Consider the following 54,852-nt stretch of genomic DNA (forward strand, 5'->3'; position numbering starts at 1 on the left):
AACGTGTTCGCCTTCCTCAACATCTCGCGCATCGGCCTGCTGCGGCAGAACGAGCTGGCGGAGTTGACGGACATCGACAAGCGCGAGGCCGGCCAGGCCATCGCCAACCATCCCGGTTTCATTATCGGCATCAAGGCGCGCATGAGCAGCAGCGTGGTGGGCAAGAACGGCACCCGGCCGCTGGTGTTGGCCAAAGAGATCCAGCGGGAAAACCGCCAACTGCCGCTGATGGTGCATATCGGCAACAACCCGCCGGATCTGGACGAGATCGCCGATCTGCTGACCCGTGGCGACATCATCACCCACTGCTACAACGGCAAACCGAACCGCATTCTGACACCGGCGGGCACGCTGCGCGAGTCGATCCAGCGCGCGCTGCGGCGCGGCGTGTTGCTCGACGTGGGGCACGGCACCGCCAGCTTCAGCTTCGAGGTGGCGCGCCAGGCGATCAAGCTGGGCATTTTGCCGCACACCATCAGCTCCGATATTTACTGCCGCAACCGCATGAACGGGCCGGTGCACAGCCTGGCGACGGTGATGTCCAAATTTTTCAGCGTCGGCCTGACGCTGCCGCAGGTGATCGCCTGCGTGACGGAGAACGCCGCGTCGGCGCTGCAGCTCAGCGGCAAAGGGCGGCTGGAGCCGGGCTATGACGCCGATTTCACGCTGTTTGAACTGCGCCGCGAACCGCAGGTGTTCGCCGACGCCGAAGGGCAAACCGCCGAGGGCGAACAGCTGTTGGTGCCGCTGGCCGCGGTGGTGGCCGGGGAAATCCTATTAACCGAACAAGGGGAGGCAAGCCATGTCTTCGATTTATGAAAAATACGGTTTGAAGCAGGTGATCAACACCTCCGGCCGCATGACCATTCTCGGCGTTTCCACGCCGCGCCAGGATGTGATCGACGCCGTTGACTACGGCCTGAATCACTATTTCGAAATCAAGGATCTGGTCAACAAGACCGGCGCCTACATCGCCGATCTGCTCAACGTGGAGGACGCGGTGATCGTTTCCTGCGCCTCGGCGGGCATCGCCCAGTCGGTGGCGGCGGTGATCGTCAAAGATAACGCCAATCTGCTGGTGAACCTGCACTCGGCGCCGATCGCCGTGCCGCGTGAGATCGTGTTGCCGCGCGGCCACAACGTCAACTTCGGCGCGCCGGTGGACACCATGGTGGCGCTGGGCGGCGGCAAGGTGGTGGAAGCGGGCTACGCCAACGAATGTTCGCCGGAGCAGATTGAAGCCTGCATCACGCCGCAGACGGCGGCGATCCTGTACGTCAAATCGCACCACTGCGTGCAGAAAAGCATTCTGTCCGTCGAACAGGCGGCGGTGGTGGCGCGCAAGCATAACCTGCCGCTGATCGTCGACGCCGCGGCGGAAGAAGATCTGATGTGTTACTACCAGATGGGAGCCGATCTGGTGATCTACAGCGGCGCCAAAGCCATCGAGGGGCCGACCAGCGGCCTGGTTATCGGCAAGAAACAGTACGTCGAGTGGGTGAAGCTGCAGTCCGGCGGCATCGGCCGGGCGATGAAGGTCGGCAAAGAGGGCATCCTCGGCCTGACGCAGGCGATCGAAAGCTATCTGACGCTTGAGAAAACCACCGGGCAACAGATGGTGGCGCGGATGACGCCGTTCCTCGACAGCCTCAACACCCTGACCGGCGTCAGCGCCAGAACCGTCTGGGACAGCGCCGGCCGCGATATCGCCCGCGCCGAGATCGCCTTCGACGAAGCGGTGCTGGGGCGGTCGACCTATGACATCGTCCAGGCGCTGAAAACCGGCGACATCGCCATCTACTTCCGCGGCTACAAGGCCAACGAGGGCAAGATTGAGGTCGACGTGCGCAGCGTCGATGAGCAACAGCTGATGACCGTCTTTACCTGTATCAAAAACCTGTTTACGGAGAAACAAGCATGAAGCTGCAGCCTAACTACTATCGCGACCGCGTCTGCCTGAACGTGCTGGCCGGCTCCAAAGCCAACGCGCAGGACATCTACGCCGCGGCGGAAGGCCATGTGCTGGTGGGCGTGCTCTCCAAGAACTACCCGGACGTCGACAGCGCGGTGACCGACATGCTGCGCTATGCGCGCCTGATCGAAAACGCGCTCTCGGTCGGCCTGGGCGCCGGCGATCCGAAGCAGTCGGCGATGGTCAGCCTGATCGCTCAGCAGGTGCAGCCGCAGCACATCAACCAGGTGTTTACCGGCGTTGGCGCCAGCCGCGCGCTGCTGGGCCAGAACGACAGCGTGGTCAACGGCCTGGTGTCGCCAACCGGCCGCGTCGGTTGGGTGAAGATCTCTACCGGCCCATTGAGCGCCGCGGCGCCGGACGGCATCGTGCCGGTGGAAACCGCCATCGCCCTGCTGAAAGACATGGGCGGCAGCTCCATCAAGTATTTCCCGATGGGCGGCCTGAAGTGCAAGGACGAATATCAGTACGTAGCCAAGGCCTGCGCCGAGCATGACTTTATGCTGGAGCCGACCGGCGGCATCGATCTGGAGAACTACGAGCCGATCGTCGAGATCGCGCTGGCGGCCGGCGTGAAACGCGTGATCCCGCATATCTACAGTTCGATCATCGACGCCGCCAGCGGCGACACGCGCCCGCAGGACGTGAAAACCCTGCTGGCGATGACCAAAAAGCTGGTGGGCTGAACGCGTAATGGGATGAGGTAAACGCTGGGAGGCGAAGGTTTTCCCCTGGCGCGGCATGCCGCGCCGCCGTTAGCTATAGCCTATAGCTTTCAAGTTGCAGCTAGGCGGCAAGCGCAGGAGCCCCAGGAGCTTACTTAAGTAAGTGACTGGGGTGAGTGCGGGCAGCCAACAACGCTGCGGCTTGAAAGATGACGGATATATACTGAGGATAACTATGCGAAACTGGCAGGCTCCAACCCGACGCACCGCGTTGTTCCTGGCGCTGCTGGCCGTGACCGGCCCGGCGCTGCATGCTGAGGATGCAATGAATTCCACGTCATCTCATTTCGCCTATATCGGCACCTACAATCCCAACGGCGAAGGCGTTTACCGGGTGCAGGTCGATCCGGCCAGCGGCGCGCTGAGTCACACTACGCTGGTCAGCAAAGTGCCGAATCCGGCGCAGCTGACGCTGGGCGCCGATGGCAAGACGCTGTATGTCGCCAGCGAAGTGGCCGATTTCAACGGCGGCAAGCACGGCGGCATCACCGCTTACCGGGTCAATCCGGCCGACGGCGGCCTGACGCAGCTCAACCAGGTGGATTCGCAGGGAGCGGGGCCGGTGTATCTTTCATCGACGCCGGACGGGCGCTATCTGCTGGTGGCCAACTACGTCAGCGGCAGCGTGGCGGCTTTCCCGATCGAAGCGGACGGCAGCCTGGGCGCCGCCAGCTCGGTGCAGCAACAGCAGGGCCCCACGGGCGCGGCCAAACCGGCGGCGGCGGTGAACGGCAGCTTCGCCATCAGCGATCACAATGGCCCGCATGCCCATATGATCGCCAGCGATCCGAGCGGCAAGTTCGTGTTCTCCACCGATCTGGGGTTGGATCGCATCTACCAATGGCGCTTTGACGCCGCGAGCGGCCGGCTGACGCCGAACGATCCGCCGTGGATCGCCGCCTCTTCCGCCGGCGCGGGTCCGCGTCACTTTGTGTTCCATCCGGACGGCGAAGCCGTGCTGCTGGTGAACGAAGAGGCCTCGACGTTGACCAGCTACCGTTTTGATCGCCAAAAAGGTACTCTGAAACAACTGCATGCGGTTTCCGCGCTGCCCGCCGACTATCAGGGCACCAGCTTCGCTTCGGGGCTGGCGCTCAGCAAGAACGGCGACACGCTGTACGTCGCCAACCGGCTGCATAACAGCATTGCCCAGTTCAGCGTGGGCGCCGGCGGTGAGTTGAAACCGGTGGCGGAAACCTGGACGCGCGGCGATTATCCGCGTTCGCTGGCGCTGAGCCCGGATGGCCGCTATCTGTATGCGCTGAACCAGCGCAGCGATAACGTTACCCGCTTCAGCGTAAACCCGACGGACGGCAAACTCAGCTTTGTGGGCGGTTATCTACCGATCGGCAGCCCCTCGCAAATGGCGTTTCTGCCGCCGCCGAAGTAACCCGTGGCCCGCCCGGTTCGCCGGGCGGGTCGCCTGATTGACGGACACAGAATGGTGCGATTTCCTTACCCGCGTTTGGCTTACTTGTTCGATGCTTTGCAAACCGAGACTTTGCCGCAGGATGAGCTGGCGAAGCGTTTCGCCGTGTCCACCCGCACGGTGCGGGCGGACATCACCGCGCTGAACGAGATTCTGGACAAATACGGCGCGCGTTTCGTGCATAACCGCGGTGCCGGCTATCGCCTGCAGGTCGATAACGCCGCGCTGTTCAGCGCCCTGCAGCATCAGGAGCGCCGCAAGCATGCCACCCCGCGCAGCGCGCAGGAGCGTGTGCATTATCTGCTGGTGCGTTTTTTGACCTCAGCCTTCTCCCTTAAACTGGAAGATCTGGCCGACGAGTGGTTCGTCAGCCGCGGTACGTTGCAAAACGACATGGCTGAGGTGAGAGAGCGTCTGGCGCACTATCAATTGACGATTGAAACCAAGCCACGTTACGGCATGAAGCTGTTCGGCACGGAGATGGCGATCCGCGCCTGCCTGACCGATCTGCTGTTCCAACTGCAGCTGGCCGACGCCGAGAACCCGCTGCTCAACAACGAGATCCTGCTGCAGCCGCAGGTAGCGGCGTTCGCCGGATTGCTGCACCCGCTGCTGTCGCAATACGCCATTCGCCTGACCGACGAGGGCGAGCAGTACCTGATCTTCTACTGCGCGGTGGCGCTGCGGCGCATCAACGACGGCTATCCGCTGCCGGACTTCGAGGTGGAAGACGGCGACGATGCGGTGCGCCAGGTATCGACCCGCCTGGCGGCGGAACTGCGTTCTGCCTCCGGCAAAGAGATCTCGATGGCCGAAGAGGCCTATCTGCGGGTCAATATCGCCGCGCGGCGCGTGCAGGACGTGCAGCCGACCGAGATCAACGCCGACGATGAAGAAGCGCTGGTGGACTACATCCTGTCCTACATCAACGCACACTATAACTACAACCTGCAGGGCGACGAGCAGCTGCGGGCCGATCTGCTCACCCATATCAAGACCATGATTACGCGGGTGAAATACCAGATCAATATCCCCAATCCGCTGTTGGCCAACATCAAGCAGCACTATCCGATGGCTTACGACGTGACGCTGGCGGCGGTTTCCAGCTGGGGCAAATACACCCCCTATACCCTGAGCGAGAATGAGATAGGCTATCTGGTGTTGCACATCGGCGTGGGGCTGGAGCGGCATTACAACATCGGTTATGAACGCCACCCGCAGGTGATGCTGGTGTGCGATACCGGCAACTCGACGGTGCGCATGATCCAGGCGCAGATTGCGCGTAAGTATCCGCAGCTGGTGATGACGCGCATCGTCTCGCTGCGCGATTACGAGATGCTTGCGCATATCGACGAAGACTTCGTGATTTCCAACGCCCGCATCGGCGAAAAGAACAAGCCGGTGGTGGTGATGTCGCCGTTCCCAACCGATTACCAGCTGGAGCAGCTGGGCAAGCTGGTGCTGGTGGATCGCACCCGACCGTACATGCTGGAGAAGTTTTTCGACGCCGAGCATTTCATGGTGCTCAACGAGCCGCTGACGCAGGCGGAACTGTTCAGCCGAGTGTGCGGCCAGCTGGAGCGGGAAGGGTACGTCGGCGCGGACTTCTATCCGTCGGTGGTCGAACGCGAGGCGATCGTCTCCACCTTGCTGGGCGAGGGCATCGCGCTGCCGCACTCGCTGGGGCTGCTGGCCAAAAAGACCGTGGTGGTGACGCTGCTGGCGCCGCAGGGCGTCGCCTGGGGAGAAGGCGAGGTCGCGCACGTGATTTTCCTGCTGGCGATCAGCAAGAGCGACTATGAAGAGGCGATGGCGATCTACGAGCTGTTCGTCACCTTCGTGCGTGAACGCTCAATGAGCCGCCTGCTGAGCAGCGACAGCTTCGACAGCTTTAAAGCGGTGGCGCTGGACTGCCTGAGCCGGAGCTGAGGGGCTAATCCGCTTCCGGCAGGAAGAGGGCCGGGGGCAGATTGAAGCGTTTGGCCAGCGCCATAATGTGCGGAATGGTCAGCGATCTTTTGCCACTCAGGATTTGGCTGACCAACGACTTTTTACCGATCTCATGTTCAAAATCACTTTGGCTAAGTTGGTGTTGTTCCATCAATACGCGAAGCGCGGCCACTCCTTGCGGGAGTTGGGCGATACGCTGGTTGAATGCGGTAAATTCGGCGCTGTTATCTTCATATTCGGCGATTTTTTTTGCCAGCATGTCAATCAGCGGATGGTGTTCATCGTTTTCCAGCAAATATTCCACCAATTCGAGCGCTTCCCGGTAGTCTTGCTGAGAGCTGCTGCCCTGCAATAAGGGCACGGCGCGCAGCAGCGCATCGGCGGCCTTAATGGCATCTGTAATCATGATGAACTCCTTCGATAGTGCTGCATCAGCTTGTCGTACTCAGCGTGGCTAACGATATGCTTTATGAAGACTTTCTGTGTCTCGAAGCTGGCGAAGAACAAAATCCGCAGGTGGTTGCCGCCGACGTCAATGACCCACCATTTCTCTTTGTATTTCATACGATCGAGCGAAGGAAAAAGCGCTTTTAACTCGTCCGGCGTGCGGAACTCGCCGCGTCGCAACGCTTTATAAATGGCCTCGAGAGCAGCGGCTTCATTAGGATATTGCTTGGTTGCGTTATTGAACGGCTCCCTGGAAATGATATGCATCGTTCCCTCGATTCCTGCCTGGTGAACATTATAGCGACTGTCTTAGGTGTTCACAAATTGTAAACTTATCATCCCCGCTCACAGTGAGAGAGAAATACCCGGCCGCAGCCCGTTTTTGTCGTTGCATACTATTGCGGTTAGCGCCGTGCGGGTAAATCAATACTTCGCATTTACAGGCAGTTACGGCTGACTTTGGAAGCGGATACGCAAAGTGAAAAGCGGGAGATCGTGTCAGGGAGAGAAGGCAAAGAGAACGAACGCGTCGGTGCGACGCATTCGCGGGAGGGCTTCAGCGGCTAATCTTCATCAAACCCGGAGTTGAACAGCTCGACCACCGCCTCCAGCGCGTTGACTTCGTCGGGGCCGGTCGCTTCGACTTCGATATGCCGGCCCTGGGCGGAGTCCAGCATCAGCAGCGCGATGACGCTGCTGGCCTCGGCTTCGGTGCCGCTTTCGTTGCGCAGCATCACTTCGGCGTCGAAGCTTTGCACCAGCTCGAACAGTTTCATCGCCGGGCGCGCGTGCATGCCCAGCTTGTTTTTGATTTCAACCGTCTGTTTGACCGTCATTGTTTGCGCTTTTCCAGCGTGCGGTGGCGTGACTGCACGTTCTTGCCGCGCGAGCGGAAGTAATCGGCCAGCTGTTCCGCCACGTACACCGAGCGGTGCTTGCCGCCGGTACAGCCGATGGCGACCGTCAGGTAGCTGCGGTTGTTGGTTTCCAGCATCGGCAGCCATTGCTCCAGGTAGCTGCGGGTCTGGTAGATGAAGTTGTGCACTTCGGTATGGCGATCGAGGAACGACGCGACCGGCTTATCCAGACCGGTCATCGGCCGCAGCTTCGGATCCCAGTGCGGGTTCGGCAGGAAGCGCACGTCGAACACGTAGTCGGCGTCGATCGGGATGCCGTGCTTGAAGCCGAAGGATTCGAACACCATGGTCAGCTCGCGCTCACGCTTGCCCAGCAGGCGGGTGCGCAGCATTTCGGCCAGCTCGTGCACCGACATTTCCGAGGTGTCGATAATCAGGTCAGCCCGCGAGCGCAGCGGTTCGAGCAGATCGCTCTCTTCGTCGATGGCGCTTTCCAGCGACAGGTTTTTGCTGGAGAGCGGGTGCAGGCGGCGGGTGTCGCTGTAACGGCGGATCAGCGTGTTGCGATCGGCGTCGAGGAACAGCAGCTGCGGCGAGAAGCTGTCCGGCAGCTGAGTCATCGCGTATTCGAACACTTCCGGCGATTCCGGCATGTTGCGCACGTCGATGCTGACCGCTGCGGAGATATTGCGTTCCGCCAGCGTATTGGCGAGCTGCGGCAGCAGCACCACCGGCAGGTTGTCAACGCAGTAAAAACCCATGTCTTCCAGCGCCCGCAAGGCGACGGATTTTCCGGAACCGGAACGGCCGCTGACAATCATCAGCACCATGTGGCAACTCCCCTGGCATCGCGGCGGCGTTCATCGCTACCGGTGGAAACTTTGTTATTCCGGCCGAGGCCGGATCCATCATCGTGAAACAGTAACGTTATCCGGGCTGGAAGTCACGCCGGCCGGGCATCACTCGGTGATGATTTGGTAAAGTTCTTCGTCGCTTTGCGCGGCGCGCAGGCGGCGGCATACGGTTTTGTCGGCCAGGCGTTTGGCGACCAGCGACAGGGTATGCAAATGGGTTTTGCACTGATCGGCAGGCACCAGCAGCGCGAACAGCAGGTCGACCGGCTGGTTGTCGATAGCGTCGAAAGCGATGGGTTGGTCGAGACGGATAAACACGCCAACGGCCCGCAGTGTGTCCTCTTCCAGTTTGCCGTGGGGAATGGCGATACCGTTGCCGATACCGGTGCTGCCCATGCGCTCCCGGGTGAGAACCGCGTCAAACACCACCTGCGAAGGCAGATTGAGCTGTTTGGCGGCCAGTTCGCTGATAATTTCCAAAGCCCGCTTCTTGCTGGTGCAGTGTACCGAGCTTTTGGTGCACTCGATGTTTAACACCGAGCTTAATTGCATATATTCGTTGTTCATCTCATCTTCACTTAAAACCGCGCCGCCGGGCGCACCCGGCAAGGCGGTTTTTCGTCGGTTTTAACCCTGATTACCGTTCGGCGCGTCACCCATGCGGGTCACGCGCCGAAGGGCGAGGCGGCGACGGATGCCGCCTCATGGAGTGGGTTAGGGTGTCAGTGTTGCTTCAATTTGTCTTTATGTTTGTTCAATTGACGTGCCAATTTGTCGATCAGCGTATCAATTGCGGCATACATATTCTCGTCTTCCGAGGTGGCGTGCAACTCGCCTCCATTCACGTGCACCGTTGCTTCCGCAATTTGCTGCACTTTTTCCACACTTAATACAACATACACCTGATTGATGCGATCAAAATACTGTTCGAGTTTGGCGAACTTGTTGTTCACGAACTCGCGCAACGGATCGGTGATTTCGATGTGGTGTCCGGTAATGTTGAGCTGCATAGTGTCTTCCTTCTCAATAGAGGTCAAACCAACTGTTTACGCTGGTTCGACGGCGGGATGGACAAAGACTCTCGGTACTTGGCGACGGTGCGCCGCGCCACGATGATCCCCTGATCGGCGAGCAGGGTGGCCAGCTTGCTGTCGCTGAGTGGCTTGGCGGGGTTTTCCGCCGCAATCAATTTCTTCACCAACGCGCGGATCGCCGTCGAGGAGGCTTCGCCGCCGCTGTCGGTATTCACGTGGCTGGAGAAGAAATACTTCAATTCAAAAATGCCGCGCGGGCTGTGCAGAAACTTCTGCGTGGTGACGCGCGAGATCGTCGATTCATGCATCTCCACGGCCTGGGCGATATCCGCCAGCACCATGGGTTTCATAAACTCTTCGCCTTGCTCGAAGAACGCCTGCTGTTGGCTGACGATGCAGCGGGTGACTTTCAGCAGCGTCTCGTTGCGGCTCTCCAGGCTTTTAATCAGCCACTTGGCTTCCTGCAGGTTGCTGCGGATAAACTGGCCGTCGGCTTCGCTGCGGGCGCTGTTGCCCAGCGCGGCGTACTGCTGATTGATCTTCAAACGCGGCACGCTGTCGCCGTTGAGCTCGACCGTCCATTTGTTCTGCGTCTTGCGCACCAGCACGTCCGGGATCACGTATTCCGACTCGCCGGTATTGATCGACTGCCCCGGGCGCGGATCGAGCGACTGAATCAGCAGCATCGCTTCTTTCAGTGTATCTTCTTTTAGCCGGGTTGATCGCATCAGGCTGCGAAAGTCGTGGTTGGCCAACAGATCCAGATGGTCGCTGATGATCAGCCGCGCTTCGGCCAGGTAAGGGGTGTCTTTGGCGTATTGGGAGAGCTGCACCAGCAGGCAATCGCGCAGATCGCGCGCGGCGACGCCGATCGGATCGAAACGCTGCACGCGCTTCAATACCGCCTCGACTTCCTCGAGGGTCACGTTCTCGTCGCCCAGGCTTTCCAGAATGTCTTCCAGCGGCACGGTGAGATAGCCGGTGTCGTCCACCGCGTCGACGATGGAGGTGGCGATGGCGGCGTCGGTATCGGAGAACGGCGTCAGATCCACCTGCCACATCAGGTAATCCTGCAGCGTTTGGGTGGTCTCGCCCTGATAGACCGGCAGTTCGTCGTCGCTGTAGTCGGTGCCGGTGCCGGACGGCGTGCCGGCGGTGTAGATCTCATCCCAGGTGGCGTCCAGCGGCAGCTCTTCCGGCATGTCTTTCTGTTCCAGCGCCTCGCGGGTATCGAGCCCCTCGGTCTCCTGGGTTTCTTTGGCGTCGATTTCGTCGTGCAGATCGGTCTGTTCAAGCAGCGGATTGCTCTCCAGCGCCAGCTGGATTTCTTGCTGAAGCTCAAGCGTGGACAACTGCAGCAGGCGGATCGCCTGCTGGAGCTGAGGAGTCATGGCCAGCTGTTGGCTGAGCCTGAGTTGCAAACCTTGCTTCATAGTTTTCTGTCTACTTCCGTTAACGGTGTCGCCCCGCAGGGTGCGCCGGCGCTTAGAGGCGGAACTCTTCGCCCAGATAAACGCGTTTAACCTGCTCGTCGGCCAGAATAGCATCCGGCGTGCCGTGGGCAATCAGTTTGCCCTGGCTGACGATGTAGGCGCGTTCACACACGTCCAGCGTCTCGCGCACGTTGTGGTCGGTGATCAGCACGCCCAGGCCGCTGTCACGCAGGTGCTCGATGATTTTCTTGATATCGATAACGGAGATCGGATCCACCCCGGCGAAGGGTTCGTCCAGCAGTATGAATTTCGGGTTGGCCGCCAGCGCGCGGGCGATTTCGACGCGGCGACGCTCACCGCCGGACAGTGCCTGGCCGAGGCTGTCGCGCAGATGGGAGATATGGAACTCTTCCATCAGCTCCTTGGCGCGGTCTTCGCGCTGTTCGCTGGTGAGATCGGGGCGAATCTCCAGCACCGCCATCAGGTTGTCGTATACGCTCAGGCGGCGGAAGATCGACGCTTCCTGCGGCAGGTAACCGATGCCGCGGCGCGCGCGGGCGTGCAGCGGCAGCAGACTGATGTCTTCTTCGTCGATCACGATGCGCCCGGCGTCGCGCGGCACGATGCCGACCACCATGTAGAAGGTGGTGGTTTTACCGGCGCCGTTCGGCCCGAGCAGGCCGACGATCTCGCCGGATTTCACTTTCAGGCTGACGTCTTCGACAACTTTACGGCCCTTGTAGGCTTTCGCCAGGTTTTCTGCGATGAGTGTTGCCATAAGTGATTAGTTACTCTTTTTCTGCTCGTTTTTGTCTTGCAACTGCGACGGTACCAGAACCGTTGTCACGCGTTTGCCTTTGTCGCTAAACGCCTGCATTTGCTGCTGTTGCACCAGATAGGTGATGCGATCGCCTTTCACGTTGCTGTCGAGCTGCTCCAGATAGGCGTTGCCCGTCAGGGTCACCAGCTGGGTCGCCACGTCGTAACGCACTTTCTGCGCGTGGCCTTTGACCGGCTTGCCGCTGTCCTGCATCTGGTAGAAGGTTACCGGGTTGCCGAACGCTTCAATATAGGTCTTATTCTGATCTCCGCCCGGGCGGGTGACCACCACCTTGTCGGCGCGAATATCGATGGTGCCTTGCTTGATCACCACGTTGTCGGTGAAGGTGCTGACGTTGCTCTGCATGTCCAACGACTGCTTGAGCGAGTCGATGCTTACCGGCTGGCTGGAGTCGGATTTCAGCGCCAGAGCGGGGGCGCTGGCGGCCAAAACTAAGCTGCCGAGCAACAGGTTACGGAGTTGGTTTTTGGTTCTGAATTTCATAGTTGGTCTTAACCTTATCAATCAGCTCAGCGGTTTTGGTCCGCAGGTTCCCACGCATTTTCATGCCGTTAGAGGTAAAATTGGTCCCGTAAATCGTGACTTCGTCATCGGAGGTGACGTCCTGGGTGACCAGGTTTACCTGAGCGTTGTCCGTCTTAATTTTTTCCAGCTGCGAGGTGGTGGTCAGGCTGTTTACCTCGACGTGACCATACAGATACAGCATCCGGTCTTTCGTCAGTTTGGCGCGATCGGCGCGAACTGACCAGGTGGCCACCGCATTCTCATCGAACAGCGTCATTACCGGCTGGGTGAACCAGCTCAGCTCGCCGGCGGTGTAATACTTCGCGTCTTCCGCCACCAGTTTGTAATTCAGCTTGCCGGCCGGGTTGTACACCACGGTGACCGTGTGCTGGCTCTGGTAGGTCGGATCCTGATCGTTGACCGGGCCAGGGGCCGTGTCGTCGCTGAAATCCGTCATGTTCCAGCCGATCAGCGCCAGAACGATCACCGTCAACAGGATGGTGATCCACAGTTTGGTTTTACTCATATCGACAGCCCTTTGGCGTCCTCCAGCTTATTTTGAGCCAAAAGAATGATGTCGCACAGTTCGCGCACCGCGCCGCGGCCGCCGGCAATGCGGGTGACGTAGTGGGCGCGCGGCGTCAGCAGCGGGTGGGCGTCCGCCACCGCGACCGCCAGGCCGACCTGCGCCATTACCGGCCAGTCGATCAGGTCATCGCCGATATAGGCGACCTGATCCGCCGTTAACGACAGTTTATCCAACAGTTCGCGGAAGGCCAAAAGCTTATCGGACTGCCCCTGATACAAATGAGTGATACCGAGCGTCTGCGCGCGGTCTTCCAGCAGCTTGGCGGAGCGACCGGTGATGATCGCCACCTCGATGTCCGAGGTTTTCAAGCAGCGGATGCCGTAGCCGTCGCGCACGTTGAACGCTTTCAATTCTTCACCGTTGTTGCCCATGAAGATCAGGCCGTCCGACAGCACGCCGTCAACGTCGCAAATCAACAGGCGGATGTTCCCGGCACGTGCCATAACCTCTTGTTCTACCGGCCCGTAGCAGGTTTCTACCATACCCATTCCGTTCTATTCCTTAATTAAACGACGCCGGCGCGCAGCATGTCATGCATATGTACCACACCCAGCAACTGGTCGCCATCGGCAACCAGCAGCGCGGTGATGTGGCGTTGTTGCATCAGGTTCAATGCATCGACCGCCAGGATGTTGGGGCGCACCCGTACGCCGCCCGGCGTCATGACATCGGCGATCTTCGCCTCGTGCAGGTTGATGCCCATGTCGAACACCCGGCGCAGGTCGCCGTCGGTGAAGATGCCGGCGATTTTCATCAAATCGTCGCAGACAACCGTCAGGCCCAGATTTTTGCGGGTAATTTCCAGCAGCGCGTCGCGCAGTGAGGCGTCGGCGCTGACGTGGGGCATTTCGTCGCCGCTGTGCATGATATCGCTAACCCGCAGCAGCAGTTTGCGGCCGAGTGCGCCGCCCGGATGCGACAGCGCGAAATCTTCCTGCGTGAAACCGCGCGCCTTCAGCAGCGCGACGGCCAGCGCATCGCCCATCACCAGCGTGGCGGTGGTGCTGGTGGTCGGCGCCAGCCCCAGCGGGCAGGCTTCCTGCGGCACCTTGATGCACAGGTGGATATCCGCCGCCTTGCCCATCGAGCTTTCCGGATTGTTGGTCATACAGATGAGGGTGATCTGCTGGCGTTTCAATACCGGGATCAGCGCCAGGATCTCGCTGGACTCGCCGGAGTTGGAGATGGCGAGCACGATGTCCTGTGGGGTGACCATGCCCAAATCGCCATGGCTGGCCTCCGCCGGGTGAACGAAGAATGAGGGGGTGCCGGTGCTGGCGAAGGTCGCGGCGATCTTGCAGCCGATATGGCCGGATTTGCCCATGCCCATCACCACCACTTTGCCGCCGCAGGCGGCGATCGTTTCGCAGGCGCGGGTGAAGTCTGCGTTGATGTAGCTGTCGAGCTGAGCCAGCCCTTCACGCTCTATCTGAAGCACTTCTTTGCCGGCCTGCTGAAAATCGAAGCCCGGTTGCAACTCAATGTTCGACATACTCATTCCCGTCGGTTTAGCCGAAAGTACTGAAAGGGTTAAAGAACAGCACCGCAAGATACGCAATAAAGCCACATAATAACAGAGCGCCCGCCAGGTGACCGATGCGATGCTTGCGGCCGATGCACAGTACGCTCAGCAGCACGCTGGCCGCCAGCATCACCCAGTAATCGCGCTGGAAGGCGGCGGCGTCTACGCTGCCCGGCGACAGCAGGGCGGGGACGCCCAGCACGATCACCGTGTTGAAAATATTGGAGCCGATGATATTTCCAATCGCCATATCATCCTCGCCCTTCAGCGCCCCGGCGATGGAGGTAGCCAATTCGGGCAGGCTGGTGCCGATGGCGATAATGGTCAAGCCGACCACCAGTTCGCTCAGGCCGAAATAGTGCGCAATCACCGTCGCGTTATCGACCACCATTCTGGAAGAGAGCGGCAGAATGATAAACGCCAGCACCAGCCACAGCACCGCCACGGTGTTGCTGCTGTCCTGCGGCAGCTCGGCGATCTGCTCCATGGTCAGGCTGTCGCTGCCCTCGCGCTGCGCCAGCCGGGCGATTTTCAGCATCAGCAGGATGAAGCCGGCGGCGGCGGCCAGCAGCAGCACGCCGTCCAGCCTGCTCAGGGTGCCGTCCATCAACACGAAACCGCACAATACTGTGACCGCTAACATCAACGGCAGTTCGCGCCGCAGTATCTCGGAACGCGCGGCCAGCGGGTGAATCAGCGCCGCCACACCCAGGATCAATAAGATGTTGGTGATGTTGGAACCTAATACGTTGCCAACGGCCATATCTATCTGCCCGTTCAGCGCGGCGGTGGTGGACACGATCAGCTCCGGCAGCGAAGTGCCGATGCCGACGATGGTCATGCCGATGATCAACGGCGGGACGCCGAGCGAGCGGGAAATCACGGCAGCACCATAAACTAAGCGGTCTGCACCATACACCAGTAGAAATAAACCAACGATTAATAATGCTATCGCGAGAAACATGCAGGGTCCTTTGTCGGGTATTATCCCGGTTCGTTGGTTAAAGCCGTCAATGCGGCGGTATTGCTTGCCCTCCGTTGCGCGCGTGTGAGCCGCAGCAACGGTTTTTCCCGGCTAATAGTTGAACAGTTTCGTTTTTTTTCGTTATGGCGCCAATTTTGACCGGGTGGCGCGGAAAAGTAAAACCAATGGCACCATTGGTTGCGAAATGGCAGTAAGTTTTTGTAAAGATGAGACGGATTGCGCCCATTGCTTTAACATCACGGGTAGATTCAGCAAAAGATGAGTCGTAAAGGGTCCATTAACATGCTCCAAAAGGCAGATAATTTGGTCGAAGTGCGCGACATGAGCTTCTCGCGCGGCGACCGACGGATATTTGAAGACATCAACCTGACGGTGCCTCGCGGTAAGGTCACGGCGATCATGGGGCCATCGGGCATCGGCAAAACCACGCTGCTGCGCCTGATAGGCGGCCAGCTGGCGCCGGACAGCGGGGAGATTTGGTTCGACGGCGACAACATTCCCGCGTTGTCCCGCCGTCAGTTATACGACGCGCGCAAAAAGATGAGCATGCTGTTCCAGTCGGGCGCGCTGTTCACCGATTTGACCGTGTTCGAAAACGTGGCCTACCCGCTGCGCGAGCACAGCAACCTGCCTGAACCCCTGCTGCGCAGCACGGTGCTGATGAAGCTGGAAGCGGTGGGGCTGCGCGGCGCGGCCCAGCTGATGCCCAATGAGCTTTCCGGCGGCATGGCGCGCCGGGCGGCGTTGGCGCGCGCGATCGCGCTGGACCCGGAGATGATCATGTTCGACGAACCTTTCGTCGGCCAGGATCCGATCACCATGGGGGTGCTGGTCAAGCTGATCGATGAGCTGAACCATGCGCTGGGCATTACCTGCATCGTGGTGTCGCACGACGTGCCGGAGGTGCTGAGCATCGCCGACTACGCCTATATCGTGGCCGATCACCGGGTGATCGCCGAAGGCACCACGCAGCAATTGCAGAACAATCCTGATGCGCGCGTGCGCCAGTTTCTGGATGGTATAGCGGATGGGCCGGTGCCGTTCCGCTATCCGGCCGGGGATTATCAGACCGAACTGCTAGGCTTAGGGAGTAAATAAGCTCATGTTATTAAGAGCGTTAGCGTCGTTGGGGCGCAGTGGCATCAACACCAGCGCCAGCTTCGGCCGCGCCGGGTTGATGCTGTTCAACGCGTTGATTGGCCGGCCGGAACCCGGCAAGCAGTGGCCGCTGTTGTTGAAACAGCTCTACAGCGTCGGCGTGCAGTCGCTGCTGATCATCATGGTCTCCGGGCTGTTCATCGGCATGGTGCTGGGCCTGCAGGGCTATATCGTGCTCACCACCTACAGCGCCGAGGCCAGCCTCGGCATGATGGTAGCGCTGTCGCTGCTGCGCGAGCTGGGGCCGGTGGTGACGGCGCTGCTGTTCGCCGGCCGCGCCGGTTCCGCGCTGACGGCGGAAATCGGCCTGATGAAGGCGACGGAGCAGATCTCCAGCCTGGAAATGATGGCGGTCGATCCGCTGCGGCGCATCGTGGCGCCGCGCTTTTGGGCGGGGCTGATCAGCATGCCGCTGTTGACCATCATTTTCGTGGCGATCGGCATCTGGGGCGGCTCGGTGGTCGGCGTGGACTGGAAGGGCATCGACAGCGGCTTCTTCTGGTCGGCGATGCAGGGCGCCGTAGAGTGGAAAAAAGATCTGCTCAACTGCCTGATCAAAAGCGTGGTATTCGCCATTACCGTAACCTGGATTGCCATTTTCAACGGGTACGACGCCGTGCCTACCTCTGAAGGGATTAGCCGGGCGACGACGCGTACCGTGGTGCATTCGTCACTGGCGGTGTTGGGATTGGATTTCGTGCTGACAGCACTGATGTTTGGGAATTGATTCGATGCAAACGAAGAAGAGTGAAATCTGGGTTGGGGCATTTATGCTGATCGCGCTGTGCGCCATCGTGTTTATCTGCCTGCAGGTGGCGAACCTTAAATCGATCGGCAGCGAGCCGACCTACCGCATTTACGCGACGTTCGACAACATCGGCGGCCTGAAACCGCGTTCGCCGGTGAAGATTGGCGGCGTGGTGATCGGCCGCGTGGCGGACATCGAACTCGATTCGAAAACCTACACGCCGCGCGTGGCGCTGGATATCCAGAAAAAGTACGACCAAATCCCGGATACCAGCTCGCTGGCGATCCGCACCTCCGGCCTGCTGGGCGAGCAATATCTGGCGCTTAACGTGGGCTTCGAAGATCCTGATATGGGCACCGCCATCCTGAAAGACGGCGGCACCATTCAGGACACCAAATCAGCCATGGTTCTGGAAGACCTGATCGGCCAGTTCCTGTATAAAAGCGGCGGTCAGGACAGCGCCAAACCGGGAGACGCGGCCGCTGAGCCGGCTGCCGGCGCCGCACCGCAACCCGCTGTTCCAAATCATTAAGAGAGGATACCTGCATGTTTAAACGTTTACTGATGGTGGCTCTGCTGGTGGTTGCACCGCTGGCGAGCGCAGCCGACCAAACCAATCCTTACAGCATGATGCAAGAAGCGGCGCAGAAGACCTTCAGCCGTTTGAAGAATGAACAGCCGAAGATCAAGCAGGACCCGAACTACCTGCGCTCCATCGTGCATCAGGAACTGATGCCGTTCGTGCAGGTGAAATACGCCGGCGCGCTGGTGCTGGGCCGTTACTATAAAGAGGCGACGCCTGCGCAGCGCGAAGCTTACTTCACCGCCTTCCAGGCTTACCTGGAGCAGGCTTACGGCCAGGCGCTGGCGATGTATCACGGCCAGACTTATCAGATCGCGCCTGAACAGCCGCTGGGCAATGCCGACATCGTGGCCATTCGCGTCACCATCATCGACAACGGCGGCCGCCCGCCGGTGCGTCTGGATTTCCAATGGCGCAAGAACAGCAAAACCGGCTATTGGCAGGCCTATGACATGATCGCCGAAGGCGTCAGCATGATCACCACCAAGCAGAACGAGTGGGCGTCTACGCTGCGTACTCAGGGCATCGATGGCCTGACCAAACAGCTGCAGGCCGCCGCCGCGCAGCCTATCACGCTGGACAAGAAAAACTGATGTCGGCAGCGCTCAGCTTCGAATCAGAGCAGCAGACGCTGATCCTGCGCGGTGAACTGGACCGGGAAACGCTGCAGCCGCTGTGGCGGCAGCGCGACGCGCTGATGGCGGATAAAACCGCGATCGACGTGGCGCAACTGCAGCGCGTAGACTCCGCCGGGCTGGCGCTGTTGCTGCATCTGCAGGAAGAGCAGCGCGAGCGCGGCGTCGCGCTGAAAATTTTCGGCGCCACCGAGCGCCTGAAAACGCTGATTGCGCTCTACAACCTGCAGGCGATAATGCCTGTCGATACCGCCGGTTAGCGGCGTTTTACGCCGCCCTTACGTGGTAAAACGATACAAAGCCCCTGTTACGCAGGGGCTTTTTCTTTAGTTTAAGAAAACATCGTATTCCACTAAGATACTAGGCTGTTTATGATCCTTTAGCGGCAGAACTGGATACTATGGAAACCAACGAGATTAAAGACGTGCTGATGCAGGCATTGGCACTGGATGAAGTACATGTGACGGGCGACGGCAGCCATTTTCAGGCGATCGTGGTCGGCGAATTGTTCGCCGGCATGAGCCGCGTCAAAAAACAGCAGACGGTTTACGCACCGCTGATGGAATACATTGCGGACAACCGCATTCATGCCTTGTCTATCAAGGCGTACACCCCTGAAGAGTGGCAGCGAGACCGCAAACTCAACGGATTTTAAGGCTGTTTGCCCTGCCGGGCGGGCAGCTTCAGATTAGATAACAGAGAGTAGTCAGATGGATAAATTTCGTGTGCAGGGTCGGACTCGCCTGAGCGGTGAAGTGTCTATTTCCGGGGCCAAAAACGCCGCCCTGCCGATCCTGTTCGCCGCCCTGTTGGCGGAAGAGCCGGTCGAGCTGCAGAATGTCCCCAAACTGAAGGACATCGACACCACCATTAAACTACTCAACCAGTTGGGTACCAAGATTGAGCGCAACGGTTCGGTCTTCGTGGACGCCAGCGGCGTGAACGAGTTCTGCGCCCCTTACGATCTGGTGAAAACCATGCGAGCTTCCATCTGGGCGCTGGGGCCGCTGGTGGCGCGTTTCGGCCGCGGTCAGGTTTCCCTGCCGGGCGGCTGTGCGATCGGCGCGCGTCCGGTCGATCTGCACATCACCGGCCTCGAGCAGTTGGGTGCCGAGATCAAGCTGGAAGAAGGCTACGTCAAGGCGTCCGTCGAGGGCCGCCTGAAGGGCGCGCACATCGTCATGGACAAGGTGAGCGTGGGCGCGACCGTGACTATCATGAGCGCCGCGACCTTGGCGACCGGCACCACCGTTATCGAGAACGCCGCGCGTGAGCCGGAAATTGTCGATACCGCTAACTTCCTCAATACGCTGGGCGCGAAGATCAGCGGCGCCGGCAGCGACAAGATCACTATCGAGGGCGTCGAGCGTCTGGGCGGCGGCGTGTACCGCGTGCTGCCTGACCGCATCGAGACCGGCACCTTCCTGATCGCCGCCGCGGTTTCCGGCGGCAAAGTGATGTGCCGCAACACCCGTCCGGACACGCTGGATGCGGTGCTGGCCAAGCTGCGCGAAGCCGGTGCCGATATCGAAGTGGGCGAGGACTGGATCAGCCTGGACATGCACGGCAAACGCCCGAAAGCGGTCACCGTGCGCACCGCGCCGCACCCGGGCTTCCCGACCGACATGCAGGCCCAGTTCAGCCTGCTGAACCTGGTGGCGGAAGGCACCGGCGTCATCACCGAGACCATCTTCGAAAACCGCTTCATGCACGTGCCGGAACTGATCCGCATGGGCGCGCACGCGGAAATCGAGAGCAACACCGTGATCTGCCACGGCGTTGAACAGCTGTCCGGCGCTCAGGTGATGGCGACCGATCTGCGCGCTTCCGCCAGCCTGGTGATCGCCGGCTGCATCGCCGACGGCGTGACCGTCGTCGATCGCATCTACCACATCGATCGCGGCTATGAGCGTATTGAAGACAAGCTGCGCGCGCTGGGTGCTAACATCGAGCGCGTGAAAGGCGAGTAAGTCATTAGCGCCGGCGCGGCTGCGTCGGCAGGATGAAAATCAAAGGGCCGGCTATCAATGCCGGCCCTTTTTTAATTATTGTCTTCCGGGAATTCGCCCACCGTCATTTTCAACGTAATGCGTTTGCCGTCGCGCAGCACGATAACCGGTATCTCGGTGCCCGGCCTGATCTCCGCCACCTGATCCATGGTCTCCAGCACGGACACCGCAGGTTTGTTATCCACGTTGATGATGATGTCGTTGATCTGGAAACCGGCGCTGCTCGCCGGGCCGTTCGGCGTGATTTCGGTCACGATGATGCCCTGCAGGCGATCGATGCCGGAATTGGAGGAACGCAGCGGAATGATCTCCTTACCCTGAATGCCGAAATAGCCGCGGATAACGCGGCCGTCGCGGATCAGCTTGTCCATGATTTTGGTAGCCAGTTCGATCGGAATGGCGAAGCCGAGGCCCTCCGGCGTTTCGCCGTCGGTGATTTTGTCATAGGTCAGGGTATTGATGCCGATCAGCTCGCCCAGCGAGTTGACCAGCGCGCCGCCGGAGTTGCCGCGGTTGATTGAGGCATCAGTCTGCAGGAATGTCTGCCGGCCGGTGGTGCTCATACTGATGCGCCCGGTGGCGCTGAGGATGCCCTGAGTCACGGTCTGCCCCAGGTTGTACGGGTTGCCGATTGCCAGCACCACGTCGCCGACGTGGGCAACGCGATTTTTGTTGGTCGGGATCACCGGCAGGTTGCCGGGATCGATCTTCAGCACCGCCAAATCGGTCAGGCCGTCGGAGCCGACCAGCAGCGCTTCGTAGCGGCGGCCATCCTGCAACACCACGGTGATCTGCTGAGCGTCTTTGATCACGTGGCGGTTGGTGATGATATAGCCGCGTTCGTTCATGATCACGCCGGAACCAAGCGACAGCACGTTGGCGGCGCCGTTCAGGTTGCGGTTGTAGATGTTCACCACGGCGGGCGCGGCGCGGCGCACCGCTTTGTTGTAGCTCACCGGCGTTTCGTCGCTGGTATTCTCGGTTTTCTCTGCAAACAGGCCGTTGGAAGAGCGCAGCACGGGCAGAGCGGCCAACAGCAGGCCGGCAACGATGAGACCGATAACGACAGAACGCAAGAGCTTAGCAAACATGGAGTTTTCGTGGTGTGGTGAACGATGTTCGGAGGATAGCATGAGTTAACCGGGCGCAGTATGTCACCGAGCCCGGTTTTTGCACAAATTAACGCAGCAGCAGATAAATGGTTTCGTTACCGCGCACGATATTGAGCGCCATCACCGGCGGTTTGGCTTCCAGCACCTTGCGCAGCGCGGTGATGCTGTCCACGCGCTGGCGGTTGACGCCGATGATCACGTCGCCTTTTTGCAGGCCGATTTGCGCCGCCGTCGAGCCTTTATCCACGTTCTCCACCTTCACGCCCTTGTCGCCGCTCGGCAGCGCGCCGTTGCTGAGGGAAACCCCCTGCAGCGCCGGCGACAGCGTTTCGGCATTGGTCGAGGCGCTCTCGCTGTTGTCCAGCGTGACCGAGACTTCCTGCGGTTTGCCGTCGCGCAGCAGGCCCACCTTGAGGGTTTTGCCCGGCGCGGTGGTGCCGACCTTGGCGCGCAGTTCGGCGAAGCTGTTCACCGGCTTGCCGTCGACGGAAACCAGAATATCCCCGGCTTTGATGCCGGCCTTGGCGGCGGCGGATTTCGGCAGCACTTCGCTGACGAAGGCGCCGCGCTGCGCGTCGGTGTTGAAGGCTTTGGCCATGTCCGGGGTCATTTCACTGCCCTTGATGCCGAGCAGGCCGCGTTTCACTTCGCCGAATTCGATCAACTGCTGGCTCAGGTTCTGCGCCATATTGCTCGGAATGGCGAAGCCGATGCCGACGTTGCCGCCGCTCGGCGCCAGAATGGCGGTATTGATGCCGATCAGCTCGCCGTTCAGGTTAACCAATGCGCCGCCGGAGTTGCCGCGGTTGATCGAGGCGTCGGTCTGAATGAAGTTTTCCAGCCCTTCCAGATTCAGGCCGGTGCGGCCCAATGCCGAGATGATGCCGGAGGTGGCGGTTTGGCCCAGGCCAAACGGGTTGCCGACCGCCACGGCGAAGTCGCCGACGCGCAGCTGATCGGAATCGGCCATCTTGATGGCGGTCAGGTTTTTGGTGTCGCTGAGCTGCAGCAGGGCGATGTCGGATTGCTCATCGCGGCCGACCAGTTTGGCGTCCAGTTCGCGGCCGTCGTTCAACTGCACGCGGATTTTATCGGCGTTGTTGATGACGTGGTTGTTGGTCAGCACGTAGCCTTTGGCAGCGTCGATGATGACGCCGGAGCCCAGCCCTTCAAACGGGCGGGAGCTCTGCTGCTGACCGGGGAAATTGGGGCCGAAGAAGCGTCTGAACTCTTCCGGCAGCTGTTGACGCTGCACCTGGGTGCCGGCGACATGCACGCTCACGACGGCGGGCAAGACTTTTTCCAGCATCGGCGCCAGGCTCGGCAGCGGCTGCCCCTGAACGGCGACGGGCAGGGCCGCGTTGGCCACCGGTGCGGCGCTGAGCGCCAGGCCGAGGCTCATTGCCAATGCACTAAGAATTAACGACTTTTTCTTCATTGATGATAACTCTCTCAATACCTGCCGATGAAAATTTGATGATAAGGCAATCACCTTGTCATAGTGAAGGGTAAGACCGTGAATTTGCGTGCAAAGTTCAGTAAAGGTAATGCGAAGGAAGGTCAATAAGGCACAAACGGGGTTAAACCCGCGGGTGGCCCCGCGGGTGAAGAAGGGATATCAGTCGCGGCGCGCACTTTGGCCGCGCAGCAGGCCGGAGGCCCCTTCAGAATAGTCGCGCGGCATTTCCACCGGCGCCTGATCGTTGTCCGCTTCCGCTTCGGTCAGGCGATAGCGGAACGGGTTCTCCTGCATCGGCAGATCCGGCAGCAGGTTGTTGGAGCTTTTCGCCATATGCTGATACAGCTGACGATAATCACGCGCCATGTTGTCCAGCAGCTCGGCGCTGCGGGCAAAGTGGCCGACCAGCTCCTGACGATACTCTTCCAGCTCGGTTTTGCTCTTGTCCAGCTCGTTCTGCAGGACTTGTTGTTGACGTAATTTACGGTTGCCAAAACGCATCGCCACCGCACCAATCACGATACCGACGACCAAACCAATCAGCGCATACTCCCAGGTCATGATGACTCCTATTTTGACTTCGTTGTTCCGCAGGGATTTTTCACTTAATAATATCCACTATAACCGTTAACCTTGTCAGAGTGGAATCCTGATGCGCTTCCACCCAGTGTTTACAGGGTTTTCAGCGGCGCCCGCAGCGGGCATTTGTGGCGATAACGGTGCGAATCGGCATCAACTTGCCGCCAACGTTGGCTAAATAATTTCTAAGCGTTCTTAGGGAACATCGAACAGATGCAGGCACTATCACCGTTATCTCGCTACCAGCAGGCGCTGGAAGCGGGGGAATATCAGGCCGATGAGGTTCAACGCCGGGCCGTCACTCAACTGGATCGCATTTATCAGGCCTTGCTGCAAAAACCGGCGGCGAGCCCGCCGGCCGGCGGGCTGCGCGGCAAGCTCAGCCGTTTGCTGGGCAAAGGCGGCGAAACGGCGCCGCAGCGCCCGGTGCAGGGGCTGTATATGTGGGGCGGCGTCGGACGCGGCAAAACCTGGTTGATGGACATGTTCTTCCACAGCCTGCCGGGCGATCGCAAAATGCGTCTGCACTTCCACCGCTTCATGCTGCGGGTGCATGAAGAGCTGACCGAGCTGCAAGGGCGGGAAAACCCACTGGACATCGTCGCCGACGGCTTCAAGGCCGAAACCGACGTATTGTGCTTCGACGAATTCTTCGTGTCCGACATCACCGACGCCATGCTGCTGGCCACGCTGCTGCAGGCGCTGTTCGCCCGCGGCATCACGCTGGTGGCTACGTCGAACATCCCGCCGGACGATCTGTATCGCAACGGCCTGCAGCGGGCGCGTTTCCTGCCGGCTATCGATCTGATCAACGAGTTCTGCGACGTGATGAACGTCGACGCCGGCATCGACTATCGTCTGCGCACCCTGACCCAGGCTCACCTCTATCTGACGCCGCTGAACGACCAGACGCGCGCGACCCTGGATCGGATGTTCGTCAAACTGGCGGGCAAGGCGGGGGAGGAGGCGCCGGTGCTGCAGATCAACCATCGGCCGCTGCAGGCCATTCGTTCGGTGGACGGCGTGCTGGCGGTGGATTTCCACACGCTGTGCGAAGAGGCGCGCAGCCAGCTGGATTACATTGCGCTGTCGCGGCTGTATCACAGCGTGATCCTGTATAATGTGCAGGTGATGGGGCCGCTGAAAGAGAATACCGCGCGCCGTTTCCTGGCGCTGGTGGACGAATTCTACGAGCGGCACGTCAAGCTGGTGATCGGCGCCGAGGCGTCGATGTTCGAGATCTACCAAGGGGAACGGCTTAAGTTCGAGTACCAGCGCTGCCTGTCGCGCCTGCAGGAAATGCAGAGCGAAGAGTACCTCAAGCTGCCGCATCTGCCCTGAGTCCGCCGGGCCTATCGCCGGTTGCCTGCCGCCGGCGATAAATTTATTTTCCATTCAAAAACCGTTCGATCTTTGTGAGCGACTTCTCTATAATCTTGCGACCCCACGTTACAACAAAGTTTTTTTTCCCAAAAACTTTATAGTGCCGGCAATGGCTATTCGAAGGGGTAGGTTTGCTGGACTTGTATGGTCGTGTGAGCCTCAACTGTTTTCGAGCGTTTGGGTGTTCACCAACGTGTAACTAATTATTGGGTAAGCTTTCTAATGAAAACTTTTACAGCTAAACCAGAAACCGTAAAACGCGACTGGTACGTTGTTGATGCAGATGGTAAAACTTTAGGCCGTCTCGCTACTGAACTGGCTCGTCGCCTGCGCGGCAAGCATAAAGCGGAATACACCCCGCACGTGGATACCGGTGATTACATCATCGTTCTGAACGCTGACAAAGTTGCTGTAACCGGCAACAAGCGTACAGACAAAGTGTACTACCACCACACCGGCCACATCGGTGGTATCAAGCAAGCGACCTTTGAAGAGATGATTGCCCGCCGTCCTGAGCGCGTGATTGAAATCGCGGTTAAAGGCATGCTGCCAAAGGGCCCGCTGGGTCGTGCTATGTTCCGTAAACTGAAAGTTTACGCGGGCACCGAGCACAATCACGCGGCACAGCAACCGCAAGTTCTGGACATTTAATCGGGATTAATGGCAATGGCTGAAAATCAATACTACGGCACTGGTCGCCGCAAAAGCTCCGCCGCTCGCGTCTTCATCAAGCCGGGCAACGGTAACATCGTTATCAACCAGCGCAGCCTGGAACAGTACTTCGGTCGCGAAACTGCCCGCATGGTAGTTCGTCAGCCGCTGGAACTGGTCGACATGGTTGGCAAACTGGATCTGTACATCACCGTTAAAGGTGGTGGTATCTCCGGTCAAGCTGGCGCTATCCGTCACGGTATCACCCGTGCACTGATGGAATACGATGAGACTCTGCGTTCTGAACTGCGTAAAGCTGGCTTCGTCACCCGTGACGCTCGTCAGGTTGAACGTAAGAAAGTCGGTCTGCGTAAAGCACGTCGTCGTCCGCAGTTCTCCAAGCGTTAATTTTCGCTGCTTCGGCAGTGCGATTTACGCAAAAAACCCGGTGCTTCACCGGGTTTTTTTATGCCTAAAATCCGCCATCCCCGACTAAAATCTGTGGCATATCAGACAATTCAACATGAATTCGCCGCACCGCCCCCACAAAACAAGCAAAATCTGGTAAACTATCACCCACTTTTGCGCCTGTTCGCCGTGCAGTTGACCCCCCTGGGCCGGTTTTTCATGGGCTCGGGTCGCGCTGCGTGCTGCCGGCCTGCGGCAAGATTATTCAGGATAGCAGCCTGTCAGTTGGCTATTCGCAGTATTTTCTAGATAACTTGGAGGTTTTCATGGCTGTCGCTGCCAACAAACGTTCGGTAATGACGCTGTTCTCTGGCCCGACCGACATTTTTAGCCATCAAGTACGCATCGTACTGGCGGAGAAAGGTGTCAGCGTCGAGATCGAGCAGGTCGAAATGGATAACCTGCCGCAAGATCTGATTGACCTCAACCCTTACCAGACGGTGCCTACGCTGGTCGATCGCGAACTGACCCTGTATGAATCCCGCATCATCATGGAATACCTGGATGAGCGTTTCCCGCACCCGCCGCTGATGCCGGTTTACCCGGTTGCCCGTGGCGAGAGCCGTCTGATGATGCTGCGCATCGAGAAGAACTGGTACTCGCTGATGGACAAGATCGAGAAGAGCAGCGGTCAGGAAGCGGAATCCGCCCGTCGCCAACTGCGTGAAGAGCTGCTGGCGATCGCGCCGATCTTCGGTCAGACGCCGTATTTCATGAGCGAAGAGTTCAGCCTGGTGGATTGCTACCTGGCGCCGCTGTTGTGGCGTCTGCCGCAGCTGGGCATCGAATTGAGCGGTGCCGGCTCCAAAGAGCTGAAAGGCTACATGACCCGCGTCTTCGAACGCGACGCCTTCCTGGCTTCCCTGACCGAAGCCGAGCGTGAAATGCGCCTGCAGACCCGGGGCTAAGCGCGATGGACATGTCTCAGATGACGCCGCGTCGCCCGTATCTGCTGCGGGCGTTCTACGACTGGCTGCTGGATAACCAGCTGACGCCGCACCTGGTGGTCGACGTGACTCGCCCGGACGTGCAGGTGCCGATGGAGTTCGCGCGTGACGGCCAGATAGTGCTGAATATCGCGCCGCGCGCGGTAGGCAACCTGGCGTTGGGCAACGAAGACGTGCAGTTCAACGCGCGCTTCGGCGGCGTGCCGCGTCAGGTTTCGGTGCCGATGGCCGCCGTGTTGGCAATCTATGCGCGTGAAAACGGCGCCGGCACGATGTTCGAACCGGAAGCCGCCTACGACGAGAGCGAAGGCGTGTTCGAAGGCCTGGACAATGAGACGATCCCTTCGGAAACGCTGATGTCGGTGATCGACGGCGATCGCCCGGACACCGCGGAAGACAACGGCCCGGACGACGAACCGCCGCAGCCGCCGCGCGGTGGCCGCCCGGCGCTGCGCGTGGTGAAATAAGCCCGCGCGAACAAACGAAAAAGCACCCTATGGGGTGCTTTTTTTTTGCCCGGCAGAAATGAATCAGCCTTTCAAGGCGGCAATGCAGGCATCGCGCGGCGCGCTGAGATCGCCTACGCGCACGGTGGACAAGGCGCGGGTTGCGCGCTGGCGGAAACTGGTGACGGCGGTGTCGCCTTGCACTTCCGGCGGCGCGGTGCAAATGTCATTGAGCGGCAGATCGTTGCCTTTGTTGAGCGCCTGCAACACCGCCGCCGGATTGTAGATCAGGGCGGCGGAGAGGGCCGATTTGATGCCGGCGGTAAAGCCGGCATTGCCGCCGCCGGCCAGCTTGGGCGCCAGGGCAATCCAATTGTCGTCCCCCAGCCGGATGCTGTTTTCCACGGCGTTGAACTGCCCGGCCTTGCCTAACTGAGCCACGACCGGCCGCGCGCCGCGCGCTTCGATATTGTAACCAACCTCCTGCGAATCCAGCGCCATGGCTGAAGCGCTGAAACTGACGGCCAGCAGCGCGCCGGCCAACAGGGAAATGGAGCATTTCATGTTCGCTATCCTTATCTCGGTGTCAGGCGCAGCCGCGCCCCGCAATGGTGCCAACTCAATACTATAGCGCGTTGAGACGGTGAGGAGAGGGGGAGGGGTGACAAAGCGTGGCAGGCTAAAAACGGAGGCCCGGCAATATGCCGGGCCTCCGATGGTACGGAAGGTTTACACTTCCAGGTAGTTCATGATGCCATCTGCCGCTTTGCGGCCTTCGGCAATCGCTGTCACCACCAGGTCGGAGCCGCGCACCGCGTCACCGCCGGCGAAAATTTTCGGGTTGCTGGTCTGGAACGCGTTGTCGCTGCCCTCCGGCGCCAGGATGCGGCCCTGTTTATCGAGCTGCACGTCGTGCGCCGCCAGCCAGTCCATGCGGTGCGGGCGGAAGCCGAACGCCATCACCACCGCGTCCGCGTCGATCACGTGTTCGGAACCCGGTACCTGCTCCGCCGCCTGACGGCCGTTGGCATCCGGCGCGCCCAGCTGGGTGCGCACCATTTTCACCCCGGCCACGCGGCCGGCGCTGTTCAGTTCGATGCTCAGCGGCTGCAGGTTGAACTGGAAGTCCACCCCTTCTTCCCGGGCGTTCTTCACTTCGCGCTTGGAGCCCGGCATGTTGGCTTCGTCGCGGCGGTAGGCGCAGATGACCTGCGTCGCGCCCTGGCGCACCGAGGTGCGCACGCAGTCCATGGCGGTATCACCGCCGCCCAGCACCACCACCCGCTTGCCTTCCATGCTGACGTAAGGCTCGTGCTGATCGGCTTCATACCCCATCAGCTGCTTGGTGTTGGCGATCAGGAACGGCAGCGCGTCGTACACGCCCTGCGCTTCCTCGTTCTCCAGGCCGCCGCGCATCGACTGATAGGTGCCGACGCCGAGGAATACCGCATCGTACTCGCTCAGCAAGGTCTCCATGCTGACGTCTTTGCCCACTTCAGTGTTCAGTTGGAACTCGATGCCCATCTCGCTGAAAATGCCGCGGCGTTTGACCATCACTTCCTTTTCCAGCTTGAAGGCCGGGATGCCGAAGGTCAGCAGGCCGCCGATCTCAGGATGACGGTCATACACCACCGCTTTGACGCCGTTGCGGGTCAACACGTCGGCGCAGGCCAGCCCGGCAGGGCCGGCGCCGACGATCGCCACGCGCTTGCCGGTCGGCTGCACGTGCGACATGTCCGGCTTCCAGCCCATTTCGATGGCCTTATCGCTGATGTAGCGCTCGATATTGCCGATGGTGACCGCGCCGAACTCGTCGTTCAGGGTGCAGGAGCCTTCGCACAGGCGATCCTGCGGACACACGCGGCCGCACACTTCCGGCAGGCTGTTGGTCTGATGCGCCAGGTCCGCCGCTTCCATGATGCGGCCTTCGTTGGCCAGCTTCAGCCAGTTCGGGATGTAGTTGTGCACCGGGCACTTCCACTCGCAATACGGGTTGCCGCAGGACAGACAGCGGTCCGCCTGGGCCTTGGCCTGGGTTTCCGAAAACGGTTCGTAGATCTCGACGAACTCGATTTTGCGGATCTTCAGCGGTTTCTTTGGCGGATCAACACGCTGCAGGTCGATAAATTGATAAACGTTCTGGCTCATTAATGACCTACCTCTTACTGCGCCTGCACCCGCAGCTCGGCTGCGGAACGGCTACGGTGACCCAACAGCGCTTTGACATCGCTGGACTTCGGTTTGACCAGGGCGAACTTCGGCGCCCACTCCGGCCAGTTGGCCAGGATCTCTTCCGCGCGGGAAGAGCCGGTCGCCTGCACGTGTTCGGTGATCAGGCCGCGCAGGTGCTCCTCATGGATCGCCAGCTGATCGACATCCAGCACTTCCACCAGCTCCGGGTTCACGCGCTTGCGGAACTCGCCGTCTTCGTCCAGCACGTAGGCGAAGCCGCCGGTCATGCCCGCACCGAAGTTGATGCCGGTTTTACCCAGCACGCAGACGATGCCGCCGGTCATGTATTCGCAGCCGTTGTCGCCGATGCCTTCCACCACGGTGATGGCGCCGGAGTTGCGCACCGCGAAGCGTTCGCCCGCGCGGCCGGCGGCGAACAGTTTGCCGCCGGTGGCGCCGTACAGGCAGGTGTTGCCGACGATGCTGGCTTCATGGCTGCGGAAGGCGGAGCCGATCGGCGGACGCACCGCGATGCTGCCGCCGGCCATGCCTTTGCCGACATAGTCGTTGGCGTCGCCGGTCAGGGTCAGCTCGACGCCGCCGGCGTTCCAGACGCCGAAGCTCTGCCCGGCGGTGCCGGAGAAGTGCGCCTTGATCGGATCGGCCGCCATGCCCTGATCGCCGTGCACGTCGGCGATTGCGCCGGACAGCATGGCGCCCACGGAGCGGTCGGTGTTGCGAATGTCGAAGTAGAAGGTTTTACCCTGCTTCGCTTCGATATGCGGCTGCGCCTGCGCCAGCAGCTCTTTGTTCAGCAGGCCCTTGTCGAACGCCGGGTTGCTGCTTTCGGTGCAGTACACCGCTTTGCCCGGATGCGGCGTGGCGGTTTTCAGCAGCGGTGCCAGATCCAGCTTGTTCTGCTTGGCGGAAATGCCGTCCAGCTCGGTCAGGAACTCGGTGCGGCCGATCAGATCCACCAGCTGGCTCACGCCCAGCTGCGCCATGATCTCGCGGGTTTCACGCGCGATAAACTGGAAGTAATTCGTCACGCGTTCCGGCAGGCCGTGGTAGTGATCGCGGCGCAGCTTGTCGTCCTGAGTCGCGACGCCGGTCGCGCAGTTGTTGAGGTGACAGATGCGCAGGTATTTACAGCCCAGCGCCACCATCGGCCCGGTGCCGAAGCCGAAGCTTTCCGCGCCCAGGATCGCCGCCTTGACGATGTCGACGCCGGTTTTCAGGCCGCCGTCCACCTGCAGGCGGATCTTGTGGCGCAGGCCGTTGGCCACCAGCGCCTGCTGGGTTTCCACCAGGCCCAGCTCCCACGGACAGCCGGCGTATTTCACCGAGGACAGTGGGCTGGCGCCGGTGCCGCCGTCGTAACCGGCGATGGTGATGAGATCGGCATAGGCTTTCGCCACGCCGGTGGCGATGGTGCCGACGCCCGGCTCGGAAACCAGTTTCACCGAGATCACCGCTTTCGGGTTGACCTGCTTCAGGTCGAAGATCAGCTGCGCCAGATCTTCGATCGAGTAGATGTCGTGGTGCGGCGGCGGGGAGATCAGCGTTACGCCCGGCACCGAGTAACGCAGTCTGGCGATGTACGGAGTCACCTTGTCGCCCGGCAGCTGGCCGCCTTCGCCCGGTTTGGCGCCCTGCGCCACCTTAATCTGGATCACGTCGGCGTTCACCAGGTAGGCCGGCGTCACGCCGAAGCGGCCGGAGGCCACCTGTTTGATGCGCGACACCTTGTTGGTGCGGTAGCGCGCCGGATCTTCGCCGCCTTCGCCGGAGTTGGAGAAGCCGCCGAGGCCGTTCATGGCGATCGCCAGCGACTCGTGCGCTTCCGGGCTCAGTGCGCCGATCGACATCGCCGCGGTGTCGAAGCGTTTGAACAGCGACTCCGCCGGTTCAACCTGATCGACCGGGATCGGTTCGCCTTTCGGCGTGATGGCCAGCAGATCGCGCAGCATGGCGACCGGCCGCTCGTTCACCAGCTTGGCGTAGGCCTGATAGTCGCTATATTCCCCGCTGTGCACCGCTTTTTGCAGCGAGTTCACCACGTCCGGGTTGTAGGCGTGGTATTCGCCGCCATGCACGAATTTCAGCAGGCCGCCTTGCTCCAGCGGTTTGCGTTTCAGCCAGGCGCGCTTGGAAAGGTTCTGCAGATCCTGCTGGAAGTCGCTGAAGCTGGCGCCGCCGATGCGGCTGACCACGCCCTGGAAGCACAGATCCGCCAGATCGCGATGCAGGCCGACCGCTTCGAACAGCTTGGAGCAGCGGTAAGAGGCGATGGTCGAGATGCCCATTTTGGACATGATCTTGTACAGGCCTTTATTGATGCCGTTGCGGTAGTTCAGCATCACGTCGCGGTATTTCTTGTCGATCGCCTGGCTGTCCACCAGCTTGGCCAAGGTTTCATAGGCCAGGTACGGGTAGATGGCGGTCGCGCCGAAGCCGAGCAGCACGGCGAAGTGGTGCGGATCGCGGGCGCTGGCGGTTTCAACAATCAGGTTGGCGTCGCAGCGCAGGCTTTTCTCTACCAGGCGGGTTTGCACGGCGCCAACGGCCATCGGGGCCGGGACCGGCAGGCGGCCGGGCGCGATGGCGCGGTCGGACAGCACCAACAGCACCGCGCCCTCGCGCACCTTGCGTTCCGCTTCGTCGCACAGGGCGCGAATGGTCTGCTCCAGATCCTGTTGCTGCGGATCGAAGGTCAGATCGAGCGTCTCGGCGCGATAGTATTCGCCTTCCAGCGTGGTGAGCTGTTTGAAATCGGAGTACAGCAGGATCGGCGATTTGAAGCTCAGGCGGTGCGCCTGGCCTTCGGCTTCGCAGAAAACGTTCATTTCACGGCCGATGCTGGTGGCCAGCGACATGACGTGCGCTTCGCGCAGCGGATCGATCGGCGGGTTGGTGACCTGCGCGAACTGCTGGCGGAAATAGTCGTAAACGATGCGCGGCCGGCTGGAGAGCACGGCGAACGGGGTATCGTCGCCCATCGAACCGGTGGCTTCCTGGCCGATCTCGCCCAGCACGCGGATCACCTGATCCAGCTCTTCGCTGCTGTAGCCGAACTGTTTCTGGTAGGTTTCGAGCTGCGCGTCGTCGAGTTCGCGGCTGCCGACCTGATCGTCCGGCAGATCTTCGAACGGCACCAGACGTTTGACGTTTTTCTCCATCCACTCTTTATACGGGTGGCGGCTTTTCAGATCGTTGTCGGTTTCCGCCGAGTGCAGGATGCGGCCGCTGCGGGTGTCGATCACCATCAGCTCGCCGGGGCCGACGCGGCCTTTTTCCACCACTTCATCCGGCTGGTAATCCCAGATGCCGACTTCGGAGGCGCAGGTGATCAGCTTGTCTTTGGTGATCACATAGCGCGCCGGGCGCAAGCCGTTGCGATCGAGGTTACAGGCGGCGTAGCGGCCGTCGGACATCACGATGCCGGCCGGGCCGTCCCACGGCTCCATGTGCATCGAGTTGAAGTCGAAGAAGGCGCGCAGATCGCCGTCCATGTCCGGGTTGTTCTGCCAGGCCGGCGGCACCAGCAGGCGCATGGCGCGGATGAGATCCATCCCGCCCGCCAGCAGCAGCTCCAGCATGTTGTCCAGCGAGCTGGAGTCGGAGCCGGTTTCGTTGACGAACGGCGCGGCGGCCTGCAGATCCGGGATCAGCGGCGTTTGGAATTTGTAGGTACGGGCACGCGCCCATTGGCGGTTGCCGGTGATGGTGTTGATTTCGCCGTTGTGCGCCAGGTAGCGGAACGGCTGCGCCAGCGGCCAGCGCGGCACAGTGTTGGTGGAGAAGCGCTGGTGGAACAGGCAAATGGCCGATTCCAGGCGCAGGTCCGCCAGATCGAGATAGAAGCGCGGTAGATCCGCAGGCATGCACAGGCCTTTATAGATCGTCACCAGATTGGAGAAGCTGCAGACGTAGAAGCTGTTGTCCTGCACGCGTTTCTCGATGCGGCGGCGCGCCACGAACAGGCGGCGCTCCATATCGCGCGGGCGCCAGCCGGCCGGGGCGTTAACGAAGATTTGCTCGATGCGCGGCAGGGAGGAGAGGGCGATTTCACCCAGCACGTCCGGGTTGGTCGGCACTTCGCGCCAGCCGACGATCGACAGCGTTTCGTTTTGCAGCTCTTCTTCCACGATGCGGCGGCTGAGGCGCGCTTCCTCTTCATTCTGGCTGAGGAATATCATGCCGACGGCGTAGTTCTTGGCCAAACGCCAGCCGCGCTCTTCCGCCACCATGCGGAAGAAGCGATCGGGTTTTTGCAGCAACAGGCCGCAGCCGTCGCCGGTCTTGCCGTCGGCCAGGATCGCGCCGCGGTGCTGCATGCGGGCCAGCGCGTGAATGGCGGTGCGCACCACCTTGTGGCTAGGTTCGCCTTCTATGTGGGCGATCAGGCCGAAACCACAGTTGTCCCTCTCTTGGGATTTATCGTACAACATATCGTGAACCTCCCCAGGCTCTGCGTGACTCTCACAACCTACTGCGAGGGGGCTTCCCAATTTCAGGCAGAAGTCCAATCAGCAAGTTAACCCCGCCAATCTGCTTTTCCGCCCTCCATCAATGGCCTCTCGTGACGGTCTCACAAGTGGTATAGGACTTGTTTTAAGAGGGAGTCTTCAATTACTGCATAAATATGACGAGACGTTTGCCCGTCCAGAAAGCTTCCAGCGGACTTCCAACTTAGCGAGAAAGAATTCGCAGGTCAAATGTGGGCTTAAGATAGATTCTTATCGAATTTATGGTATTTATTTATTTGAAAAATAAGGTGTTTAATGCATTTTTGCACTATCGTGGGGCAACGCCGATCCCCGCAGAAGTGTGAGCTGTCTCACTATAGTGCAACCCCTTAATCTCTGCACCATGCTAGTGCGGGGGTTAATGGCAGAGTTTTATTCTATAAGATATTGCTTAGTTGATGTTTATGACTATTTTTCACCGTGTTGTCATATTGCCGTTAACGGTTGCGTGACGATTAGAATAATTCATCAGAATTATAGTGAATTGATTTGCGTTTATGATGAATAGTTATGCCTGGTGGCGCCTTGCGGGGAAAGCGTTGATCTCTGTCATCGCGGGAAAAGCCGTTTCTTATTAGCATCGCGGCTTTGAACACAGAGAATCACCAAGATTATGCAGTTGCCGCAATTAGTCAATATGTTTGGCGCGGATCTCCAGCGCCGCCATGGCGAAAAGATCCATAAACTCACGCTGCATGGCGGATTCAGCTGCCCTAACCGCGACGGCACGTTGGGGCGCGGCGGCTGTACGTTTTGCAACGTCGCTTCATTCGCCGATGAGGCGATGCAGCGGCAAAGTATCGCCGAACAGCTGGCGCAGCAGGCCGCGCGGGTCGACCGGGCGCGGCGCTATCTGGCCTATTTTCAGGCCTATACCAGCACCTATGCGGAGGTCGAACTGCTGGCGTCGATGTATCGGCAGGCGTTGGCGCAGAGCGACATGGTCGGCCTGTGCGTCGGCACTCGCCCGGACTGCGTGCCGCCCGCCGCATTGGATCTGCTGACGGAGTATCGCGAAGAGGGTTATGAAGTGTGGCTGGAACTGGGGCTGCAGACGGCGCACGATAAAACGCTCAAACGCATCAACCGCGGCCATGATTTCCGCTGCTATCAGCAGACCGCGCAACGGGCTCGGCAGCGCGGGCTGAAGGTGTGCTGCCATCTGATCGTCGGGCTGCCGGGAGAAACCCAGCGCGATCATCTGCTCACGCTGCAGCGGGTGGTGGAGAGCGGCGTGGATGGCATCAAGCTGCATCCGCTGCACGTTGTTACCGGCAGCACCCTGGCCCGCGCGTGGCGCGCCGGGCGCTTGCCCGAACTGGCGCTGGAAGATTACGCCGTCAGCGCCGGGGAGATGATCCGCCACACGCCGGGCGAGGTGGTGTATCACCGCCTGTCCGCCAGCGCCCGTCGGCCTACGCTGCTGGCGCCGCTGTGGTGCGAAAACCGCTGGCGCGGCATGCAGGCGGTGGGCGCTTATCTGCAGCAATACGGCGGGCAGGGCAGCGCGCTGGATGCCGCCCTGCATTATTCACCGACGTTATAACTGCAGGTTGGCGCGCACCTCCACGCGGGCGCGCTGCAGATCGGCCTGCAGCTGCGGATTCGCCAGCAGTCGTGCGGCGAGCGCCGTCGCCGCCAACTTGCCGCCTTCAAGATCGCTCGGGTAGTGAACGCCGGCAATCACCCGGCTTTGCGCATTGCTTGCCGCCCGCTCAAACAGCGCGCTGCGTTTTTCTGGCACCATCTGCGCCAACAGGAGCGCCGTCAGGTAGCTGTCCATCGCGTGTCCGCTAGGGTAGGAATCGCCTTCCGGCGGCGGCAGCAGCGGTTTCACGCGGCTGTCGGCCTCATAGGGGCGCGGGCGGCCATAGAAGGCCTTGGCGGGCATCAGGCTTTGTTCAAAGTCCTGATAGACCCGGCGGAACAGGGCGGCGGTGAGCGGATGGCGATCGACGGTAAAGGTCGGGCCGAAGATCTCGCGGGCGAAGGGGAAGGCGGCGTCTTCCAGGTGGTCATCCCGCTTGGCTTTGGCGATTTGTTCCGCCGTGCGGTTAGCCTGAATGGCCAGCACTGCCTGCAGATCCGCCCGATTCTGCGGCGTATCCGTTGAAGGCGGCGGCGGCAACAGCGTGGCGATTTGCCGTTGCTCTGCACTCAGGTAGCCGGTCACGGCAGTGGCGGCCTTCAGGGGCAAAATAACGGTCAAAGACAGGACGAACAGGGTAGTACGATAGATGGTTAACATGGTCAATCCTCACGTCAGGGAAATGAGGAAGCCTGCCGGGCTGGCCACAACGCTGCTGCCGGTGAAAGTAAACCGCGGGATAACATCCTTTCCCTTACTTCAAGCCTCAGGGCTTCGCTATCCGTGTCTGCTAAAGCATGCGTCATGCACGGTGCATCATTAATATATTAACGGAAAGGCCTTCTCAAGCGGCTGAGGTGTGGGGTGCGTCACATAAAAAGTCTTTTAGTTACAAGTGATTAATCCCTAAGTATGAGCGGATTGATCAACGTGCTTTTCCACGGTGTCGACGGCAATGAACCGCCCGATGCACGCCAGACGCCGCTATTTTCCGTTAGCAGGACTTGACTCTCAGACACGGCGGAAAAATTTACGGTATGATTCAAAAGATTGTGTCTGATGGGAGCCGCTATGAAGCAAATCCGGGTGTTGGCCCAGTACTACGTTGATTTAATGGTGAAACTGGGGTTGGTGCGCTTCTCGCTGCTGCTGGCCTCGGCGCTGGTGGTGCTGGCGATGGTGGTGCAGATGGCGGTGACCATGCTGCTGCGCGGCGAAGTGGAAAGCATCGACGTGGTGCGTTCAATCTTCTTCGGCCTGTTGATCACCCCGTGGGCGGTCTACTTCCTCTCGGTGGTGGTGGAGCAGCTGGAGGAGTCGCGCCAACGGCTGGCGCGGCTGGTGGACAAGCTGGAAGAGATGCGCCACCGCGATCTGGAGCTCAATCAGCAGCTCAAAGACAATATCAGCCAGCTGAATCAGGAGATCGCCGATCGCATCAAGGCGGAAGAAGAGCGTCTGCAGGTGATGGAGAAGCTGACGGAAGAGATGGAACAGCGCGAGCTGGCGCAGATTGAGCTGGGCCAGCAGTCGGCGCTGCTGCGTTCCTTCCTCGACGCCTCGCCGGACCTGGTCTACTACCGCAACGAAGACAAAGAGTTCTCCGGCTGCAACCGCGCGATGGAGCTGCTGACCGGCAAGAGCGAGAAGCAGCTGATCGGCCTGACGCCGTTCGACGTCTACGGCCAGGAGATCGCCGAAAAGGTCATTGAGACCGACGAGAAGGTGTTCCGCCACAACGTCTCGCTGACCTACGAACAATGGCTGGTGTATCCCGACGGCCGCAAGGCCTGTTTCGAACTGCGCAAGGTGCCGTTTTACGACCGGGTGGGCAAACGCCACGGGCTGATGGGCTTCGGCCGCGATATTACCGAGCGTAAGCGCTACCAGGACGCGCTGGAGAACGCCAGCCGGGAGAAGACCACCTTTATCTCCACCATCAGCCACGAGCTGCGTACGCCGCTTAACGGCATCGTCGGCCTGAGCCGCATCCTGCTCGATACCGAGCTGAACGACGAGCAGCTGAAATACCTGAAGACCATTCACGTCAGCGCCATCACCCTCGGCAATATCTTCAACGACATTATCGAAATGGACAAGCTCGAGCGGCGCAAGGTGCAGCTCGACAACCAGCCGGTGGACTTCACCGGTTTCCTGGCGGATCTGGAGAATCTCTCCGGCCTGCTGGCGCAGCCGAAAGGGCTGCAGTTCATCATGGAGCCGCAAACGCCGCTGCCGCAGCAGATCGTGACCGACGGCACGCGCCTGCGGCAGATTTTGTGGAACCTGATCGGCAACGCGGTGAAATTTACCCAGCAGGGGCAAATCGTGGTGCGCGTGCGGCGCGAGGCGCAGGAGAAGCTGGTGTTCGAGGTGGAAGACTCGGGCATGGGCATCCCGCAGGACGAGCAGGACAAGATCTTCGCCATGTATTACCAGGTGAAAGATCAGCGCGGCGGCCGCCCGGCCACCGGCACCGGCATCGGGCTGGCGGTCTCCAAGCGGCTGGCGCAGAGCATGGGCGGCGACATCACCGTGCGTAGCGAACAGGGGCACGGTTCTTGCTTCACTCTGACCATCCAGGCGCCGGCGGTGCAGGAAGCCGTCAGCGCGGCGCCGGAGGAAGAGGAGCTGCCGTTGCCGGCGCTGCACATCCTGCTGGTGGAGGATATCGAACTGAACGTGATCGTGGCGCGCTCGGTGCTGGAGAAGCTGGGCAACAGCGTCGAAGTGGCGATGAACGGCCACGATGCGCTGGCGATGTTCGATCCGGACGAGTTCGATCTGGTGCTGCTGGATATTCAACTGCCGGACATGACCGGGCTGGACATCGCCCGGGCGCTGCGTGAGCGCTACGCCGGGCAGGCGCTGCCGCCGCTGGTTGCGCTGACCGCCAACGTGCTGAAAGACAAAAAAGAGTACCTCGAGGCGGGCATGGACGATGTGCTGAGCAAGCCGCTGTCGGTGCCGGCGCTGACCCAGGTCATCAAACACTATTGGGATCATCAACCTTCTCACACTTCAAAGAAAACGGAGCACAAGGCGATGCAGATTAATGAGTCGTTACTCGATACCGCGATGCTGGAACAGTACATGGATCTGGTTGGCCCGCAGCTGATCCACCAAAGCCTGGAGATGTTCGAACAGATGATGCCGGGCTATCTGGCGGTGCTGGACTCCAACATGACGGCGCGCGATCAGAAAGGCATCACCGAGGAAGGGCACAAGATCAAGGGCGCCGCCGGTTCGGTCGGTCTGCGTCACCTGCAGCAGCTGGCGCAGCAGATTCAAACGCCGACGCTGCCGGCCTGGTGGGATAACGTGCAGGACTGGGTGGATGAGTTGAAGCAAGAGTGGCGCAACGACGTGCAGGTACTGCGGGCTTGGGTAGAGAACGCTGAAAAAAAATGACCCCGACCTAAGCCGGGGTGCGCGAATATTGCGCCAACACCAGGGAAATTGTGAACCTGCGTATTGGTTTCAGTGTTCTGGTCGAGCAGGTTGTAGCGAATTCCTAAACATCATACAGCCAACAACATAGCAAATGTAAGCGCTCTTGTTAGAAGATTCATTAAAATGTGTGATGTAGATTAGTGTTTGTCAACTCCGAGCACGAACCAGTTGACAGCAGCGACAGGAGTAAGAGTGATGAAAAAGGTGGGTGTAGTCCTCAGCGGCAGCGGCGTTTATGACGGTACGGAGATCCATGAAGCGGTGCTGACGCTGCTGGCGTTGGATCGTGCCGGCGCGCAGGCGGTGTGCTTTGCGCCTGATAAACCACAACGCCATGTTATTAATCACTTATCGGGTGATGAGATGGCGGAGACGCGCAATGTCCTGATTGAGTCGGCGCGAATTGCCCGCGGCGCGGTGCAGCCGCTGGCGCTGGCGGAGGCCGCGCAGCTGGATGCGCTGATCGTGCCCGGCGGCTTTGGCACCGCCAAGAACCTCAGCAACTTCGCCGAAGCCGGCGCGGAATGTTGGGTCGATGAAGATTTGGCGCGCCTGACGCGCGAGATGCATAAGGCCAACAAACCAATTGGCCTGATGTGCATCGCGCCGGCGCTGTTGCCGAAACTGCTGGATCAACAAGCGCGGCTGACCATTGGCAACGATCCGGACCTGGGAGAAGTGATTGACGCCATGGGCGGCGAACCGGTGATTTGCCCGGTGGACGACATCGTGGTGGACAGCGATCACAAGATCGTGACCACGCCGGCCTATATGCTGGCGCCGTCGATCGCGCAGGCGGCTCTCGGCATCGATAAGCTGGTGGCGCGGGTGCTGGAACTGGCTGAATGAGAAAATCGCTCGGCGGATGGCGGCGGCTGCGCCCGTGGTATTGGCTGAAGCGCGGCGTCATTGCGATCCTCGGCCTGTGGGCGTTGGGCATTGTGCTCTTCGCCTTCCTGCCGGTGCCGTTTTCCGCCGTGATGGTGGAGAGGCAAGTCAGCGCCTGGCTGAGCGGCGACTTCGGCTACGTCGCCCATTCGGACTGGGTGTCGATGGACGACATCTCGCCGCAAATGGCGCTGGCGGTGATGGCGGCGGAGGATCAGAAGTTTCCAGACCATTGGGGCTTCGACGTGGCGGCTATTGAAAAGGCGCTCAGCCACAACGAGAAGCGCCCGACGCGCATCCGCGGTGCGTCCACGCTGTCGCAGCAAACCGCCAAGAACCTGTTTCTGTGGGATGGCCGCAGCTGGCTGCGCAAAGGGCTGGAGGCCGGATTGACGTCGGGCATCGAGCTGGTGTGGACCAAACGGCGCATTCTGACGGTGTATCTGAACATCGTCGAGTTCGGAGACGGGGTATTCGGCGTGGAGGAGGCTTCACAGCGCTTTTTCCATAAGCCGGCTAAACGTCTGAGCGCGGCCGAGGCGGCGCTGCTGGCGGCGGTATTGCCGAATCCACATCGTTTCAGGGCCGATGCGCCGTCCGGCTATGTGGTGCAGCGTCAACAGTGGATCATGCGCCAGATGCGGCAACTGGGCGGGGAAGCGTTTTTACGCGAGAACTCGCTGGATTAAACGGGCGGGAACGGCAGGGCGCCGTTCCCGCCAAGCGGATTATTTCACATAGGTAAAGGCGGTGGTGACGTGCTTCACGCCGCTGACCTGGCTGGCTATCTGCGCCGCCGACTGCCCTTCCTGCTGTGTGACCAGGCCCAGCAAGAACACTTCGCCGTTTTCGGTAGTGACCTTCACGTTGGACGATTTCACCGTATCGCTGGTCAACAGCTGCGAACGCACCTTGGTGGTGATCCAGGTGTCGGAGGACGCGGTGCTCAGGCTGACCGGCGTGCCCTGACGGATTTCGTTATACACTTCGCTCGTGCCTTCCACGCCCATGGCGATCTGCTTGGCGCGCGCGGTGAGCTCGACGTTAGGCGACTGGCCGGTCAACAGCACCTTGCCCTGATAGGCGGTGGCGACCACCCGGGCATCTTTCTTCAACTGCTGGTCTTTGCTCAGGGCGTTTTCGACCCTGGCTTCCAGCGTGCCGTCATCCACCTGGGTCCCGACGCTGCGCGGGTCGGTGGCGGTTTTGGTGGCGACGGCCGCACTGCCGACGACGACGCCGGCGATACAGCCTTGCAACAGCAGGGCGCTGGACAGCACTGCAAATGTGGCTTTTAGCTTCATCTCAGTTCCTTAATCGTCCTGGTGGGGGAATAACGTGTTGTCTATCAGGTCGCACAGGCAGTTTACGGTCAGCATATGCATTTCCTGAATGCGTGAGCTGCGGTGCGACGGGATGCGGATCTCGACGTCCTGCTGGCCGAGCAGCCCGGCCAGCTCGCCGCCGTCGTAGCCGGTGAGCGCGACGATGGTCATATCGCGCGTGACGGCCGCCTCGACCGCTTTCACAATATCACGGCTGTTGCCGCGGGTGGAAATCGCCAGCAGCACGTCGCCGGTGTGCCCGAGCGCGCGCACCTGCTTGGCGTACACTTCGTCGTGCAGCCGATCGTTGCTGATCGCCGTCAGCACCACGTTGTCGGCGTTGAGGGCGATGGCCGGCAGGCTGGGGCGCTCGGTTTCAAAACGGTTGATCATGCTGGCGGCGAAGTGCTGCGCGTTGGCCGCCGAGGTGCCGTTGCCGCAGCACAGGATTTTGTTGCCGTTGAGTAAGGATTGAACCAGCGTCATTGCAGCGCGGGAAATGGCGTCCGGCAATGCTTCCGCCGCCGCGATCTGGGTTTGGATGCTTTCGGTAAAACAGACTTTAATTCTATCCAGCACGTTGTATTAATCCACTAAGTCAAAGGGCCGGTCTGCGCCGCAAAACCCCGATTAATCCGCATTGAAGGCGTTGGGTATCCATTCTAACTGGCTACCGGTAATGGCCAAAACATCAAAACGGCAAGATGATGTGTCAAAACTGGCTCCGCGCCCCGCCAGCCAGACGGCGGCGGCGTGCAGCAACCGCCGTTGTTTGCGAAAGGTGACGCTGGCGGCCGCGCCGCCGAAGGCGTCGTTGCGGCGGTAGCGCACTTCGACGAATACCCAGGTAGCGCCGTCGCGCATGATGAGGTCGAGCTCACCGCCGCGCACCGCGACGTTGGCGGCGCAGAAGGTGAGCCCGGCGTGTTCCAGGTGACGGCGGGCCAGTAACTCATAGCCCGCCCCTGAGGCGCGTGGGTTCAAGAGACCGGAACGACCGTGCCCTGACGGTATTGCAGCCAAGGCAGTTTACGGTTGATCACGCAGTTCGGCGACGCGCTCAGCATACCGGTGGTGCCGGAAACCTGGAAGCCCGGCAGCTGGCGCATTTCAGCAAAGTGGTTGGCCAATGTCCAGGCATCCATCCCCATCGCATACAGGCGCACCAACGAGTAGTCGTTGCGGAAGCGCGCGCTGGCCTGCTGCAACAGCTGAGGGTTTGAACCGGCCAGCAGCGGGATATCGCTGAACTGCAGGCCTTCCATTTCCAGACGGAAGTCCGGGCCGGCGCCGGCCTGGTAGCTGCGCGAGCTGGCGTACATCGCCGGCTTGCCGCGCGAGCTGGTGGCCATGTCGATCATCGGTTTGATCAGCGTCAGCTGAGACTGTGTGGCGACGATATACACCGCGTCGACGCCGCCGGTTGCGGCGGGCACGTCGCTCGGCGGCGCCGGAATGGTCAGCCCGGCGATGGTCACGCTCTGCGGCGCCGGGGCGCTCGACATCGGCGTGCCGGTCATGCGGATGCCGCCGCTGTTCACCATCTGGCGCAGCTCGCCGGCGGAGCCGATGTCCTGACGCAGCACGGTTTGCCCGCCTTGCTTCTGCCATTCCTGGTTAAAGGCCTTGGCGACGCGATCGCCGAAGGCGCCGCGCGGCACCAGCAGCAGCGGTTGACGCTTCTGCTGTTCCCAGATGTGGCGAGCGGCGTCGCGCGCTTCATCTTCCGGCGACAGGGCGAAGTAACAGATGTTCAGGTTGTCCTTCGGCGTTTCCGGCTGGTTGAGCGCCAGCACGTTCAGCGTAGTGGTGCTGGCGGACAGCTGATCGACGTTCTCTTTCAGCAGCGGCCCGACCACCAGGGTGGCGCCATCCTGCTGCGCCTGGCTCAGCAAGGCGGCCAGCGGCTGGCTGGTGGTGTCGTACACTTTGACCTGCGCGTTGGCGGCCTGCGGCGGCGTTATCGGCGCGCTGGACGGCGCAGCGGGTTGTGCGGCGGTCACGGCAGGCTGGCTCTCTTGCGCCGAAGGGCTGACCGCGCCGTTGGCGTTGATGTCACCCGTGGCGACCTGATCGGCCGGCGCCGTTTGGGCCGGCGCGCTGGCCGGTGGCGCGGCTTGAGGCTGCGGTGCCGGCATGGAACCGCCGTTTTTCGCCGCTTCGAAGCCTTGCTGGATGGCGTCGGCGAACACTTTCGCCTGGCCGTTCAACGGCAGCAGCAGGGCGATTTTCGAGGTGGAGGCCTGGGTGAAGTTCAGCACCTGGTTCAGGCGAGCCGGCAGCGTTTTGGCCGCCGGGTTCTTCGGATAACGGTTCTGCCAGTCTTTGATGCCGGCCTTCAGCAGATCGGGATCCTGCTTGTTGTCCTGATAGACGCGCAGCAGATCCAGCCAGCCTTGCAGCACGTTCTCGTCGGCGTTGATCACCAGGCTGTTCATCTCCTGCGGCGTCAGCTGCAGCAGCGCCTGCCAGGTCTGATCCAGGTTGTCCTGATGCGGTTTGCCGGTCAGCAACGGCTCCTGGGCGATATAGGCGCGGATCAACGGCAGCGACGCTTTGCCCTGATTGGCGGCGATCTGCGCCTGGTAGTAGCGCACCTTCTGATTCGGCGACAGCGAACCGCTGTCCAGGTGGCCCAGCGTGCTGCGGGCGCTGACGTAGCTCTTGTTGGCGATCTGCAGTTCGGCGGTCAGCAACTGGCGTTCAGTCTGCTGCGCGCCGCTGAGGTTTTTCGGCAGCTGATTCAACTGGTCGCCGGCCTGCGGCAGTTTTCCTTCACGCAGCAAGGCGCGAATAGCAAGTAATTGCCAGTCAGCCTTGTTATCATCGCTGCTTTGCTGCAACTGCTGCAGGTAGTAATCGGAGCTGGCGCTCGCTTCGTCCTGTATATTGGCGGGCGGCGTTTGCGGGGCCCGACTTGGACAGCCTGCCAAGAAAAGGGCGGCCGCGATGACTGCGGTAAGTCGGACAGGCTTGGAACGCCCTGCTTTGGTACGAACGAATGTTGAGGAAAGCATACTGTATCCAGTGATGTTTTTTTCAAGATGCTCAATATTAAATCGGCAACCCGGATGAAACAATGAATCAACACCAACAATCAGTCATTTCTGCATCAACGCTGTATGTGGTGCCCACCCCCATCGGCAATCTGGGCGATATCACCCACCGTGCGTTAGAGGTACTGAAAAGCGTTGATCTGATCGCGGCGGAAGACACGCGCCATACCGGATTGCTGCTGCAACACTTCGCGATCAACGCGCGTCTGTTCGCGCTGCATGACCACAACGAACAGCAAAAGGCCGATCAACTGCTGGCGAAACTGCAGGAGGGCCAGAGCATCGCGCTGGTGTCCGACGCCGGCACGCCGCTGATCAACGATCCCGGTTATCACCTGGTGCGCCGCTGCCGCGAGGCCGGCATTCGCGTGGTGCCGCTGCCGGGCGCCTGCGCCGCCACCACCGCGCTGTGCGCCGCGGGCGTCGCTTCCGACCGTTTCTGCTACGAGGGCTTCCTGCCGGCGAAAACCAAGGGGCGCAAGGATACGCTGATGGCGCTGGCGGAGGAACCGCGCACGCTGATTTTCTACGAATCTACTCACCGCCTGCTGGAAAGCCTGCAGGACATGGTCACCGTCTGGGGGCCGCAGCGCTATGTGGTGCTGGCGCGCGAGCTGACCAAAACCTGGGAATCCATCCACGGCGCGCCGGTGGGCGAGCTGCTGGCGTGGGTGCAGGAAGATGAAGTGCGCCGCCGCGGCGAGATGGTGCTGATCGTCGAAGGCCACAAGGCGCAGGAGGATGCGCTGCCGCTTGAGGCGCTGCGCACGCTGGCGCTGCTGCAAAAAGAGCTGCCGCTGAAAAAGGCGGCGGCGCTGGCGGCGGAAATCCACGGCGTGAAGAAAAATGCGCTGTATAAGCACGCGCTGGAGCAACAACAGCCGTAAAGCGGTTGACCTGCCGCCGCCGCGACGCTACTATCCGCGCCGGAGTTGACCAGACAGTCGCCGCTTCATTGCCGTCCTCTTCGGGGAGACAGATGGAGGGGAGGAAAGTCCGGGCTCCATAGGGCAGGGTGCCAGGTAACGCCTGGGAGGCGCAAGCCTACGACTAGTGCAACAGAGAGCAAACCGCCGATGGCCCGCGCAAGCGGGATCAGGTAAGGGTGAAAGGGTGCGGTAAGAGCGCACCGCGCGGCTGGCAACAGTTCGTGGCACGGTAAACTCCACCCGGAGCAAGGCCAAATAGGGGTTCACATGGTACGGCCCGTACTGAACCCGGGTAGGCTGCTTGAGCCAGTGAGCGATTGCTGGCCTAGAGGAATGACTGTCCACGACAGAACCCGGCTTACCGGTCAACTCCCTCGACAAAAGAAAACCCCGCGCAACGCCAGTTGCGCGGGGTTTTTCGTTTTCCGGCCGGCTTACATTGGCAGGTCAATCAACAGTGCGCGCAGCGGCGTCTCGGCGCGGATCGTCAGGCGATTCTCCTCGCGCACGAAGGCGCCGTCGCCGCAGGTCAGGCGTTGTTCTTCGTGGCGCTCGCCGGTGGCGGCGATGGTGCCGTGAATCGACTGCAAATAGGCGCGCGGCCCGTTAATCGTCAGCGTTTGTTCTTCGCCCGGCTGCAGATCGAGATGGTGGATCCAAACCTGCTGGCGCAGCTGCAGGCTACCCTGCGCGCCGTCCGGCGAGGCCAGCAGCAGGTTGCCCGCCGCCGGCAGCGTCAGGCGCTGCACCCGCTCGTTGTTGCGTTCCGGGCAGGCGTCCAGCCACAGCTGCAGGCGAGTCAGCGGCGTATCGCTGCTGACGTTCTGTTCGCTGTAGCTCAGGCTCGGCTGGGTGGCCAGCAGCAGCGCTTCACCGGCTTTGGCGCGCGCGGTGTTGCCGTCGCTGTCGCGGTATTCCGCCTCGCCCTGCAGGATCAGGTTCAGGATATCCACGCTGGGATAGGTGCGCGGCTGGAACGACGCGCCCGGCGCCAGCACCTCCTGATTCAGCACCCGCAGCGACGCGTAGCCCATCAGTTTGGGATCGAAGTAGTGACCAAAGGAAAAGGTGTAGCGAGCCTGCAGCCAACCAAAGTCAGCTTGCCCGCATTGTTGTGCTGTTCTGCATGTGATCATGGCAATCGGCTCTCTAAATTCATTATCCAAATGGTAAGCATCTGGACGTCGGATTGTTAGCCAGTTAATCTGGTCGGCATATTCAAATTTCCTGACAGAGGGATGTGATGGCCAGAGATCGGGCGCTCACGCTTGAGGCGCTGAGAGTGATGGACGCGATCGACCGGCGCGGCAGCTTCGCCGCGGCCGCCGACGAATTGGGCCGGGTGCCGTCGGCGCTCAGCTACACCATGCAAAAATTGGAAGAAGAATTGGACGTGGTGCTGTTCGACCGTTCGGGCCACCGCACCAAGTTCACCAACGTGGGGCGCATGTTGCTGGAGCGCGGGCGGGTGCTGCTGGAAGCGGCCGACAAGCTGACCACCGACGCCGAAGCGCTGGCGCGCGGTTGGGAAACCCACCTGACCATCGTCAGCGAAGCGCTGTCGCCGCCGAGCCTGCTGTTTCCGCTGGTGGACAAGCTGGCGCTGAAGGCCAACACCCAGGTGTCGATTTTCACCGAGGTGCTGGCGGGCGCCTGGGAACGGCTGGAGCAGGGGCGCGCCGACATCGTGATCGCGCCGGACATGCACTTCCGCGCGTCGTCGGAGATCAACACCCGCAAACTGTACAAGGTGATGAGCGTTTACGTCGCCGCGCCGGATCACCCGATCCACCAAGAGCCGGAGCCGTTGTCTGAGGTGACCCGCGTGAAGTACCGCGGCATCGCGGTGGCGGATACCGCCCGCGAGCGCCCGGTGTTGACCGTACAGCTGCTGGATAAACAACAGCGCCTGACGGTGAGCACCATCGAAGACAAACGCCTGGCGCTGCTGGCCGGGCTGGGGGTGGCGACCATGCCCTACCCGATGGTGGAGAAAGATATCGAAGCCGGGCGGCTGCGCGTGGTGGGGCCGGAATACAGCCGCGAAGCCGATATCATCATGGCCTGGCGGCGCGACAGCATGGGGGAGGCGAAGGCCTGGTTCCTGCGCGAAATTCCGCGCCTGTTCGCACAGCGTTAACGCCGGTTGGATGACATCCCCTTGCCGGGCGGCAAGGGGATTTTTTTGCCTTAGCCGAAGCGCTGGTCGCGGCCGTGCGGCTCGTCCAGATCCTGCGCCGGCCCGATGGAAATGATGCCGTGCGGGTTGATGGTGGCGTGGCTGCGGTAGTAGTGGTTGCGAATGTGCGGCAGGCTGACCGTCTCGGCGATGCCCGGCATCTGGTAGATGTCGCGCAGGAAACCGTACAGGTTCAGGTAGTCGCTGATGCGGTGTTTGTCGCACTTGAAGTGGGTGACGTACACCGGGTCGAAGCGCACCAGCGTGGTCCACAGACGCAGATCGGCTTCGGTCAGCCGATCGCCGGTCAGGTAGCGGTGCTGCCCCAGGATCTGCTCCAGGCGTTCGAGCGCGCTGAAGACCCCGCTGACCGCGTCGTCATACGCTTCCTGGCTGGTGGCGAAACCGGCCTTGTACACGCCGTTGTTCACTTGATCGTAAATCCAACCGTTCAGCTCATCGATTTTGCCGCGCAGATCGGCCGGGTAGTAATCGCCCGCGCGGGCGCCCACGCCGTCAAACGCGCTGTTGAACATGCGGATGATATCGGCGGATTCGTTGCTGACGATGGTTTGCTGCTGTTTATCCCACAGCACCGGCACGGTTACGCGCCCGCTGTAGTGCGGATCGGCACGCAGGTAGATCTGGTACAAGAAGTCGGCGTGATACAGCGGATCGCCGGTGGTTTCAGGAAAATCCTGGCCGAAGGTCCAGCCGTTTTCCAGCATCAGCGGGTGCACCACCGAGACCGGAATGATCTGCTCCAGCCCTTTCAGTTTGCGCATCAGCAGCGTGCGGTGCGCCCAGGGGCAGGCGAGGGAAACGTACAGGTGATAACGGCCCGCTTCGGCCTGGAAGCCGCCCGCGCCGTGTTCGCCCGGCTGACCGTCGGCGGTCACCCAATTGCGAAACTGAGCGGTTGAACGTTTGAAACGGCCGCCGGTAGATTTCGTGTCATACCAGATGTCTTGCCAAACGCCATCGACGAGTTGTCCCATGGGAATCTCCTTGGTGTCCGAGTGAAAAGCGACAGGGCCCGGCATGCCGGGCCCTGAATGACAGTTTAGATTACCATTTCTTGTTCAGAAGACGGTCGATGCTAAAGCCGCCAGGGCCTGCGACCGCCAACACGATGAAGCCGCCGGCGATGGTCAGGTTTTTCATGAACATCAGCTGGTTTACGCCTTCCGCAAAGTCAGTGTGGAACAGCAGCGCGGTCAGAATGGTGAAACCGGCAGTGAACAGCGCCACGGTACGGGTCAGGAAGCCGAACAGGATCGCCAGACCGCCGCCAAATTCCAGCAGGATGGTCAGTGGCAGCAAGAAGCCAGGCACGCCCATCGATTGCATGTACTGTTGGGTACCGGCATAAGCGTCACCCATTTTGCCGTAGCCTGCCACGATAAACAGGATTGGCATCAGAATACGAGCAACCAACAAACCTGTATCTTCTAATTTTTTCATCATCTACTCCAACGTGTTTTTGTGTGCCTGTTCGGCGGTAGTCATATCAACGGGCGGCGTAGCGGGTCTCTTACCCTGTCCGCTCCGTCTCGAATTGATGGAGTGAATGTTAAGCGGGAAGTGCTCAGGTTGTTAGCAAGTAAAACTGTCGTAATTTTTCAAAAAATCTGAATCTTTAGCGTGCTAATAAACTGACGCTTGTCAGCAGGTTGCCCGGCCCTCGGGATAAGCAGCGCTGTTTTAGGGGGAAAGCGAGGGCGGAGCAACAGGATGTTTGAAGGAAAAGCGCGGGGCTTACTTGGCGGAGAAGGTCTTTTTAAACAGTCGGATAGCGCTCCAGGCGCCGAAAGCGCGGCGCGACCAGCGGATCATCTTGCTGGGGTGGCGGATGCCGTACAGCGCCATGACGCTTGAACCGAGCACCAGATAGCGGCGCAGGCCAAACACCGTCTGCCAGCCGCGGTCGATGCGTTCGGTCTTTTCCAGCCATAAAGACTTGTGTTCGGCCAGATCCAGACGCTGTTGCTGGATCTGGCGAATCAGCCTCTCTTTTTTCCATTCCAGATAGCGGCGGCGGCTCATGGCTCGCGCTCCAGTTCGGCACGATCGAGTTCCAGCTGCTTGCGCGTGGCGCCGAGCAGCGTGGTGCGACGGGCCTTGACCAGCGTCCAAATGGTGCCGACCACGACCAGGAACAGCAGCACGCCGGTCGTGGCACCCAGCGCCATCAGCCGATAGACCGGATCGATGGCCCAGAAGATCAGGATCAGCAGGCTCATCAAACCGAAGGCGGTAAACAGCAGCGTCATACCGGCCATGATCAGCAGCTGAATGAGGTTGGCTTTCTCCTCTTCCAGCTCGACCACCGCCAGCCGGACACGGGTTTCCACCATGCCGACCAGGATCGTGATGATGCGCTGACCGATATCCAGGACCCCTTTAGCGGGGCCCTGCGCGCGCACTTGCGGTTGTTCAGCCATGATTAACGACGCGCGAGCAGCACGCCCAACACCACGCCGACCGCCGCGCCGATGCCGATGCCGGTCCACGGGTTGTCGCGCACATAGTCGTCGGCCTGGCCGGCGATCTGCTTGGTTTGCGAAGCCAGCTTGTCACCGGCGTCGCTCAGGCGAGCGCGGGTCTCTTTCAGCGCGCCTTCCGCCTTCGAGCGCAGCTTCTCCAGCTCGGCTTTCGGCTTGTCGGTAGAGGAGTTCAGCACTTCCTCCAGCGTATCGGCTAAGGACTTCAGTTCAGCGCGTAAGTTTTCTGCATTTGAATCATGTGCCATGTGATTATTCCTTAACGTTTATTTCGACAGACTTTTAACATAGCGGATTTTTTCGCCGGAGCAAAGGGGTGATTGCCAGCAGATAACACCAGGCATCAATCCAATATGCTTAATAAATCCCGTGTGATGGGGCTCTCATCGATAAATCCGCTGGTACAAAAAAATTATTCCGCCTGAGCGCGTTTCAGCTCAGCCTGCGCTTCCGCCAGCTTCTGCTGCTTCTTGGCGACCTTGTCCAGCTTGCCGGTTTGCTGCGCTTCTTTCAGCTCCTGCCGGCGTTCGTCGACCTTGCGCTGTTTCTCCGCGATATTTTTCTGGCGTTCGGCCTGCAGGCCGGCTTCGGTACAGTGAGTCTGCACTTCGCTCAGCGCTTTTTTCAGCCCGTCCACGCGGTGGGTGTTGCCGTGCTGGGTGGCATAGTCGATTTGCTGCTGGATGTCTTGCGCTTTGGCGGCGCAGCCGCCCTCAGCGGCCGAAGCGAGGGCCGGCAGCGTGCAGAGTGGCAACAGCAGTAACAGTGAATGGCGTAATTTCATCTTTCAGTTCCTTTTCATGGGATGCCTGAACAGGCACCCGCTTTCCTGACTGCCGAAGGCGGCAGCGCGAGAGGAGGGCGTTCATCGCCGGCTGAAGTTACCCTTCAGCATAGTCATGAAACCGGCGCGCCCCCAAAGAATCAGCCGTGACTCGGTGCTGACTGATTAATTCTTGAGCTAATCGGTGCGAATGAAAATGAAAATAATGCAATGAAAGGAAACCCCTTCATATGAAGGGGGATTATCCCAGATTGAGTGGGGAACGCGCAAATTCGCGTACCCAATGCGACGGCACGGGGGACTCGCTCAACGCGATGTGGTAACCGGGCGGCAAAATGGTTTGCAGCGCTTCGCGCGCCAGCAATTGCTGCTCCGGCGAATCCAGACGGATGACCAGGCCATCGCCTTCCGGCGTGATGCTTTTGATGCGGATGCCGCGCTCATCCAGGCGCTGGTAGACGTAAAAACCGTCGGGCAGCGACAGCCCTTGCTGGCTGGCGCGAATGCGCAGCTCGCTCTCGGTGCGCACCATGCAGGGCACCAACAGCGTCGCCAACGCCAGCAGGGCGAGCGCGATCATCAGGACGTATTGCCAGCGCGGGCGCTTTGCTGTCACGCCCCTTTCCCCGGGTTCTGGCTGCTGGCGCGTTTCTTGCGCCACAGCACGATCAACGAGCCGATCAACCCGACTACCAGCAATACCAGCGGCAACATCATCAGGCAGAACATCAGCTGATCTTCATACTTGCGGAACACCGGGGTTTTGCCCAGCGCGAAGCCCAGCGTTGTCAGGATCAAGACCCACAGCAGGCCGCTCATCCAGTTGAAGAACTGGAAGCGCGCGTTGCTCAGGCCGGACAGGCCGGCGATGGTCGGCAGCAGGGTGCGCACGAAGGCCAGGAAGCGGCCGACCAGCAGGGCGGAAAGCCCGTGGCGGTGGAACAGGTTGTGAGCGCGTTGATGGTAATGGGCCGGCAGGTGCGAAAGCCAGCCTTGCACCGTTCGCGTATTGCCGAGCCACCGGCCCTGTATGTAGCTGACCCAGCATCCCAGGCTGGCGGCGACGGTCAGTATGACGATGGTCAGCGGGAAGCCCATGGTGCCTTTGGCGATCAGCACGCCGACCAGGATCAGCAGGCTGTCACCCGGCAGGAAAGCGGCCGGCAGCAGGCCGTTTTCCAAAAACAGAATCATGAACAGCAGGATGTAGAGGGTCCACACCAACGAAGGGTTCGCCAGCGTCTCAAAATCCTGCTGCCACAGGGCATGTATCAGTTCTTTAATGATGTCCATCCGGTGTTCCTAAAACGTCATTGTTTATTTTTATCTCAGCGGCGGAACGGGCGTGGGCTGAAAGCGCGCGGCGATCCTGAATGCTGATAACGATGAAACGGCGTTGCTTTAAGGTTTTTAGCGGTGCGACACCGGTCATAGGTGATAAGTCAGCGTGCCACGGTACTGCATGTTACTTTCTTTCCAGCCGGCCTGCCGACTCTGTTGCCTGGAGGCGTCCAGCATCCAGTCGACCTGGGCAAGCCGGTTGGGAGCCGGAGTGTCCTGGCGGGGGAAGCGAATTCGGTAGCCCGGCTCTGCGGCCAAGGTATAGACCGGCGCCGGCAGGGAGGATGCGAGCAGCGAACCGGGGAAAGAGTGCGCTCTGGGCAGCAGCAGCGGCAACTTGCCGGGGGCTTTGCGGCGCGCTTCGGCCGGTGCCCGATACACATGATCATAGGGGGAAAGCGCCGGCTCCGCCAGCAGCGGCAGGCTGCTCAGCGCGCTGGGGGTTGGCTTGGGTGACGCCACGCATAGCTGTTGGCCGGAGACCGAACCGGTCCAGCAAAAAACAGCAATCAGCATGGCAAACAACCAGCGCATTTATTCGCGTCCCGCCCCCGCAGCAATGGGTAAAAAAGTGGGCTAACTCTACCAAAATAGCACGATTGGCAACAGGGAAATCTACGTTGCCGACGGTGAAATAGTACACGGCAAACGGCGGTTCCGGCATCGATTCAGCGGATTTTACATTACCTGACATAAGCCGACGGTTTTTGACCGCCGTGGCTATTTCGGTTCGTGGCTCACGCCATCCAGATGCACCACCGGATTCTCGGCGAACAGATAGCGGTCGGCATTGTATTCGAAATCGTCGCTGGTGGCGTTGAACAGCATCTGCTTGGTGTTTTCCAGGTGTTGCCACATCGCCAGTTTGGCGGCGTAAGGATCTTTGCGCATCAGCGCCTTGAGGATCTGATCGTGATCGTCGCACCAGCTGGCGATCGAACGTTCGTCGATATGTTCGTGCAGTTTCTTCCAGTAAGGGTTGTTGACCCGCTGCACCCACATTTTTTCCACGATGGTGGCCATGGCGGTGTTCTGGGTGGCCAGCGCCACCTGCACGTGGAACTTCAGATCCCACTGAGAGTCGCGAAAGCGATCCTCTTTGCGGGCGTGCTCCTGGATCTCCATCAACTGCACGATATCTTGCTTGGTCACCTGGGTGGCGGCGAATTCGGCGATGTTGCTTTCGATCAGCTGGCGCGCCTGCAGCAGCTCAAACGGGCCGGCGGTGGCGAACTCGATGCTGTCGCCCGGCACCACCAGGTGTTTTTGCTGGTTGGACACCACGTGGATCCCGGATCCCTTACGCACGTCCACATAGCCTTCCACTTCCAGCATGATGATCGCTTCGCGCACCACGGTGCGGCTGACATTCATCTCTTCGGCGATGTATCGCTCGGCCGGCAGCTTGTCGCCCACCGGGTAGCGGCCGCTTTCGATGCGTTGTTTAAGCTCGGCGGCCAGTTGCTGATACAGGCGTCTGGTTTCAGTGAATTCCATAGTGAATGCTCTATACGGTGCGGTGGGAAGGGGCGCGTGGCCATCGGATTTGTTATACCACTTATTCGGCACCGCTGCCAGAGGAGCAGAAGGCCCGGCGCGGCGGCCGGGCGGCGGGATCAGCTGCGCGCCGGAGACGGCTGCAGCGCGGCCGGTTGCGCTTCGGCGGCCGGGCGGTTTTGCAGCACCGTCCAGATGACGATGGCGCCGAGAATATCGAAGACCGACAGCGCGGCGAACAGCGGGCTGAAGCCGAGAGTGTCCGCCAGGGCGCCGACCACCAGCGCGAACAGCGTGCTGGCGGTCCAGGCCGCCATGCCGGTCAGGCCGTTGGCGGTCGCCACCTCATTGCGGCCGAACACGTCGGAAGAGAGGGTGATCAGCGCGCCGGACAGCGCCTGATGGGCGAAGCCGCCGACGCACAACAGCGCAATAGCCGCGTAAGGGCTGGTGAACAGGCCAATCATGCCGGGGCCGATCATCAACACCGCCCCCATCGTCACCACCAGCTTGCGCGAGACGATCAGATTGACCTTGAAATACTTCTGGAACAGCGGCGGCAGGTAGCCGCCGACGATGCAGCCGAGATCGGCGAACAGCATCGGCATCCAGGCGAACATGGCGATCTCTTTCAGGTTAAAACCGTAGGCCTTGAACATGAACAGCGGGATCCAGGCGTTGAAGGTGCCCCAGGCCGGCTCCGCCAGAAAGCGCGGCAGCGCGATGCCCCAGAACTGGCGGTTGCGCACGATCTGCCAGGCGGACATTTTTTTGGCGTTAGAGGTCTGGTGCTGCGCCTCCTGGCCTTCGAGGATGTAACGGCGTTCTTCCTGGCTCAGTTTCTTCTGATCTTTTGGGTGTTTGTAGAACAGCAGCCAGCAGATGGCCCAGATCAGGCTCAGCACGCCGGTGATGATGAACGCCATCTCCCAGCTGTGCGCCACGATGGCCCACACCACCAGCGGCGGGGCGATCATGCCGCCGATCGACGAACCGACGTTGAAATAGCCGACGGCGATCGAACGCTCTTTGGCCGGAAACCACTCGCTGCTGGCCTTCAGCCCGGCGGGGATCATCGCCGCCTCGGCCATGCCGACCGCGCCGCGCGCCAGCGCCAGGCCGCCCCAGCTGTTGGCCAGCGCGGTGCCCATGCAGAACAGCGCCCACAGAATGGCGAACATGGCGTAGCCGACCTTGGTGCCCAGCACGTCCAGCACATAGCCCGCCACCGGCTGCATCACGGTGTAGCAGGCGGAGTAGGCGGCGACGATGTAGGAATACTGTTGG

At 60.5% G+C, this 54,852-nt stretch carries 59 protein-coding genes and 1 other RNA gene (2 of these 60 only partly in view); 24 read left to right on the forward strand and 36 right to left on the reverse strand.

From position 1 onward, the window contains the following. The 5 genes from ACJ8IM_RS14130 to ACJ8IM_RS14150 form a co-directional block, all read left to right on the forward strand. Window positions 1–819: the 3' portion of an amidohydrolase/deacetylase family metallohydrolase gene (locus ACJ8IM_RS14130; RefSeq protein ID WP_033654806.1), read on the forward strand. The gene continues 321 nt to the left of window position 1, outside the view; the window shows 819 of its 1,140 coding nt (coding positions 322–1,140); the start codon falls outside the window, past its left edge; its stop codon occupies window positions 817–819. Further along, window positions 803–1,921 carry a DgaE family pyridoxal phosphate-dependent ammonia lyase gene (locus ACJ8IM_RS14135; protein WP_033636145.1) on the forward strand — a complete coding sequence of 373 codons (1,119 nt, stop codon included), beginning with the start codon at window positions 803–805 and terminating at the stop codon, window positions 1,919–1,921. The genes ACJ8IM_RS14130 and ACJ8IM_RS14135 overlap by 17 nt, the downstream gene beginning before the upstream one ends. Then, window positions 1,918–2,658 (forward strand): 2-dehydro-3-deoxy-phosphogluconate aldolase, encoded by a 741-nt coding sequence (gene dagF, locus ACJ8IM_RS14140; RefSeq protein ID WP_033654805.1) that lies wholly within the window; start codon window positions 1,918–1,920, stop codon window positions 2,656–2,658. The genes ACJ8IM_RS14135 and dagF overlap by 4 nt, the downstream gene beginning before the upstream one ends. 214 nt (window positions 2,659–2,872) lie before the next feature. Continuing rightward, complete coding sequence (locus ACJ8IM_RS14145) at window positions 2,873–4,087, forward strand: lactonase family protein (protein ID WP_033654804.1); 1,215 nt, start codon at window positions 2,873–2,875, stop codon at window positions 4,085–4,087. Window positions 4,088–4,138: 51 nt separating this feature from the next. Further along, window positions 4,139–6,055 (forward strand): BglG family transcription antiterminator, encoded by a 1,917-nt coding sequence (locus tag ACJ8IM_RS14150; RefSeq protein ID WP_033648995.1) that lies wholly within the window; start codon window positions 4,139–4,141, stop codon window positions 6,053–6,055. 4 nt (window positions 6,056–6,059) lie between these two features. On the opposite strand, the gene ACJ8IM_RS14155 is transcribed toward ACJ8IM_RS14150, so the two are convergent. From ACJ8IM_RS14155 to ACJ8IM_RS14215, 13 genes are all read right to left on the reverse strand, one after another. Beyond that, on the reverse strand, window positions 6,060–6,482 hold the full coding sequence (locus tag ACJ8IM_RS14155) for a helix-turn-helix domain-containing protein (protein WP_033636138.1): 423 nt from the start codon (window positions 6,480–6,482) through the stop codon (window positions 6,060–6,062). Beyond that, on the reverse strand, window positions 6,479–6,790 hold the full coding sequence (locus ACJ8IM_RS14160) for a type II toxin-antitoxin system HigB family toxin (protein WP_033636137.1): 312 nt from the start codon (window positions 6,788–6,790) through the stop codon (window positions 6,479–6,481). The genes ACJ8IM_RS14155 and ACJ8IM_RS14160 overlap by 4 nt, the downstream gene beginning before the upstream one ends. Window positions 6,791–7,086: 296 nt before the next feature. Next, window positions 7,087–7,359 (reverse strand): PTS phosphocarrier protein NPr, encoded by a 273-nt coding sequence (gene npr, locus ACJ8IM_RS14165; RefSeq protein WP_033648996.1) that lies wholly within the window; start codon window positions 7,357–7,359, stop codon window positions 7,087–7,089. Continuing rightward, entirely contained in the window at window positions 7,356–8,210 is an 855-nt protein-coding gene (rapZ, locus tag ACJ8IM_RS14170; RefSeq protein WP_015379177.1) for an RNase adapter RapZ, read from the reverse strand. Before rapZ ends, npr begins: the two co-directional genes overlap by 4 nt. A 129-nt stretch (window positions 8,211–8,339) precedes the next feature. After that, window positions 8,340–8,801, reverse strand: coding sequence for a PTS IIA-like nitrogen regulatory protein PtsN (ptsN, locus tag ACJ8IM_RS14175; RefSeq protein WP_016930212.1), 462 nt, complete (start codon window positions 8,799–8,801; stop codon window positions 8,340–8,342). A gap of 155 nt (window positions 8,802–8,956) precedes the next feature. After that, window positions 8,957–9,244: a ribosome hibernation promoting factor gene (hpf, locus tag ACJ8IM_RS14180; RefSeq protein ID WP_004937038.1), complete on the reverse strand. Its 288-nt coding sequence runs from the start codon at window positions 9,242–9,244 to the stop codon at window positions 8,957–8,959. Between the two features lie 23 nt (window positions 9,245–9,267). Next, window positions 9,268–10,701 carry an RNA polymerase factor sigma-54 gene (gene rpoN / locus ACJ8IM_RS14185; RefSeq protein WP_033648997.1) on the reverse strand — a complete coding sequence of 478 codons (1,434 nt, stop codon included), beginning with the start codon at window positions 10,699–10,701 and terminating at the stop codon, window positions 9,268–9,270. A 52-nt stretch (window positions 10,702–10,753) separates the two neighbouring features. Continuing rightward, a complete protein-coding gene (gene lptB / locus ACJ8IM_RS14190) occupies window positions 10,754–11,479 on the reverse strand; it encodes an LPS export ABC transporter ATP-binding protein (protein ID WP_004937040.1) in 726 nt (241 codons plus the stop codon). A 6-nt stretch (window positions 11,480–11,485) separates the two neighbouring features. After that, a complete protein-coding gene (gene lptA, locus ACJ8IM_RS14195; protein ID WP_004937045.1) occupies window positions 11,486–12,025 on the reverse strand; it encodes a lipopolysaccharide ABC transporter substrate-binding protein LptA in 540 nt (179 codons plus the stop codon). After that, entirely contained in the window at window positions 11,994–12,572 is a 579-nt protein-coding gene (gene lptC, locus ACJ8IM_RS14200) for an LPS export ABC transporter periplasmic protein LptC (RefSeq protein WP_033654803.1), read from the reverse strand. Before lptC ends, lptA begins: the two co-directional genes overlap by 32 nt. Beyond that, window positions 12,569–13,123: a 3-deoxy-manno-octulosonate-8-phosphatase KdsC gene (gene kdsC / locus ACJ8IM_RS14205; RefSeq protein WP_021505108.1), complete on the reverse strand. Its 555-nt coding sequence runs from the start codon at window positions 13,121–13,123 to the stop codon at window positions 12,569–12,571. Before kdsC ends, lptC begins: the two co-directional genes overlap by 4 nt. A gap of 17 nt (window positions 13,124–13,140) precedes the next feature. After that, window positions 13,141–14,127, reverse strand: coding sequence for an arabinose-5-phosphate isomerase KdsD (kdsD, locus tag ACJ8IM_RS14210; RefSeq protein ID WP_033648998.1), 987 nt, complete (start codon window positions 14,125–14,127; stop codon window positions 13,141–13,143). Between the two features lie 16 nt (window positions 14,128–14,143). Further along, window positions 14,144–15,121 carry a calcium/sodium antiporter gene (locus ACJ8IM_RS14215; RefSeq protein WP_025160120.1) on the reverse strand — a complete coding sequence of 326 codons (978 nt, stop codon included), beginning with the start codon at window positions 15,119–15,121 and terminating at the stop codon, window positions 14,144–14,146. 303 nt (window positions 15,122–15,424) lie between these two features. Here ACJ8IM_RS14215 and mlaF point away from each other — a divergent pair, with 303 nt between their 5' ends. The 7 genes from mlaF to murA all read left to right on the forward strand — a co-directional run bounded on the left by mlaF (window position 15,425) and on the right by murA (window position 20,236). Beyond that, entirely contained in the window at window positions 15,425–16,240 is an 816-nt protein-coding gene (gene mlaF / locus ACJ8IM_RS14220; protein ID WP_028127533.1) for a phospholipid ABC transporter ATP-binding protein MlaF, read from the forward strand. A 4-nt stretch (window positions 16,241–16,244) separates the two neighbouring features. After that, window positions 16,245–17,027 (forward strand): lipid asymmetry maintenance ABC transporter permease subunit MlaE, encoded by a 783-nt coding sequence (mlaE, locus tag ACJ8IM_RS14225; protein WP_004937059.1) that lies wholly within the window; start codon window positions 16,245–16,247, stop codon window positions 17,025–17,027. Between the two features lie 4 nt (window positions 17,028–17,031). Continuing rightward, window positions 17,032–17,580: an outer membrane lipid asymmetry maintenance protein MlaD gene (gene mlaD / locus ACJ8IM_RS14230; RefSeq protein WP_033636129.1), complete on the forward strand. Its 549-nt coding sequence runs from the start codon at window positions 17,032–17,034 to the stop codon at window positions 17,578–17,580. Between the two features lie 14 nt (window positions 17,581–17,594). Beyond that, window positions 17,595–18,224 carry a phospholipid-binding protein MlaC gene (gene mlaC, locus ACJ8IM_RS14235; RefSeq protein ID WP_033636128.1) on the forward strand — a complete coding sequence of 210 codons (630 nt, stop codon included), beginning with the start codon at window positions 17,595–17,597 and terminating at the stop codon, window positions 18,222–18,224. Further along, entirely contained in the window at window positions 18,224–18,526 is a 303-nt protein-coding gene (gene mlaB / locus ACJ8IM_RS14240) for a lipid asymmetry maintenance protein MlaB (RefSeq protein WP_016930202.1), read from the forward strand. Before mlaC ends, mlaB begins: the two co-directional genes overlap by 1 nt. 140 nt (window positions 18,527–18,666) lie before the next feature. After that, window positions 18,667–18,921: a BolA family iron metabolism protein IbaG gene (ibaG, locus tag ACJ8IM_RS14245; protein ID WP_004937066.1), complete on the forward strand. Its 255-nt coding sequence runs from the start codon at window positions 18,667–18,669 to the stop codon at window positions 18,919–18,921. 55 nt (window positions 18,922–18,976) lie between these two features. Continuing rightward, window positions 18,977–20,236, forward strand: coding sequence for a UDP-N-acetylglucosamine 1-carboxyvinyltransferase (gene murA / locus ACJ8IM_RS14250; protein WP_004937068.1), 1,260 nt, complete (start codon window positions 18,977–18,979; stop codon window positions 20,234–20,236). 71 nt (window positions 20,237–20,307) lie between these two features. Here murA and degS read toward each other — a convergent pair whose 3' ends face one another. The 3 genes from degS to zapG all read right to left on the reverse strand — a co-directional run bounded on the left by degS (window position 20,308) and on the right by zapG (window position 23,407). Beyond that, window positions 20,308–21,366, reverse strand: a complete 1,059-nt coding sequence (degS, locus tag ACJ8IM_RS14255; RefSeq protein ID WP_033636127.1) for an outer membrane-stress sensor serine endopeptidase DegS — start codon at window positions 21,364–21,366, stop codon at window positions 20,308–20,310. An 88-nt stretch (window positions 21,367–21,454) separates the two neighbouring features. Next, window positions 21,455–22,825 (reverse strand): serine endoprotease DegQ, encoded by a 1,371-nt coding sequence (gene degQ, locus ACJ8IM_RS14260; protein WP_033636125.1) that lies wholly within the window; start codon window positions 22,823–22,825, stop codon window positions 21,455–21,457. A 180-nt stretch (window positions 22,826–23,005) separates the two neighbouring features. Next, window positions 23,006–23,407 (reverse strand): Z-ring associated protein ZapG, encoded by a 402-nt coding sequence (gene zapG / locus ACJ8IM_RS14265; protein ID WP_004937074.1) that lies wholly within the window; start codon window positions 23,405–23,407, stop codon window positions 23,006–23,008. Window positions 23,408–23,638: 231 nt separating this feature from the next. Between zapG and zapE the strand changes: the two genes are divergently transcribed. The 5 genes from zapE (at window position 23,639) to sspB (ending at window position 27,341) form a co-directional block, all read left to right on the forward strand. Further along, on the forward strand, window positions 23,639–24,766 hold the full coding sequence (zapE, locus tag ACJ8IM_RS14270; RefSeq protein ID WP_101455682.1) for a cell division protein ZapE: 1,128 nt from the start codon (window positions 23,639–23,641) through the stop codon (window positions 24,764–24,766). Window positions 24,767–25,030: 264 nt separating this feature from the next. Beyond that, window positions 25,031–25,459 (forward strand): 50S ribosomal protein L13, encoded by a 429-nt coding sequence (rplM, locus tag ACJ8IM_RS14275; RefSeq protein ID WP_004937079.1) that lies wholly within the window; start codon window positions 25,031–25,033, stop codon window positions 25,457–25,459. Window positions 25,460–25,474: 15 nt separating this feature from the next. After that, on the forward strand, window positions 25,475–25,867 hold the full coding sequence (gene rpsI / locus ACJ8IM_RS14280) for a 30S ribosomal protein S9 (RefSeq protein WP_004937080.1): 393 nt from the start codon (window positions 25,475–25,477) through the stop codon (window positions 25,865–25,867). 326 nt (window positions 25,868–26,193) lie between these two features. Next, window positions 26,194–26,835 carry a stringent starvation protein SspA gene (gene sspA / locus ACJ8IM_RS14285; protein ID WP_025304366.1) on the forward strand — a complete coding sequence of 214 codons (642 nt, stop codon included), beginning with the start codon at window positions 26,194–26,196 and terminating at the stop codon, window positions 26,833–26,835. 5 nt (window positions 26,836–26,840) lie between these two features. Beyond that, complete coding sequence (sspB, locus tag ACJ8IM_RS14290) at window positions 26,841–27,341, forward strand: ClpXP protease specificity-enhancing factor (protein ID WP_004937084.1); 501 nt, start codon at window positions 26,841–26,843, stop codon at window positions 27,339–27,341. 63 nt (window positions 27,342–27,404) lie between these two features. Here sspB and ACJ8IM_RS14295 read toward each other — a convergent pair whose 3' ends face one another. The 3 genes from ACJ8IM_RS14295 to gltB form a co-directional block, all read right to left on the reverse strand. Next, window positions 27,405–27,884, reverse strand: coding sequence for a hypothetical protein (locus tag ACJ8IM_RS14295; protein ID WP_033649000.1), 480 nt, complete (start codon window positions 27,882–27,884; stop codon window positions 27,405–27,407). Between the two features lie 165 nt (window positions 27,885–28,049). Continuing rightward, a complete protein-coding gene (locus ACJ8IM_RS14300; RefSeq protein ID WP_033649001.1) occupies window positions 28,050–29,468 on the reverse strand; it encodes a glutamate synthase small subunit in 1,419 nt (472 codons plus the stop codon). A gap of 14 nt (window positions 29,469–29,482) precedes the next feature. Further along, window positions 29,483–33,943, reverse strand: a complete 4,461-nt coding sequence (gltB, locus tag ACJ8IM_RS14305) for a glutamate synthase large subunit (RefSeq protein WP_101455681.1) — start codon at window positions 33,941–33,943, stop codon at window positions 29,483–29,485. A 691-nt stretch (window positions 33,944–34,634) separates the two neighbouring features. On the opposite strand from gltB, the gene ACJ8IM_RS14310 reads away from it, so the two are divergent. Beyond that, window positions 34,635–35,567, forward strand: coding sequence for a TIGR01212 family radical SAM protein (locus tag ACJ8IM_RS14310; RefSeq protein WP_033636120.1), 933 nt, complete (start codon window positions 34,635–34,637; stop codon window positions 35,565–35,567). Here the strand turns inward: ACJ8IM_RS14310 and ACJ8IM_RS14315 are convergent. After that, entirely contained in the window at window positions 35,562–36,269 is a 708-nt protein-coding gene (locus ACJ8IM_RS14315; protein ID WP_033649004.1) for an acid phosphatase, read from the reverse strand. The genes ACJ8IM_RS14310 and ACJ8IM_RS14315 overlap by 6 nt on opposite strands. A gap of 411 nt (window positions 36,270–36,680) precedes the next feature. Between ACJ8IM_RS14315 and arcB the strand changes: the two genes are divergently transcribed. From arcB to mtgA, 3 genes are all read left to right on the forward strand, one after another. Further along, entirely contained in the window at window positions 36,681–39,020 is a 2,340-nt protein-coding gene (arcB, locus tag ACJ8IM_RS14320; RefSeq protein ID WP_033649005.1) for an aerobic respiration two-component sensor histidine kinase ArcB, read from the forward strand. 237 nt (window positions 39,021–39,257) lie between these two features. Then, a complete protein-coding gene (gene elbB / locus ACJ8IM_RS14325) occupies window positions 39,258–39,911 on the forward strand; it encodes an isoprenoid biosynthesis glyoxalase ElbB (RefSeq protein WP_033654800.1) in 654 nt (217 codons plus the stop codon). Continuing rightward, window positions 39,908–40,639: a monofunctional biosynthetic peptidoglycan transglycosylase gene (mtgA, locus tag ACJ8IM_RS14330; protein WP_033636115.1), complete on the forward strand. Its 732-nt coding sequence runs from the start codon at window positions 39,908–39,910 to the stop codon at window positions 40,637–40,639. The genes elbB and mtgA overlap by 4 nt, the downstream gene beginning before the upstream one ends. A 39-nt stretch (window positions 40,640–40,678) precedes the next feature. Here the strand turns inward: mtgA and dolP are convergent, their stop codons facing one another. From dolP to ACJ8IM_RS14350, 4 genes are read right to left on the reverse strand one after another with little or no spacing between them, the layout of a single operon-like run. Then, window positions 40,679–41,254 (reverse strand): division/outer membrane stress-associated lipid-binding lipoprotein, encoded by a 576-nt coding sequence (gene dolP / locus ACJ8IM_RS14335; protein WP_033654799.1) that lies wholly within the window; start codon window positions 41,252–41,254, stop codon window positions 40,679–40,681. A 9-nt stretch (window positions 41,255–41,263) separates the two neighbouring features. Continuing rightward, window positions 41,264–41,854 (reverse strand): DnaA initiator-associating protein DiaA, encoded by a 591-nt coding sequence (gene diaA, locus ACJ8IM_RS14340; protein ID WP_004937103.1) that lies wholly within the window; start codon window positions 41,852–41,854, stop codon window positions 41,264–41,266. A gap of 51 nt (window positions 41,855–41,905) precedes the next feature. Beyond that, window positions 41,906–42,259, reverse strand: a complete 354-nt coding sequence (locus tag ACJ8IM_RS14345) for a YraN family protein (protein WP_086556960.1) — start codon at window positions 42,257–42,259, stop codon at window positions 41,906–41,908. Beyond that, complete coding sequence (locus tag ACJ8IM_RS14350) at window positions 42,256–44,292, reverse strand: penicillin-binding protein activator (protein ID WP_033654798.1); 2,037 nt, start codon at window positions 44,290–44,292, stop codon at window positions 42,256–42,258. Before ACJ8IM_RS14350 ends, ACJ8IM_RS14345 begins: the two co-directional genes overlap by 4 nt. Before the next feature lie 62 nt (window positions 44,293–44,354). Here ACJ8IM_RS14350 and rsmI point away from each other — a divergent pair, with 62 nt between their 5' ends. Beyond that, window positions 44,355–45,218: a 16S rRNA (cytidine(1402)-2'-O)-methyltransferase gene (gene rsmI / locus ACJ8IM_RS14355; RefSeq protein WP_004937108.1), complete on the forward strand. Its 864-nt coding sequence runs from the start codon at window positions 44,355–44,357 to the stop codon at window positions 45,216–45,218. A 41-nt stretch (window positions 45,219–45,259) separates the two neighbouring features. Then, an RNA gene (rnpB, locus tag ACJ8IM_RS14360) (RNase P RNA component class A) lies at window positions 45,260–45,637 on the forward strand. A 57-nt stretch (window positions 45,638–45,694) separates the two neighbouring features. On the opposite strand, the gene ACJ8IM_RS14365 is transcribed toward rnpB, so the two are convergent. Next, entirely contained in the window at window positions 45,695–46,396 is a 702-nt protein-coding gene (locus tag ACJ8IM_RS14365) for a pirin family protein (protein WP_033654797.1), read from the reverse strand. A gap of 107 nt (window positions 46,397–46,503) precedes the next feature. Here ACJ8IM_RS14365 and ACJ8IM_RS14370 point away from each other — a divergent pair, with 107 nt between their 5' ends. After that, complete coding sequence (locus tag ACJ8IM_RS14370; protein WP_004937113.1) at window positions 46,504–47,400, forward strand: LysR family transcriptional regulator; 897 nt, start codon at window positions 46,504–46,506, stop codon at window positions 47,398–47,400. A 50-nt stretch (window positions 47,401–47,450) separates the two neighbouring features. Here ACJ8IM_RS14370 and ACJ8IM_RS14375 read toward each other — a convergent pair whose 3' ends face one another. From ACJ8IM_RS14375 to ACJ8IM_RS14425, 11 genes are all read right to left on the reverse strand, one after another. Then, window positions 47,451–48,437, reverse strand: coding sequence for a glutathione S-transferase family protein (locus ACJ8IM_RS14375; RefSeq protein WP_033649007.1), 987 nt, complete (start codon window positions 48,435–48,437; stop codon window positions 47,451–47,453). Window positions 48,438–48,507: 70 nt separating this feature from the next. Continuing rightward, window positions 48,508–48,903, reverse strand: a complete 396-nt coding sequence (locus tag ACJ8IM_RS14380) for a DoxX family protein (RefSeq protein ID WP_004937119.1) — start codon at window positions 48,901–48,903, stop codon at window positions 48,508–48,510. A 294-nt stretch (window positions 48,904–49,197) separates the two neighbouring features. Further along, window positions 49,198–49,485, reverse strand: a complete 288-nt coding sequence (locus ACJ8IM_RS14385) for a YqjK-like family protein (RefSeq protein ID WP_004937121.1) — start codon at window positions 49,483–49,485, stop codon at window positions 49,198–49,200. After that, window positions 49,482–49,883: a phage holin family protein gene (locus ACJ8IM_RS14390; protein WP_308317425.1), complete on the reverse strand. Its 402-nt coding sequence runs from the start codon at window positions 49,881–49,883 to the stop codon at window positions 49,482–49,484. Before ACJ8IM_RS14390 ends, ACJ8IM_RS14385 begins: the two co-directional genes overlap by 4 nt. 2 nt (window positions 49,884–49,885) lie before the next feature. Further along, window positions 49,886–50,191: a DUF883 family protein gene (locus ACJ8IM_RS14395; RefSeq protein ID WP_004937125.1), complete on the reverse strand. Its 306-nt coding sequence runs from the start codon at window positions 50,189–50,191 to the stop codon at window positions 49,886–49,888. Window positions 50,192–50,355: 164 nt separating this feature from the next. Further along, window positions 50,356–50,727 carry a DUF1090 domain-containing protein gene (locus tag ACJ8IM_RS14400; protein ID WP_033636105.1) on the reverse strand — a complete coding sequence of 124 codons (372 nt, stop codon included), beginning with the start codon at window positions 50,725–50,727 and terminating at the stop codon, window positions 50,356–50,358. 241 nt (window positions 50,728–50,968) lie between these two features. Then, complete coding sequence (mzrA, locus tag ACJ8IM_RS14405) at window positions 50,969–51,343, reverse strand: EnvZ/OmpR regulon moderator MzrA (protein WP_004937130.1); 375 nt, start codon at window positions 51,341–51,343, stop codon at window positions 50,969–50,971. Then, entirely contained in the window at window positions 51,340–52,020 is a 681-nt protein-coding gene (locus ACJ8IM_RS14410; RefSeq protein WP_033654796.1) for a DedA family protein, read from the reverse strand. Before ACJ8IM_RS14410 ends, mzrA begins: the two co-directional genes overlap by 4 nt. Window positions 52,021–52,155: 135 nt before the next feature. Then, window positions 52,156–52,602 carry a hypothetical protein gene (locus ACJ8IM_RS14415; RefSeq protein WP_033636103.1) on the reverse strand — a complete coding sequence of 149 codons (447 nt, stop codon included), beginning with the start codon at window positions 52,600–52,602 and terminating at the stop codon, window positions 52,156–52,158. A 186-nt stretch (window positions 52,603–52,788) separates the two neighbouring features. Further along, on the reverse strand, window positions 52,789–53,565 hold the full coding sequence (exuR, locus tag ACJ8IM_RS14420; protein WP_033636102.1) for a transcriptional regulator ExuR: 777 nt from the start codon (window positions 53,563–53,565) through the stop codon (window positions 52,789–52,791). Between the two features lie 119 nt (window positions 53,566–53,684). Then, on the reverse strand, window positions 53,685–54,852 hold the 3' portion of the coding sequence (locus tag ACJ8IM_RS14425; protein ID WP_033636101.1) for an MFS transporter. Its footprint extends 131 nt past the window's final position; the window shows 1,168 of its 1,299 coding nt (coding positions 132–1,299); its start codon lies off the right edge, out of view — the gene reads right to left on this strand; the stop codon is at window positions 53,685–53,687.

The sequence above is a fragment of the Serratia sp. CY33525 genome, from assembly GCF_052169115.1.
Classification (GTDB): Bacteria; Pseudomonadota; Gammaproteobacteria; order Enterobacterales; family Enterobacteriaceae; genus Serratia; species Serratia sarumanii.

Coding starts and splice junctions, on each gene's coding strand:
- ACJ8IM_RS14135 (WP_033636145.1), top strand. CDS start 803: ATGTCTTCGATTTATGAAAAATACGGTTTGAAGCAGGTGATCAACACC.
- dagF (WP_033654805.1), top strand. CDS start 1,918: ATGAAGCTGCAGCCTAACTACTATCGCGACCGCGTCTGCCTGAACGTG.
- ACJ8IM_RS14145 (WP_033654804.1), top strand. CDS start 2,873: ATGCGAAACTGGCAGGCTCCAACCCGACGCACCGCGTTGTTCCTGGCG.
- ACJ8IM_RS14150 (WP_033648995.1), top strand. CDS start 4,139: ATGGTGCGATTTCCTTACCCGCGTTTGGCTTACTTGTTCGATGCTTTG.
- ACJ8IM_RS14155 (WP_033636138.1), bottom strand. CDS start 6,482: ATGATTACAGATGCCATTAAGGCCGCCGATGCGCTGCTGCGCGCCGTG.
- ACJ8IM_RS14160 (WP_033636137.1), bottom strand. CDS start 6,790: ATGCATATCATTTCCAGGGAGCCGTTCAATAACGCAACCAAGCAATAT.
- npr (WP_033648996.1), bottom strand. CDS start 7,359: ATGACGGTCAAACAGACGGTTGAAATCAAAAACAAGCTGGGCATGCAC.
- rapZ (WP_015379177.1), bottom strand. CDS start 8,210: ATGGTGCTGATGATTGTCAGCGGCCGTTCCGGTTCCGGAAAATCCGTC.
- ptsN (WP_016930212.1), bottom strand. CDS start 8,801: ATGAACAACGAATATATGCAATTAAGCTCGGTGTTAAACATCGAGTGC.
- hpf (WP_004937038.1), bottom strand. CDS start 9,244: ATGCAGCTCAACATTACCGGACACCACATCGAAATCACCGATCCGTTG.
- rpoN (WP_033648997.1), bottom strand. CDS start 10,701: ATGAAGCAAGGTTTGCAACTCAGGCTCAGCCAACAGCTGGCCATGACT.
- lptB (WP_004937040.1), bottom strand. CDS start 11,479: ATGGCAACACTCATCGCAGAAAACCTGGCGAAAGCCTACAAGGGCCGT.
- lptA (WP_004937045.1), bottom strand. CDS start 12,025: ATGAAATTCAGAACCAAAAACCAACTCCGTAACCTGTTGCTCGGCAGC.
- lptC (WP_033654803.1), bottom strand. CDS start 12,572: ATGAGTAAAACCAAACTGTGGATCACCATCCTGTTGACGGTGATCGTT.
- kdsC (WP_021505108.1), bottom strand. CDS start 13,123: ATGGGTATGGTAGAAACCTGCTACGGGCCGGTAGAACAAGAGGTTATG.
- kdsD (WP_033648998.1), bottom strand. CDS start 14,127: ATGTCGAACATTGAGTTGCAACCGGGCTTCGATTTTCAGCAGGCCGGC.
- ACJ8IM_RS14215 (WP_025160120.1), bottom strand. CDS start 15,121: ATGTTTCTCGCGATAGCATTATTAATCGTTGGTTTATTTCTACTGGTG.
- mlaF (WP_028127533.1), top strand. CDS start 15,425: ATGCTCCAAAAGGCAGATAATTTGGTCGAAGTGCGCGACATGAGCTTC.
- mlaE (WP_004937059.1), top strand. CDS start 16,245: ATGTTATTAAGAGCGTTAGCGTCGTTGGGGCGCAGTGGCATCAACACC.
- mlaD (WP_033636129.1), top strand. CDS start 17,032: ATGCAAACGAAGAAGAGTGAAATCTGGGTTGGGGCATTTATGCTGATC.
- mlaC (WP_033636128.1), top strand. CDS start 17,595: ATGTTTAAACGTTTACTGATGGTGGCTCTGCTGGTGGTTGCACCGCTG.
- mlaB (WP_016930202.1), top strand. CDS start 18,224: ATGTCGGCAGCGCTCAGCTTCGAATCAGAGCAGCAGACGCTGATCCTG.
- ibaG (WP_004937066.1), top strand. CDS start 18,667: ATGGAAACCAACGAGATTAAAGACGTGCTGATGCAGGCATTGGCACTG.
- murA (WP_004937068.1), top strand. CDS start 18,977: ATGGATAAATTTCGTGTGCAGGGTCGGACTCGCCTGAGCGGTGAAGTG.
- degS (WP_033636127.1), bottom strand. CDS start 21,366: ATGTTTGCTAAGCTCTTGCGTTCTGTCGTTATCGGTCTCATCGTTGCC.
- degQ (WP_033636125.1), bottom strand. CDS start 22,825: ATGAAGAAAAAGTCGTTAATTCTTAGTGCATTGGCAATGAGCCTCGGC.
- zapG (WP_004937074.1), bottom strand. CDS start 23,407: ATGACCTGGGAGTATGCGCTGATTGGTTTGGTCGTCGGTATCGTGATT.
- zapE (WP_101455682.1), top strand. CDS start 23,639: ATGCAGGCACTATCACCGTTATCTCGCTACCAGCAGGCGCTGGAAGCG.
- rplM (WP_004937079.1), top strand. CDS start 25,031: ATGAAAACTTTTACAGCTAAACCAGAAACCGTAAAACGCGACTGGTAC.
- rpsI (WP_004937080.1), top strand. CDS start 25,475: ATGGCTGAAAATCAATACTACGGCACTGGTCGCCGCAAAAGCTCCGCC.
- sspA (WP_025304366.1), top strand. CDS start 26,194: ATGGCTGTCGCTGCCAACAAACGTTCGGTAATGACGCTGTTCTCTGGC.
- sspB (WP_004937084.1), top strand. CDS start 26,841: ATGGACATGTCTCAGATGACGCCGCGTCGCCCGTATCTGCTGCGGGCG.
- ACJ8IM_RS14295 (WP_033649000.1), bottom strand. CDS start 27,884: ATGAAATGCTCCATTTCCCTGTTGGCCGGCGCGCTGCTGGCCGTCAGT.
- ACJ8IM_RS14300 (WP_033649001.1), bottom strand. CDS start 29,468: ATGAGCCAGAACGTTTATCAATTTATCGACCTGCAGCGTGTTGATCCG.
- gltB (WP_101455681.1), bottom strand. CDS start 33,943: ATGTTGTACGATAAATCCCAAGAGAGGGACAACTGTGGTTTCGGCCTG.
- ACJ8IM_RS14310 (WP_033636120.1), top strand. CDS start 34,635: ATGCAGTTGCCGCAATTAGTCAATATGTTTGGCGCGGATCTCCAGCGC.
- ACJ8IM_RS14315 (WP_033649004.1), bottom strand. CDS start 36,269: ATGTTAACCATCTATCGTACTACCCTGTTCGTCCTGTCTTTGACCGTT.
- arcB (WP_033649005.1), top strand. CDS start 36,681: ATGAAGCAAATCCGGGTGTTGGCCCAGTACTACGTTGATTTAATGGTG.
- elbB (WP_033654800.1), top strand. CDS start 39,258: ATGAAAAAGGTGGGTGTAGTCCTCAGCGGCAGCGGCGTTTATGACGGT.
- mtgA (WP_033636115.1), top strand. CDS start 39,908: ATGAGAAAATCGCTCGGCGGATGGCGGCGGCTGCGCCCGTGGTATTGG.
- dolP (WP_033654799.1), bottom strand. CDS start 41,254: ATGAAGCTAAAAGCCACATTTGCAGTGCTGTCCAGCGCCCTGCTGTTG.
- ACJ8IM_RS14350 (WP_033654798.1), bottom strand. CDS start 44,292: ATGCTTTCCTCAACATTCGTTCGTACCAAAGCAGGGCGTTCCAAGCCT.
- rsmI (WP_004937108.1), top strand. CDS start 44,355: ATGAATCAACACCAACAATCAGTCATTTCTGCATCAACGCTGTATGTG.
- ACJ8IM_RS14365 (WP_033654797.1), bottom strand. CDS start 46,396: ATGATCACATGCAGAACAGCACAACAATGCGGGCAAGCTGACTTTGGT.
- ACJ8IM_RS14370 (WP_004937113.1), top strand. CDS start 46,504: ATGGCCAGAGATCGGGCGCTCACGCTTGAGGCGCTGAGAGTGATGGAC.
- ACJ8IM_RS14375 (WP_033649007.1), bottom strand. CDS start 48,437: ATGGGACAACTCGTCGATGGCGTTTGGCAAGACATCTGGTATGACACG.
- ACJ8IM_RS14380 (WP_004937119.1), bottom strand. CDS start 48,903: ATGAAAAAATTAGAAGATACAGGTTTGTTGGTTGCTCGTATTCTGATG.
- ACJ8IM_RS14385 (WP_004937121.1), bottom strand. CDS start 49,485: ATGAGCCGCCGCCGCTATCTGGAATGGAAAAAAGAGAGGCTGATTCGC.
- ACJ8IM_RS14390 (WP_308317425.1), bottom strand. CDS start 49,883: ATGGCTGAACAACCGCAAGTGCGCGCGCAGGGCCCCGCTAAAGGGGTC.
- ACJ8IM_RS14395 (WP_004937125.1), bottom strand. CDS start 50,191: ATGGCACATGATTCAAATGCAGAAAACTTACGCGCTGAACTGAAGTCC.
- ACJ8IM_RS14400 (WP_033636105.1), bottom strand. CDS start 50,727: ATGAAATTACGCCATTCACTGTTACTGCTGTTGCCACTCTGCACGCTG.
- ACJ8IM_RS14410 (WP_033654796.1), bottom strand. CDS start 52,020: ATGGACATCATTAAAGAACTGATACATGCCCTGTGGCAGCAGGATTTT.
- ACJ8IM_RS14415 (WP_033636103.1), bottom strand. CDS start 52,602: ATGCGCTGGTTGTTTGCCATGCTGATTGCTGTTTTTTGCTGGACCGGT.
- exuR (WP_033636102.1), bottom strand. CDS start 53,565: ATGGAATTCACTGAAACCAGACGCCTGTATCAGCAACTGGCCGCCGAG.